At 71.8% G+C, this 57,000-nt stretch carries 50 protein-coding genes (2 of these 50 cut by a window edge); 25 read left to right on the top strand and 25 right to left on the bottom strand.

Translation table 11 applies throughout. The features are described 5' to 3' along the window. Both OG488_RS31650 and OG488_RS31645 read left to right on the top strand, forming a co-directional pair. Positions 1 to 871: the end of a 3-hydroxyacyl-CoA dehydrogenase family protein gene (locus tag OG488_RS31650; protein ID WP_329235207.1), read on the top strand. It extends 911 nt beyond the left edge of the window; 871 of the gene's 1,782 nt are visible here — the last part of the coding sequence; the start codon falls outside the window, past its left edge; it ends in the stop codon at positions 869 to 871. A gap of 139 nt (positions 872 to 1,010) precedes the next feature. Next, positions 1,011 to 1,826: a TetR family transcriptional regulator gene (locus OG488_RS31645; protein ID WP_329235204.1), complete on the top strand. Its 816-nt coding sequence runs from the start codon at positions 1,011 to 1,013 to the stop codon at positions 1,824 to 1,826. 15 nt (positions 1,827 to 1,841) lie between these two features. On the opposite strand, the gene OG488_RS31640 is transcribed toward OG488_RS31645, so the two are convergent. Beyond that, positions 1,842 to 2,654 carry a restriction endonuclease gene (locus OG488_RS31640; RefSeq protein WP_329235201.1) on the bottom strand — a complete coding sequence of 271 codons (813 nt, stop codon included), beginning with the start codon at positions 2,652 to 2,654 and terminating at the stop codon, positions 1,842 to 1,844. A gap of 127 nt (positions 2,655 to 2,781) precedes the next feature. On the opposite strand from OG488_RS31640, the gene OG488_RS31635 reads away from it, so the two are divergent. The 9 genes from OG488_RS31635 (at position 2,782) to OG488_RS31595 (ending at position 13,986) form a co-directional block, all read left to right on the top strand. Beyond that, positions 2,782 to 3,567: a GNAT family N-acetyltransferase gene (locus OG488_RS31635; protein ID WP_329235199.1), complete on the top strand. Its 786-nt coding sequence runs from the start codon at positions 2,782 to 2,784 to the stop codon at positions 3,565 to 3,567. Positions 3,568 to 3,933: 366 nt separating this feature from the next. Continuing rightward, entirely contained in the window at positions 3,934 to 5,271 is a 1,338-nt protein-coding gene (ccrA, locus tag OG488_RS31630; protein ID WP_329235195.1) for a crotonyl-CoA carboxylase/reductase, read from the top strand. A gap of 8 nt (positions 5,272 to 5,279) precedes the next feature. Beyond that, complete coding sequence (locus OG488_RS31625) at positions 5,280 to 7,292, top strand: protein meaA (protein ID WP_329235192.1); 2,013 nt, start codon at positions 5,280 to 5,282, stop codon at positions 7,290 to 7,292. After that, positions 7,289 to 8,263 carry an HpcH/HpaI aldolase/citrate lyase family protein gene (locus tag OG488_RS31620; RefSeq protein ID WP_329235190.1) on the top strand — a complete coding sequence of 325 codons (975 nt, stop codon included), beginning with the start codon at positions 7,289 to 7,291 and terminating at the stop codon, positions 8,261 to 8,263. Before OG488_RS31625 ends, OG488_RS31620 begins: the two co-directional genes overlap by 4 nt. 1 nt (position 8,264) lies before the next feature. After that, positions 8,265 to 8,792 (top strand): MaoC family dehydratase, encoded by a 528-nt coding sequence (locus OG488_RS31615; protein WP_329235187.1) that lies wholly within the window; start codon positions 8,265 to 8,267, stop codon positions 8,790 to 8,792. 2 nt (positions 8,793 to 8,794) lie between these two features. Then, on the top strand, positions 8,795 to 10,000 hold the full coding sequence (locus tag OG488_RS31610) for an acyl-CoA dehydrogenase family protein (RefSeq protein ID WP_329235184.1): 1,206 nt from the start codon (positions 8,795 to 8,797) through the stop codon (positions 9,998 to 10,000). 182 nt (positions 10,001 to 10,182) lie between these two features. After that, the gene (locus tag OG488_RS31605) at positions 10,183 to 10,830 is read left to right on the top strand and encodes a phosphatidylserine decarboxylase (protein ID WP_329235181.1); all 648 of its coding nucleotides are present in this window, start codon (positions 10,183 to 10,185) and stop codon (positions 10,828 to 10,830) included. A 22-nt stretch (positions 10,831 to 10,852) separates the two neighbouring features. Then, positions 10,853 to 11,671 (top strand): CDP-diacylglycerol--serine O-phosphatidyltransferase, encoded by an 819-nt coding sequence (pssA, locus tag OG488_RS31600; protein ID WP_014049394.1) that lies wholly within the window; start codon positions 10,853 to 10,855, stop codon positions 11,669 to 11,671. A gap of 179 nt (positions 11,672 to 11,850) precedes the next feature. Continuing rightward, complete coding sequence (locus OG488_RS31595) at positions 11,851 to 13,986, top strand: PP2C family protein-serine/threonine phosphatase (protein WP_329235178.1); 2,136 nt, start codon at positions 11,851 to 11,853, stop codon at positions 13,984 to 13,986. A 121-nt stretch (positions 13,987 to 14,107) separates the two neighbouring features. Here OG488_RS31595 and OG488_RS31590 read toward each other — a convergent pair whose 3' ends face one another. Further along, on the bottom strand, positions 14,108 to 15,478 hold the full coding sequence (locus OG488_RS31590; RefSeq protein WP_329235175.1) for a glycoside hydrolase family 5 protein: 1,371 nt from the start codon (positions 15,476 to 15,478) through the stop codon (positions 14,108 to 14,110). 283 nt (positions 15,479 to 15,761) lie between these two features. On the opposite strand from OG488_RS31590, the gene OG488_RS31585 reads away from it, so the two are divergent. Then, positions 15,762 to 18,128 carry a galactose-binding domain-containing protein gene (locus tag OG488_RS31585; protein WP_329235173.1) on the top strand — a complete coding sequence of 789 codons (2,367 nt, stop codon included), beginning with the start codon at positions 15,762 to 15,764 and terminating at the stop codon, positions 18,126 to 18,128. Between the two features lie 59 nt (positions 18,129 to 18,187). Here the strand turns inward: OG488_RS31585 and OG488_RS31580 are convergent, their stop codons facing one another. From OG488_RS31580 to OG488_RS31560, 5 genes are read right to left on the bottom strand one after another with little or no spacing between them, the layout of a single operon-like run. Further along, positions 18,188 to 19,441: an ABC transporter substrate-binding protein gene (locus OG488_RS31580; protein ID WP_329235170.1), complete on the bottom strand. Its 1,254-nt coding sequence runs from the start codon at positions 19,439 to 19,441 to the stop codon at positions 18,188 to 18,190. Continuing rightward, the gene (locus tag OG488_RS31575) at positions 19,438 to 20,565 is read right to left on the bottom strand and encodes a branched-chain amino acid ABC transporter permease (protein WP_329235167.1); all 1,128 of its coding nucleotides are present in this window, start codon (positions 20,563 to 20,565) and stop codon (positions 19,438 to 19,440) included. The genes OG488_RS31580 and OG488_RS31575 overlap by 4 nt, the downstream gene beginning before the upstream one ends. Then, a complete protein-coding gene (locus tag OG488_RS31570; RefSeq protein WP_329235164.1) occupies positions 20,558 to 21,448 on the bottom strand; it encodes a branched-chain amino acid ABC transporter permease in 891 nt (296 codons plus the stop codon). The genes OG488_RS31575 and OG488_RS31570 overlap by 8 nt, the downstream gene beginning before the upstream one ends. Further along, on the bottom strand, positions 21,445 to 22,230 hold the full coding sequence (locus OG488_RS31565; protein WP_329235161.1) for an ABC transporter ATP-binding protein: 786 nt from the start codon (positions 22,228 to 22,230) through the stop codon (positions 21,445 to 21,447). The genes OG488_RS31570 and OG488_RS31565 overlap by 4 nt, the downstream gene beginning before the upstream one ends. Beyond that, entirely contained in the window at positions 22,218 to 23,015 is a 798-nt protein-coding gene (locus OG488_RS31560) for an ABC transporter ATP-binding protein (RefSeq protein ID WP_329235158.1), read from the bottom strand. Before OG488_RS31560 ends, OG488_RS31565 begins: the two co-directional genes overlap by 13 nt. Before the next feature lie 216 nt (positions 23,016 to 23,231). Here OG488_RS31560 and OG488_RS31555 point away from each other — a divergent pair, with 216 nt between their 5' ends. Further along, the gene (locus OG488_RS31555) at positions 23,232 to 23,954 is read left to right on the top strand and encodes a PucR family transcriptional regulator (protein WP_329235155.1); all 723 of its coding nucleotides are present in this window, start codon (positions 23,232 to 23,234) and stop codon (positions 23,952 to 23,954) included. A 36-nt stretch (positions 23,955 to 23,990) separates the two neighbouring features. Here the strand turns inward: OG488_RS31555 and OG488_RS31550 are convergent, their stop codons facing one another. Continuing rightward, positions 23,991 to 25,106, bottom strand: coding sequence for a glycerate kinase (locus OG488_RS31550; RefSeq protein ID WP_329235153.1), 1,116 nt, complete (start codon positions 25,104 to 25,106; stop codon positions 23,991 to 23,993). Positions 25,107 to 25,237: 131 nt separating this feature from the next. On the opposite strand from OG488_RS31550, the gene OG488_RS31545 reads away from it, so the two are divergent. After that, positions 25,238 to 25,732, top strand: coding sequence for an NUDIX hydrolase (locus OG488_RS31545; protein ID WP_329235152.1), 495 nt, complete (start codon positions 25,238 to 25,240; stop codon positions 25,730 to 25,732). 4 nt (positions 25,733 to 25,736) lie between these two features. Here OG488_RS31545 and OG488_RS31540 read toward each other — a convergent pair whose 3' ends face one another. Continuing rightward, positions 25,737 to 25,937 (bottom strand): type II toxin-antitoxin system VapB family antitoxin, encoded by a 201-nt coding sequence (locus OG488_RS31540; protein WP_329235149.1) that lies wholly within the window; start codon positions 25,935 to 25,937, stop codon positions 25,737 to 25,739. Between the two features lie 69 nt (positions 25,938 to 26,006). Between OG488_RS31540 and OG488_RS31535 the strand changes: the two genes are divergently transcribed. After that, positions 26,007 to 26,735: an SIR2 family NAD-dependent protein deacylase gene (locus OG488_RS31535; RefSeq protein ID WP_329235147.1), complete on the top strand. Its 729-nt coding sequence runs from the start codon at positions 26,007 to 26,009 to the stop codon at positions 26,733 to 26,735. A 16-nt stretch (positions 26,736 to 26,751) separates the two neighbouring features. Here OG488_RS31535 and OG488_RS31530 read toward each other — a convergent pair whose 3' ends face one another. Both OG488_RS31530 and OG488_RS31525 read right to left on the bottom strand, forming a co-directional pair. Beyond that, entirely contained in the window at positions 26,752 to 27,591 is an 840-nt protein-coding gene (locus OG488_RS31530; protein WP_329235144.1) for a glycoside hydrolase family 16 protein, read from the bottom strand. 47 nt (positions 27,592 to 27,638) lie between these two features. Then, a complete protein-coding gene (locus OG488_RS31525; RefSeq protein ID WP_329235141.1) occupies positions 27,639 to 28,049 on the bottom strand; it encodes a (2Fe-2S) ferredoxin domain-containing protein in 411 nt (136 codons plus the stop codon). Between the two features lie 316 nt (positions 28,050 to 28,365). Between OG488_RS31525 and OG488_RS31520 the strand changes: the two genes are divergently transcribed. Then, positions 28,366 to 28,950 carry a TMEM165/GDT1 family protein gene (locus OG488_RS31520; RefSeq protein WP_329235138.1) on the top strand — a complete coding sequence of 195 codons (585 nt, stop codon included), beginning with the start codon at positions 28,366 to 28,368 and terminating at the stop codon, positions 28,948 to 28,950. A 52-nt stretch (positions 28,951 to 29,002) separates the two neighbouring features. Here OG488_RS31520 and OG488_RS31515 read toward each other — a convergent pair whose 3' ends face one another. Then, positions 29,003 to 29,521 carry a methylated-DNA--[protein]-cysteine S-methyltransferase gene (locus OG488_RS31515; RefSeq protein WP_329235135.1) on the bottom strand — a complete coding sequence of 173 codons (519 nt, stop codon included), beginning with the start codon at positions 29,519 to 29,521 and terminating at the stop codon, positions 29,003 to 29,005. 19 nt (positions 29,522 to 29,540) lie between these two features. Next, positions 29,541 to 31,019 carry an AlkA N-terminal domain-containing protein gene (locus OG488_RS31510; protein WP_329235133.1) on the bottom strand — a complete coding sequence of 493 codons (1,479 nt, stop codon included), beginning with the start codon at positions 31,017 to 31,019 and terminating at the stop codon, positions 29,541 to 29,543. 409 nt (positions 31,020 to 31,428) lie between these two features. On the opposite strand from OG488_RS31510, the gene OG488_RS31505 reads away from it, so the two are divergent. From OG488_RS31505 to OG488_RS31490, 4 genes are all read left to right on the top strand, one after another. Then, positions 31,429 to 32,664 carry a right-handed parallel beta-helix repeat-containing protein gene (locus tag OG488_RS31505; RefSeq protein WP_329235130.1) on the top strand — a complete coding sequence of 412 codons (1,236 nt, stop codon included), beginning with the start codon at positions 31,429 to 31,431 and terminating at the stop codon, positions 32,662 to 32,664. A gap of 195 nt (positions 32,665 to 32,859) precedes the next feature. Beyond that, a complete protein-coding gene (locus OG488_RS31500) occupies positions 32,860 to 34,182 on the top strand; it encodes an ammonium transporter (protein ID WP_329235128.1) in 1,323 nt (440 codons plus the stop codon). After that, positions 34,179 to 34,517 carry a P-II family nitrogen regulator gene (locus OG488_RS31495; RefSeq protein WP_329235125.1) on the top strand — a complete coding sequence of 113 codons (339 nt, stop codon included), beginning with the start codon at positions 34,179 to 34,181 and terminating at the stop codon, positions 34,515 to 34,517. Before OG488_RS31500 ends, OG488_RS31495 begins: the two co-directional genes overlap by 4 nt. Positions 34,518 to 34,689: 172 nt before the next feature. Continuing rightward, positions 34,690 to 35,667 (top strand): helix-turn-helix domain-containing protein, encoded by a 978-nt coding sequence (locus tag OG488_RS31490; RefSeq protein ID WP_329235122.1) that lies wholly within the window; start codon positions 34,690 to 34,692, stop codon positions 35,665 to 35,667. Positions 35,668 to 35,727: 60 nt separating this feature from the next. On the opposite strand, the gene OG488_RS31485 is transcribed toward OG488_RS31490, so the two are convergent. Further along, a complete protein-coding gene (locus tag OG488_RS31485) occupies positions 35,728 to 36,708 on the bottom strand; it encodes a helix-turn-helix domain-containing protein (protein ID WP_329235120.1) in 981 nt (326 codons plus the stop codon). A gap of 264 nt (positions 36,709 to 36,972) precedes the next feature. Here OG488_RS31485 and OG488_RS31480 point away from each other — a divergent pair, with 264 nt between their 5' ends. Further along, positions 36,973 to 37,815: an alpha/beta hydrolase gene (locus OG488_RS31480; protein WP_329235117.1), complete on the top strand. Its 843-nt coding sequence runs from the start codon at positions 36,973 to 36,975 to the stop codon at positions 37,813 to 37,815. Between the two features lie 57 nt (positions 37,816 to 37,872). On the opposite strand, the gene OG488_RS31475 is transcribed toward OG488_RS31480, so the two are convergent. Continuing rightward, positions 37,873 to 38,382 carry a cupin domain-containing protein gene (locus OG488_RS31475; protein ID WP_329235114.1) on the bottom strand — a complete coding sequence of 170 codons (510 nt, stop codon included), beginning with the start codon at positions 38,380 to 38,382 and terminating at the stop codon, positions 37,873 to 37,875. A 226-nt stretch (positions 38,383 to 38,608) separates the two neighbouring features. After that, complete coding sequence (locus OG488_RS31470) at positions 38,609 to 40,024, bottom strand: phytoene desaturase family protein (RefSeq protein ID WP_329235110.1); 1,416 nt, start codon at positions 40,022 to 40,024, stop codon at positions 38,609 to 38,611. Between the two features lie 86 nt (positions 40,025 to 40,110). Here OG488_RS31470 and OG488_RS31465 point away from each other — a divergent pair, with 86 nt between their 5' ends. Continuing rightward, the gene (locus OG488_RS31465; RefSeq protein WP_329235108.1) at positions 40,111 to 40,929 is read left to right on the top strand and encodes a nucleotidyltransferase domain-containing protein; all 819 of its coding nucleotides are present in this window, start codon (positions 40,111 to 40,113) and stop codon (positions 40,927 to 40,929) included. Here OG488_RS31465 and OG488_RS31460 read toward each other — a convergent pair whose 3' ends face one another. The 8 genes from OG488_RS31460 to OG488_RS31425 all read right to left on the bottom strand — a co-directional run bounded on the left by OG488_RS31460 (position 40,930) and on the right by OG488_RS31425 (position 53,496). After that, on the bottom strand, positions 40,930 to 41,781 hold the full coding sequence (locus OG488_RS31460) for an inositol monophosphatase family protein (RefSeq protein WP_329235105.1): 852 nt from the start codon (positions 41,779 to 41,781) through the stop codon (positions 40,930 to 40,932). Positions 41,782 to 41,826: 45 nt separating this feature from the next. Further along, positions 41,827 to 43,692, bottom strand: a complete 1,866-nt coding sequence (locus tag OG488_RS31455; RefSeq protein WP_329235102.1) for a gamma-glutamyltransferase family protein — start codon at positions 43,690 to 43,692, stop codon at positions 41,827 to 41,829. 91 nt (positions 43,693 to 43,783) lie between these two features. After that, positions 43,784 to 44,740 carry an ABC transporter ATP-binding protein gene (locus tag OG488_RS31450; RefSeq protein WP_329239143.1) on the bottom strand — a complete coding sequence of 319 codons (957 nt, stop codon included), beginning with the start codon at positions 44,738 to 44,740 and terminating at the stop codon, positions 43,784 to 43,786. 71 nt (positions 44,741 to 44,811) lie between these two features. Continuing rightward, entirely contained in the window at positions 44,812 to 45,906 is a 1,095-nt protein-coding gene (locus tag OG488_RS31445) for an ABC transporter ATP-binding protein (protein WP_329235099.1), read from the bottom strand. Next, on the bottom strand, positions 45,903 to 46,793 hold the full coding sequence (locus tag OG488_RS31440) for an ABC transporter permease (protein ID WP_403910437.1): 891 nt from the start codon (positions 46,791 to 46,793) through the stop codon (positions 45,903 to 45,905). Before OG488_RS31440 ends, OG488_RS31445 begins: the two co-directional genes overlap by 4 nt. After that, positions 46,790 to 47,743, bottom strand: coding sequence for an ABC transporter permease (locus OG488_RS31435; protein WP_329235096.1), 954 nt, complete (start codon positions 47,741 to 47,743; stop codon positions 46,790 to 46,792). The genes OG488_RS31440 and OG488_RS31435 overlap by 4 nt, the downstream gene beginning before the upstream one ends. Beyond that, positions 47,740 to 49,245 (bottom strand): ABC transporter substrate-binding protein, encoded by a 1,506-nt coding sequence (locus OG488_RS31430; RefSeq protein WP_329235094.1) that lies wholly within the window; start codon positions 49,243 to 49,245, stop codon positions 47,740 to 47,742. Before OG488_RS31430 ends, OG488_RS31435 begins: the two co-directional genes overlap by 4 nt. Positions 49,246 to 49,620: 375 nt before the next feature. Beyond that, a complete protein-coding gene (locus OG488_RS31425) occupies positions 49,621 to 53,496 on the bottom strand; it encodes a CHAT domain-containing protein (protein WP_329235091.1) in 3,876 nt (1,291 codons plus the stop codon). Between the two features lie 81 nt (positions 53,497 to 53,577). Between OG488_RS31425 and OG488_RS31420 the strand changes: the two genes are divergently transcribed. The 3 genes from OG488_RS31420 to OG488_RS31410 all read left to right on the top strand — a co-directional run bounded on the left by OG488_RS31420 (position 53,578) and on the right by OG488_RS31410 (position 56,227). Further along, a complete protein-coding gene (locus OG488_RS31420) occupies positions 53,578 to 53,973 on the top strand; it encodes a hypothetical protein (RefSeq protein ID WP_329235088.1) in 396 nt (131 codons plus the stop codon). Positions 53,974 to 54,019: 46 nt separating this feature from the next. Continuing rightward, positions 54,020 to 54,946, top strand: coding sequence for a hypothetical protein (locus OG488_RS31415; protein ID WP_329235086.1), 927 nt, complete (start codon positions 54,020 to 54,022; stop codon positions 54,944 to 54,946). A gap of 216 nt (positions 54,947 to 55,162) precedes the next feature. Next, complete coding sequence (locus OG488_RS31410) at positions 55,163 to 56,227, top strand: lipoate--protein ligase family protein (protein ID WP_329235083.1); 1,065 nt, start codon at positions 55,163 to 55,165, stop codon at positions 56,225 to 56,227. A gap of 29 nt (positions 56,228 to 56,256) precedes the next feature. On the opposite strand, the gene OG488_RS31405 is transcribed toward OG488_RS31410, so the two are convergent. Continuing rightward, positions 56,257 to 57,000, bottom strand: the 3' portion of a protein-coding gene (locus tag OG488_RS31405) for a diaminopimelate decarboxylase (protein ID WP_329235080.1). It continues 648 nt past the right edge of the window; 744 of the gene's 1,392 nt are visible here — the last part of the coding sequence; the start codon falls outside the window, past its right edge — the gene reads right to left on this strand; its stop codon occupies positions 56,257 to 56,259.

The raw sequence follows: 57,000 nt of genomic DNA, 5'->3' as shown, positions 1-57,000 counted from the left end.
CGCGGTGGCCGGACGCGAGGTCTCCTCGGTCGGTGTGGCCGGCTCGGGGACGATGGCGTCGGGCATCGCCGAGGTCTTCGCGAAGGCCGGCTACTCCGTGGTCCTCGCCGCGCGGAGCCAGGAGAAGGCGGAGACGGCCAAGGCCCGGATCGCCAAGTCCCTGGGGCGCTCCGTCTCCAAGGGAAGGCTGACGGAGGAGGCGCGGGACGAGACCCTCGCCCGGATCACCCCGGCGGGCTCCCTGGACTCCTTCGCCGAGGTCGATCTCGCGGTCGAGGCGGTCGCCGAGGACCTGGAGATCAAGCGGGAGCTCTTCGCGACCCTGGACAAGGTCTGCAAGCCGGGCGCGGTGCTCGCCACGACCACCTCGTCACTGCCGGTCGTGGCGGTGGCACGGGTGACCTCGCGTCCCGAGGACGTCGTCGGGATGCACTTCTTCAACCCGGCGCCCGCGATGAAGCTGGTCGAGGTGGTCCGCACGGTGCTGACCGCCGACGACGTGCACGCCACGGTCCGCGAGGTCTGCCTCAAGGTGCGCAAGCACCCGGTGGACTGCGGCGACCGGGCGGGATTCATCGTGAACGCGCTGCTGTTCCCCTACCTCAACAACGCGATCAAGATGGTCGAGGAGCACTACGCGACGCTCGACGACATCGACGCGGCGATGAAGCTGGGCGGCGGCTACCCCATGGGACCGTTCGAGCTCCTGGACGTCGTCGGCCTGGACGTCTCGCTCGCGATCGAGAAGGTCCTGCACAGCGAGTTCCGCGACCCGGGCCTCGCCCCGGCGCCGCTGCTCGAGCATCTGGTGGCCGCGGGCTGCCTCGGCCGTAAGACGGGGCGCGGCTTCCGCGAATATGCCCGCCGCTGAGGTGCCGGCGGCGGGCGACGCCACGTCGCCCGCCGCCGGGCCCCCCGGGCGGGGGGCCCGGTGGGGCGGGCTGCTCGGACCCTCGGACGACCCGCCCCCACAGGCGCACTCCCCTGCACCGATGGGTTACGTTCACCTCATGTCCCAACCCGCCAAGTCCCCCCGTTCCTCCGCCGCGACGGACGCCCCGGAGAGTGCCGCGAGCACCCGGGCCGCCGCCCAACGGCTCAAAATGCGCCGCGAGCTGGCCGCGGCGGCGATGGAACTCTTCGCCACGAAGGGGTACGAGGCGACGACGGTCGACGAGATCGCGGGGGCCGCCGGGGTGGCCCGGCGCACCTTCTTCCGCCACTTCCGCTCCAAGGAGGAGGCCATCTTCCCGGACCACGACGACACCCTCGTCAGGGCCGAGGCCGTCCTCAACGCCGCTCCCGCGCACGAGCACCCGCTCGACACCGTGTGCCGCGGCATCAAGGAGGTCATGAAGATGTACGCGGCGAAGCCCGCGGTCTCCGTGGCGCGCTACAAGCTGACCCGTGAGGTTCCCACGCTCCGCGAGGCGGAGATCGCCTCGGTGGCCCGCTACGAGCGGCTGTTCACGCGCTATCTGCTGGGCCACTTCGACGAGCGCGACCACCACGTCGGCAACGACGACCCGCTGCTGGCCGAGGTGGCCGCGTCCGCCGTGGTGACCGCGCACAACCATGTGCTGCGGCGCTGGCTCCGCGCGGACGGCCAGGGCGACGTGGAGACACAGCTCGACCATGCCTTCGCGATCGTGCGGGAGACCTTCGGCACGGGGATCGGCGCGGGGAGGACCGTGGGTGGCGACACCGGGAGGGCGCCCGCGGCGTCGGTGTCCAAGGAGGGCGAGGTGCTGGTCGCCGTGGCGCGTACGGACGCACCGCTCGACGAGGTCATGCGCACGATCCAGCGGGCCCTGAAGGAGACCTGAGCCCGGAGAGGGCTTTCAGCCCGTGGCGGGCTGCACGTCCGCTCCGGCGTACCAGGGCGGCGCCGCGGCGCCCTCGCTCCACGCGGTGAGTTCGTCGAGCCCGACGCAGACGATGTCGCACTGCCCGGCGTACTCGAGGGCCGGTTCGGTGAATTCGCCGGTGGTGACGACGACGGCCACCTCGGCCTCGTGGACCGCGTAGCAGGTGCCGCCGAAGCGCTGGAGGTCCTGGGAGCCGACCTTGTTGTCGCTCGTGTACCTCTTGCACTGCACGACCAGGCGGCGCCCGTCCGGGGTGGTGGCCAGCACGTCCGCGCCGAGGTCGCCGGCGCCCCCGACGACCTCGGCGTCCGCACAGCCGTCGCGCCGGCAGAGCCAGGCCACGGCCTCCTCGAAGTCGTACGGGTCCATGGCCGCCCAGTCGACGGGCCCTGGCGGCTCGGGGTCCGAGGCGGAGTCCGGCAGCTGCGGCCCGGGGTCGAGAACGGAGTCCGGCAGCTGCGGCTCGGGGTGCAAGGCGGAGTCCGGCAGCTCCTCCAGGGCGGCGTCCACGACCTCGTACGCCGCCTCGACGGCCGCCTCGGCCGCCCGGACCGCCGTCCTGCGGCTGCGGCGCGCCCGCAGGAGCACCACGACGGCCGCCACCAGCCCCGCAGCCGAGACACCGGCGACCACCGGATGCCGCCCGGCGGTCTCCAGCGCCGTGCGCACCGCGAGCCCCACACCGCAGACCAGGACGGCGACGAGCGCGAAACCGAACGCCGTCCGCCGCACGTCGAACGCGGGCCGGCGGCCCTCCCCGGCACCTCTGCGCGCCTGTATGCCCATCGCGTACCCACCCCTGTCCCTGTGACCACATCAAGATCACTTCCGTGTGCCCCGTACGGCCCGGTCGACGCACCGGCGGGTGGAAACCCTGTGGTCGGGGCGGTGGCCGGCGTGCTCGGATGCGCGCATGGAATCCGACGAGATGCTGGCCCTCTTCGACCACGAGATGCGCGAACACGCACGCCCCGAAGGTCCCGGCGTACGGGTCGAGCGCGGCCCCGACGTCGTCCGCCAGGTGGGCGCCGCCGACGACTGGAACGGGGTCGTCTGGACGGCCCCGGACCTCGATGCCGTACGGGCGGAAGCGGTGATCGCGGAGCAGGTGGAGCACTACACCGCCCTCGGGCACGACGAGTTCGAGTGGAAGCTGTACGCCCACGACCGGCCCGCCGACCTGGGCGGGAGGCTGCTGGCCGCGGGTTTCGCGGCGGAGCCGCCGGAGACCCTGTTCGTCGCCCCGGCCGCCGGCCTGGCGACCCCTGTGGACCTCCCGGCCGGCACGGAGCTCCGGGCGGTGTCCGACGCGGCGGGGGTGGAGCTGATGGTCCGGGCGCACGAGCTGGCCTTCGGCACCGACGGCTCACGGCTGCGCCATCAGGCCCTGGCCCGCCTGAGCGACGACACCTTCCTCGCGGCCGTGGTCCTCGCGGAGGGCGAGCCCGTGAGCGCGGCCCGGATGGAGCTCCACCCCGGTACCGGCTTCGCAAGCCTGTGGGGCGGCGGTACGGCGCCCGAGTGGCAGCGCAGGGGCATCTACCGGGCCCTGATCGCCCACCGCGCCCGGATCGCCGCCGAGCGCGGCTACCGCTTCCTCCAGGTCGACGCGACGGATCGGTCCGCCCCGATCCTGCGGCGGCTCGGCTTCACGGCCCTGTGCACGACGACGCCGTACGTGTACCGCACCGCGCCGTAGCCACCAGAAAAGAGGGAGCAACACGACATACGACCCATGATGTTGCTCATGCGTGCCTACGAGATGACAACTGAGAGAAATTGTTGGCACTGGGTGCCTTGCCACCTGTCACGGAGTGCCATACGTTGAAGGCGTCCGGGCGGCCGGCGTGCAGAGATCTCTCGTACGCCGGCTGTCCCCGCAGACCACGTGTCAGCGCGCCCGGGCGCCTGCGTCACAGGCAAACCCTTCTGCTCCACCGAGCAGGCACACAGCACCGCCCGCCGAACCGACGGCACACCTCCACACCGCACCGCTCCCCTGACCACAGGGGTCCTCCGAGCGTTTCCCTCGACGCCGGAGACCCGATCTGCCGGAGGCATCACCGTGAAGGAAATCCTGGACGCGATCCAGTCGCAGGACAGCACCGCCGCCGACTTCGCGGCCCTGTCCATCCCCGAGTCGTATCGCGCGGTGACCGTGCACAAGGACGAGGCGGAGATGTTCGCCGGGGTCGCCAGCCGCGACAAGGACCCGCGCAAGTCCCTCCACGTGGAGGACGTGCCGGTCCCCGAGCTCGGACCGGGCGAGGCCCTGGTCGCGGTCATGGCCAGCTCGGTGAACTACAACTCCGTCTGGACGTCGATCTTCGAGCCGGTCTCGACCTTCGGCTTCCTGGAGCGCTACGGGAAGCTCAGCGACCTCAGCAAGCGCCACGACCTGCCGTACCACGTCATCGGATCGGACCTGGCGGGCGTCGTCCTGCGCACCGGTCCGGGCGTCAACGCCTGGAACCCGGGCGACGAGGTCGTCGCGCACTGCCTCTCGGTGGAGCTGGAGTCCTCCGACGGCCACAACGACACGATGCTCGACCCGGAGCAGCGCATCTGGGGTTTCGAGACCAACTTCGGCGGCCTGGCCGAGATCGCGCTCGTCAAGTCCAACCAGCTGATGCCGAAGCCGAAGCACCTCAGCTGGGAGGAGGCCGCGTCCCCCGGCCTGGTCAACTCCACCGCGTACCGCCAGCTCGTCTCGCGCAACGGCGCGGGCATGAAGCAGGGCGACAACGTCCTGATCTGGGGCGCGAGCGGCGGACTCGGCTCCTACGCGACGCAGTTCGCGCTGGCCGGCGGTGCCAACCCGATCTGCGTCGTCTCCAGCGACCAGAAGGCGGAGATCTGCCGGAAGATGGGCGCGACCGCGATCATCGACCGCAACGCCGAGGGCTTCAAGTTCTGGAAGGACGAGCACAACCAGGACCCCCGCGAGTGGAAGCGCTTCGGCAAGCGCATCCGTGAGCTGACCGGCGGCGAGGACGTGGACATCGTCTTCGAGCACCCCGGCCGCGAGACGTTCGGCGCGAGCGTGTACGTGACGCGCAAGGGCGGCACCATCGTCACCTGCGCCTCGACCTCGGGCTACAACCACGAGTACGACAACCGCTACCTGTGGATGTCCCTCAAGCGGATCATCGGCTCCCACTTCGCCAACTACCGCGAGGCGTGGGAGGCCAACCGCCTGATCGCCAAGGGCAAGATCCACCCGACGCTCTCCAAGGTCTACTCCCTGGAGGACACCGGCCAGGCCGCGTACGACGTGCACCGCAACCTCCACCAGGGCAAGGTCGGCGTGCTCGCGCTGGCGCCCCGCGAGGGCCTGGGCGTGCGCGACACGGAGCTCCGCGAGCAGCACATCGACGCCATCAACCGCTTCCGCAACGTCTGAGGTCCACCATGACCGAACGTCAGAAGGACCGTCCGTGGCTCATGCGGACGTACGCCGGTCACTCGACGGCCGAGGCGTCCAACGAGCTGTACCGGCGCAACCTCGCCAAGGGCCAGACGGGTCTGTCGGTCGCCTTCGATCTGCCCACGCAGACCGGGTACGACCCCGACCACGTCCTCGCCCGCGGCGAGGTGGGCCGGGTCGGCGTGCCCGTCTCGCACCTCGGTGACATGCGGCGGCTGTTCCAGGACATCCCCCTGGAGCAGATGAACACCTCGATGACGATCAACGCCACCGCGATGTGGCTGCTGGCGCTCTACCAGGTGGTCGCGGAGGAGCAGGGGGCCGATCCCGACAAGCTCCAGGGCACGACGCAGAACGACATCGTGAAGGAGTACCTGTCGCGGGGGACGCACGTCTTCCCGCCGGGACCCTCGCTGCGGCTGACGACCGACATGATCACGTACACGGTCAACCGCATCCCGAAGTGGAACCCCATCAACATCTGCAGCTACCACCTGCAGGAGGCGGGGGCCACTCCGGTCCAGGAGATCGCGTACGCCATGTCGACGGCCGTCGCCGTGCTCGACGCCGTGCGCGACTCGGGTCAGGTGCCCCAGGAGCGTTTCGGTGACGTCGTCGCCCGCATCTCCTTCTTCGTGAACGCGGGGGTCCGCTTCGTCGAGGAGATGTGCAAGATGCGCGCCTTCGGCCGCATCTGGGACCAGGTCACGCGTGAGCGCTACGGCATCGCGAACCCGAAGCAGCGCCGCTTCCGCTACGGCGTACAGGTCAACTCGCTGGGGCTGACGGAGGCGCAGCCGGAGAACAACGTCCAGCGCATCGTGCTGGAGATGCTGGCCGTCACCCTCTCCAAGGACGCGCGCGCCCGTGCCGTGCAGCTGCCCGCCTGGAACGAGGCGCTGGGGCTGCCCCGCCCGTGGGACCAGCAGTGGTCGCTCCGCATCCAGCAGGTGCTCGCGCACGAGAGCGACCTGCTGGAGTACGAGGACATCTTCGCCGGTTCGCACGTCATCGAGGCCAAGGTCGAGGAGCTCGTCACCGAGTCCCTGGCGGAGATCGACCGCATCCAGCAGATGGGCGGCGCGATGGCCGCCGTCGAGTCGGGCTACCTCAAGTCGGAGCTCGTCTCCTCGCACGCCGCACGGCGGGCCCGGATCGAGGCCGGCGAGGAGAAGATCGTCGGCGTCAACATCTACGAGACGACGGAGCCCAACCCGCTGACCGCCGATCTGGACGCGGCGATCATGACGGTGGACCCCGAGAACGAGGCCCGGGTCGTCGCCGCGCTGCATGAATGGCGCGACAACCGCGACGAGGCCCGCGCCACCGAGGCGCTGACGGCCCTGAAGAAGGCCGCGGCGGGCACCGCGAACATGATGGAGGCGACCGTCGAGTGCGCCAGGGCGGGCGTCACCACCGGTGAGTGGGCCTGGGCCCTGCGCGACGTCTTCGGTGAGTTCCGGGCACCGACGGGCGTCTCGTCCGCACCGGTGGCGGTCACCGCCGAGCCCGGCACCCCGCTCGCCGTGGTCCGCGAGAAGGTGGCCCGCACCGCAGCGGACCTGGGCGTGGGACGGCTGCGGCTGCTGGTCGGCAAGCCCGGCCTCGACGGGCACTCCAACGGCGCCGAACAGATCGCCGTACGCGCCAGGGACTCCGGCTTCGAGGTGGTCTACCAGGGCATCAGGCTGACGCCCGAGCAGATCACGGACGCCGCGCTCGCCGAGGACGTCCACTGCGTCGGCCTGTCCATCCTGTCCGGCTCGCACGCCGAGCTGGTGCCGGACGTGCTGAACCGGCTGCGTGAGGCCGGTGCGCCGGACATCCCGGTGATCGCCGGCGGCATCATCCCGCAGGCCGACGCCCGCGCCCTCATCGAAGCCGGCGTCGCCGCCGTCTTCACCCCGAAGGACTTCGGCATCACGGAGATCATCGGCCGTATCGTCGACGAGATCCGGAAAGCGAACAAGCTCGACCCTCTGGAGGTCCCCGCATGACCACGCCCTCGTCCCCTGTGAACCGGCTGCGTCCGCGCCGTTCGTGTCTGGCCGTACCGGGCTCGAACCCGCGGTTCCTGGAGAAGGCCCAGGGCCTCCCGGCCGACCAGGTCTTCCTGGACCTGGAGGACGCCTGCGCGCCGCTCGCCAAGGAGGGAGCCCGTCACCACATCGTCGACGCGCTCAACAACGGCGACTGGACGGGCAAGACCAGGGTCGTCCGGGTGAACGACTGGACGACGCACTGGACGTACCGCGACGTCATCACGGTCGTCGAGGGCGCGGGCCCGAACCTCGACTGCATCATGCTCCCCAAGGTCCAGGACGCGCAGCAGGTCGTCGCGCTGGATCTGCTGCTGACCCAGATCGAGAAGACGATGGGCTTCGAGGTCGGGAAGATCGGCATCGAGGCGCAGATCGAGAACGCCAAGGGCCTGGTGAACATCGACGACATCGCCGGTGCCTCGCCCCGCCTGGAGACCCTGATCTTCGGCCCGGCCGACTTCATGGCCTCGATCAACATGAAGACCCTGGTCGTCGGCCAGCAGCCGCCCGGCTACCCGGCGGACGCGTACCACTACATCCTGATGCGCATCCTGATGGCGGCCCGTACGCACGACCTCCAGGCGATCGACGGCCCGTTCCTCCAGATCCGCGACGTGGACGCCTACCGCGAGGTCGCGGGGCGCGCGGCGGCGCTGGGCTTCGACGGCAAGTGGGTGCTGCACCCCGGCCAGGTCGACGCGGCGAACGAGGTCTTCTCGCCCTCGCAGGAGGACTACGACCACGCCGAGCTCATCCTCGACGCGTACGACTGGTGCACCTCCGAGGAGGGCGGCAAGAAGGGTTCGGCGATGCTCGGCGACGAGATGATCGACGAGGCCAGCCGCAAGATGGCCCTGGTCGTCGCGGGCAAGGGACGCGCCGCCGGTATGCAGCGCACCTCCAAGTTCGAAGCCCCGGAGGCCTGACATGCAGTTCGGACGCACCTATGAGGAGTTCGAGGTCGGTGCTGTCTACAAGCACTGGCCCGGAAAGACGGTCACGGAGTACGACGACCACCTCTTCTGTCTGCTGACCATGAATCACCACCCGCTGCACATGGACAGCAACTACGCCGAGAAGACGACGGATTTCAAGAAGAACGTCGTCGTGGGCAATTACGTCTACTCGCTCCTGCTCGGGATGTCGGTGCCGGACGTCTCCGGGAAGGCGATCGCCAATCTGGAGGTGGAGTCGCTGAAGCACGTCGCGCCGACCTTCCACGGCGACACGATCTACGGCGAGACGACCGTGCTCGACAAGACGCCGTCGAGGTCCAAGAGCGACCGCGGCATCGTCCACGTGGAGACGAAGGGCTACAAGCAGGACGGCACGCTGGTCTGCGTGTTCCGCCGCAAGGTGATGGTGCCCACCGAGACGTACATCAAGGAGCGCGGCGGGGAGCAGCCCGGCCGCCCGGAGATCGTGTCCCCGCCGAGCAAGAACGTGGAGAAGTAGCCATGAGCCGACTCGCGCAGACCGCCGGTCTGACGGACGTCCAGCAGGAAATCCTCTCCACGGTCCGTGATTTCGTCGACAAGGAGATCATCCCTGTCGCGACCCAGCTGGAGCACCGCGACGAATATCCGACGGAGATCGTCGAAGGGCTCAAGGAGCTCGGCCTGTTCGGGCTGATGATTCCGGAGGAGTACGGCGGTCTGGGCGAGTCGCTCCTCACGTACGCGCTCTGCGTCGAGGAGATCGCCCGGGGCTGGATGAGCGTGTCGGGCATCATCAACACGCACTTCATCGTGGCCTACATGCTCAAGCAGCACGGCACGCAGGAGCAGAAGGACACGTTCCTGCCGCGGATGGCCCTGGGCGAGGTGCGGGGCGCGTTCTCGATGTCCGAGCCGGCCCTGGGTTCGGATGTCTCGGCGATCACGTCCAAGGGCGTGAAGGACGGTGACGAGTACGTTCTCGACGGCCAGAAGATGTGGCTGACGAACGGTGGCACGTCGACGCTCGTCGCCGTCCTCTGCAAGAGTGACGAAGGCCACCCCGAGGGGACGGCCCCGCACAAGTCGATGACGACGTTCCTGGTCGAGAAGGAGGCGGGCTTCGGGGAGGTCCGTCCCGGTCTCACGATCCCGGGGAAGATCGACAAGATGGGCTACAAGGGCGTCGACACGACCGAGCTCATCATGGACGGACTGCGCATTCCGGCCAATCGTGTGCTGGGCGGCACCACGGGCCGAGGTTTTTACCAAATGATGGACGGTGTCGAGGTAGGGCGGGTGAATGTCGCCGCGCGTGGCTGCGGTGTCGCCCAGCGTGCGTTCGAGCTCGGCGTTTCCTACGCCCAGCAGCGCCAGACCTTCGGAAAGCCGATCGCGCAGCACCAGGCGATCCAGTTCAAACTGGCCGAAATGGCCACCAAGGTCGAAGCCGCGCATGCGATGATGGTCAACGCAGCTCGCAAAAAGGACTCCGGGGAGCGGAACGACCTGGAGGCAGGGATGGCGAAGTACCTCGCCTCCGAGTACTGCAAGGAAGTCGTCGAGGACGCCTTCCGCATCCACGGCGGCTACGGCTTCTCCAAGGAGTACGAGATCGAGCGCCTCTACCGTGAGGCCCCGATGCTGCTGATCGGTGAAGGTACCGCCGAGATCCAGAAAATGATCATCGGTCGCCGGTTGCTCGAGGAGTACCGGCTCCAGGGCTGAAATGTTCCTTACGGGGTGATTTGGTGGCGAAGAACATCACACCGGGTCACCCCTGTCCGGAGCCTTTCAGCTGTCCGACTCGGCTGCTGGCTTGCCCAGTTGCCGCTCGCACCCGATAGCATCGACGGAAAGCCGCCGTCCCCCCGTTGCCAGCGCGGCATCATCCGCTACGAAGGTCATCCATGCCCGACAGCCAAATCCCTGCATCGCGCGGAGGGGTCCGCCTCGCTCGCGGAGCATCGCCGTGGCTCCTCCCGACCGTCGCCACCGCGGCACTCAGCCTCGCCCGGGCCCGCAAGTCCGGACGCTGGGCCGCCGTGGCCGTGCCCACCACCGCGCTCGCGGCGGGCATGCTGTGGTTCTTCCGCGACCCCGAGCGCGAGATCACCCAGGGTCGCGTCATCTCGCCGGCCGACGGTGTGGTGCAGAGCATCATGCCGTGGAAGGACGGGCGCACCCGCGTCGCGATCTTCATGAGCCCGCTGAATGTGCACGTCAACCGGGCTCCCCTGTCCGGCACGGTGACCTCGGTCGAGCACATCCCGGGTGGGTTCGTCCCGGCGTTCAACAAGGAGAGCGAGGACAACGAACGCGTTGTCTGGCACTTCGACACCGAGCTCGGCGACATCGAGATGGTGCAGATCGCGGGAGCGGTCGCCCGTCGTATCGTCCCCTACATCCCGCAGGGCACGAAGGTGGAGCAGGGCGAACGCATCGGTCTGATCCGCTTCGGCTCGCGCGTGGACATCTACCTTCCGGAAGGTGTCGATGTCGCGGTCGAGGTCGGCCAGGCCACGACCGCGGGGGTGACTCGAATTGACCGTGATTGATCCTGATACCCAGGCGAGCTGGGTGCCCGAGGCGGAGGAGCAGGACGACGCCGAGGACATGCCGCTCTCGATGCGGCTGTCGATAGCGGACACCCTCACCCTCGGTAACGCCACGTGCGGTTTCATGGCGGTGTACTTCACCACCACGGGGATCCTCATCCCCCACCTCACGGGCAGCGACGAGTCGGGCATGGCCAGGCACTCCGCGGCGACCGCGGTGATCCTCATGCTCATGGCCGCCGTGTTCGACCTCTTCGACGGCCTCGTGGCGCGCAAGCTGCGGTCGTCGCCGATGGGTGCGGAGCTGGACAACCTCTCCGACCTCATCAGCTTCGGCCTCGCCCCGGCGTACTTCGTCCTGGTGTACGGGATGGTCGCGGACGACGCGCACCAGAGGGTGTCGGCGCTCGCGGCGATCGTGGTGCTGCTGGCGGTGGTGCTCAGGCTTGCGCGGTTCTCGTGCGTGACCTTGAAGGACGGCATGTTCCAGGGCATGCCGAGCCCCTTCGGAGCGCTGACGGTCGTCTCGATCGTGCTCCTTGAGCTCCCCTTCGTGCCGACGCTGCTCGCGATCATCGGAGTGGCGTGGCTGATGGTCAGCCGGGTCGAGTACCCGAAGCCGCGGGGTGTCCTCGCGGTGGCGATGCTCAGCTGGATCGTGGCCGCGATGGGGCTCCTCGCCGCGTGGGCGTTCGACGCCCCCGGCGGCCAGCTGCTCCTGCAGACCGGCTGCGCCCTGCAGGTCGTCCTGGGGGCGGTGATCCCGCTCTTCGCCACGGCACGGCGGGTGAACACCTTCCGCGACAACCGGCGCGAGGCACGGGCGGCCCAGCTCCCGTAACCACGCGTGAACAGACTGCGACGAGGGCCCGGACGCTCCCCAGCGTCCGGGCCCTCGTGCGTGCGACGGCGGGCCGCCTGGGCGCGCCTGGTGGCCCCACCGGTCCGCCGCGGCCCCCTGCCCCGCTCCACGGCCCGCAGCGGGTGCGCGCCCGCTCGTCACGGGGGACGCTGGAGAGCGTGCAGGACCACACGGAGTCCGTCGCCGCCACGGGATCGGGCACGGAGCTGCTGGACAGCGCCGTGGCCCACGTCGTGCGGGAGACCGGCGCGTCCGTGGCGATGCTGTACCTCCAGTCGGAACGCGACGGCACGCTGCACCTGACCGTGCTCGTCGGGGTGCCGGGCCAGCTGGCCGCCCCCTGGACCCGGGTGCCGCTGTCGGCTCCGATCCCGGTGGCCGACGCCGTACGCCTGCGGTGCCTGATCTGGCTCGGGAGCCAGGAGGAACTGGCCCGCCGGTACCCGCGCCCCGCGCTCGTCCTGCCGTACCAGTTCGCGATGGGTGCCGCGCCCATCCGGACGGGCACCACCGACCGGGGCGGCCTCGTGCTGATGTGGCCGGGCTCCCACTCCTCGGAGCTGTCCACCGCGGAGCGTGCCGCCATGGTCGGCGGGTGCCACGGCATCGGCATGCTCCTGCAGCAGGCCGAGAGCAGCGGCTACCCGGTCCGGCCGGGGAGCCAGCCGCGCGTGCTGCTCCCGCCCGAGCCGCCCCGCCCGGAACCGTCCGAGGCCGCCGCCGCCGCGGAATTCGTCCACCGGCTGCCGGGCGGGAGCTGCGCCCTGGCCCTCGACGGGAGGGTCACCTACCTCAACGACGACGCCGCGGCCCTCCTGGGGGCCGGTGCCGAGGAGGTACTGGGCACCCTGCCCTGGGAGTCGCTCCCCTGGCTGAACAACCCCGTCGTCGAGGACTACTACCGGGCCGCCGTCATCGGCCGCCAGCAGACGTCGTTCACCGTGTTGCGGCCACCGGACGGGTGGCTGGCCTTCCACCTGTTCCCGAGCGCCACCGGGATCAGCGTCCGGATCCTGCCCATCCCGCGGCCCGGCCCCTCGGGAGCACCGCCGCCGAAGCTCCCACCGGCCTCGGACGTGCCCAGCCGGGCCACCGCCCTCTACCACCTGATGCATCTGGCGGCGACGCTCACCGAGGCCGTCGGCACCCAGGACGTGATCGGCCTGGCGGGCGACCAGCTGATGCCGGCCTTCCGCATCCAGTCGCTCGTCGTCATGACCTCCGCGGAGGGGCGGCTGAGGGTCGAGGGCCGCCGCGGCACCCATCCCGCGCTCATGGACCGCTTCGACGGCGCCCCGCTGACGTCGGGGACCCCCGCCGCGCACGTGCTGACGACGGGCATTCCCGAGTTCTACCCCACCTTCACCGAGCTGGAGCGCGCCTATCCCTCGGCGGGTCTGCGCGATGCCGTCGCCGCCTGCGCCTTCCTCCCGCTGATCGTCTCCGGGCATCCGGTGGGCTCGCTGGTCCTCGCCTACGACCGTCCGCACCCCTTCGAGCCCGAGGAACGCGCGCTGCTGACCTCGATCGCGGGGCTGCTCGCCCAGGCGCTGGACCGCGCCCGGCTCTACGACACCAAGGACCGGCTCGCCCACAGCCTTCAGGCCCATCTGCTGCCCCAGACCCTGCCCCGCATCGACGGTCTGGACGTGGCGGCCCGCTACCTTCCCTCGACCCGGGGCATGGGCATCGGCGGGGACTTCTACGACCTCATCCGGCTGGACGGGACCACGGCCGCCGCGGCCATCGGCGACGTGCAGGGCCACAACGAGAACGCCGCCGCGCTCATGGGCCAGGTCCGCACCGCCGTGCACGCCTCCGCGGGCGCGCCGCCTGACGAGGTCCTGGCACGCACCAACCGCCTGCTCACCGATCTCGACCCGGGGCTGTTCACCAGCTGCCTCTACATCCACCTCGACCTCGCCGGGCACAGCGCGCGCATGGCCACCGCCGGCCACCCCCCGCCGCTGCTGCGGCAGCCCGACGGGCAGACCGAGGTCCTCGATCTGCCGCCCGGCCTCCTGCTCGGCATCGATCCCGCGTCGCGGTACCCGACGACCGATGTGCCGCTCCCTCCCGGTGGGGCGCTCGCCCTGTTCACCGACGGGCTGGTGGAGGCACCGGGGGTGGCCTTCGACGACGCGGCCGCCGAGCTGGCCGCGCACTTCGCCCTCGCCCTCGACCAGGACATGGAGTCCGTCGCCGACACGCTCGTGCGGTACGCGAAGCGGGCCACGCCCGGTACCGACGACATCGCCCTGCTCCTCATCAACGCCCTGCGGCCGGACGGCTGACGGCGTACGGCTCCCCTCCGCGTGCGGGGAGCCGGTGAGCTGGAGACCCTGAGGTGCCGAGGCGGTGGGGTTTCATCGGCACCCCAGGGCGTTCGGGGGTGATGCGGCGGGCGCGCGGGCGTCAGCCGCCGTAGAGGTCGGCCAGGCTGATCCCTGTCGTACCGGCGGCGCCGCCCAGCCTCACCTCGTGGTCGAGGCTCACGAACTTCCCGCCCGACTGCCACAGCGCGGGCTTGAGCATCGCGTACTTGGCCTCGTCCCAGGTCGCCCAGTCGTAGCCCAAAAGGCCGCCGGTGTCACCGGAGTTGGGGTTGAGGCACCAGAAGGTCTGGTGGATGCCGTTCTCCACGATCAGACCCCGCAGGGCGGTCATCCACTTCTGGTTCGGGCCGTTGTCGAGGTGGCCTCCCCACTCGCCGATGAACAGCGGTGCGGTACCGTCCTTGTGCAGGTAGAGCCAGTTGGGGCCCCAGACGTCGCGCTCCAGCGTCGTACGGTTCCACTCGCCCTGGAACCAGGGCTGCTGGTAGACCAGCGGGCCGTAGTCGTGCGGGGAGTAGACCAGCTGGTCCTGCTGCGCGCCGAGGTCGACCGGGTGGTCCTTCGCCCCGCGCAGGTTCCCGCCCCACCACATGCCGTGGTAGTCGGTCGCGTTGGTGGAGGACCAGTTCGCGCCGTCCCTGGGGTAGATCTCGATGCCTTCGCACAGGACGAGGACCTGCGGGTTGACGGCGAGGATCCGCCTGCCCGCGGTCTGGCAGGTGTACTTGAAGTTGTCCTGGTCCGTGGAGCCGTCCCACTTGGCGCGAGGGCTTTCGGACTGCTTGCCGTGCGGCTCGTTCTTGACGTCCATCGCCACGAGCGTGTCGTTGGCCTTGTAGCGCGCGGTCACCCACTCCCAGGCGGTGTAGAACTGCTCGGGGGTGATCGAGCCCTTCCACCAGACCGGGTACACATGGCCGGAGTTGTCGGCCTCCGCGCTGTGCACGTCCAGCATGACCTTGATGCCGTACTTCTCCGCCACTCCGAGGAAGGCGTCGAAGACCCCCAGGGTCGTCCTGCCCGCGAGCTCGGGGTTGGCCCAGGTGTTGACCGCGCTGGACGGCGCGGCCTGCCCGTTCTTCCACTCCAGCAGGAGCTGGGTGGAGATCGGCACACGGACGATGTTGATGCCGCGCTCCGCCATCTGCCGGGTGACCGTGTCCAGGTTGGCGGACCAGAGCCCGTGGAAGACCCGCTCGGAGGCGTTGAAGCCGAACCAGTTGACGCCGGTGAGCCAGACGCGGTTGCCCTGCGCGTCGACGATCCGGTTGCCCTCGGTGTGCAGCCAGTCGGTCCCGGCGGCGGCGGGCGTCGCGGCCGGCTGCCGGCCCGCCGGAGCGGCCGGTGCCGCCTGCGCGGCGACGGGGCCGGACAGCGTCATCAGCAGAGCGGTCGCGGTGACGGCGGCGGCGAGCGCCCTGCCCAGTCGTTTTCTCGTCCGTGGCTTCATCCGTTGTCGCCTTTCAGGGGAGTGAGGCGGGCACGAAGGATGGGAGCGCTCCCATTCCGTTGCTCACATGAAGCCAGGACCCCGGAACAGCTGTCAATGGACATGACAATGTTCACCTCTTGAACACGTATGCCCTCCTCGACCGCTCGCTATTCCCGCACTTGAGTCATTTATTTGAGCGATGAAGACGAAATCTTGCGCAGCACCGTGGACTTCTTTACTGGCGTGCTCCTAGCCTGTGGGGCGTCCGAAGTGCCCCTCGAGCCGCAAGGACGACTCACACGTGACCCCACCACTGTCTCGACCACGTCTCCTCAGACGCTCCCTCTCCGCGTCCCTCTCCCTCGCACTCGCCGCGGCGGGCACCGCCGCCGCGGTCGTGCTGGCCGGCGCTCCCCCCGCCCAGGCCGCCGCGGTCCCCGCGCCGTCACCCGTCGGGATATCCGGGCGGGGCGCCACCGTCCCGTTCAAGGAACAGGAGGCCGAGTACGCCGCCACCAACGGCTCGCTGATCGGTCCGAACCGCCTGTACGGCTCCCTGCCCTCCGAGGCGTCGGGCCGACAGGCTGTCACCCTCGACGCCACCGGTGAGTACGTCGAGTTCACGCTCACCGCCCCCGCGAACGCGATGACCTTCCGCTACTCGCTGCCGGACAACGCGGCCGGGACGGGCCGGGACGGCTCGCTCGACCTGCGGGTCAACGGCAGCTCGCTCAAGAGCGTGCCGGTGACGTCGAAGTACGGCTGGTACTACGGGGGTTACCCCTTCAACAACAGCCCGGGTGACACCAACCCGCACCACTTCTACGACGAGACCCGGACCATGTTCGGGTCCACCCTGGCCGCCGGTACGAAGATCCGGCTCCAGGTGACCTCCACCGCGGCCTCGCCGTCGTTCACGATCGACCTGGCCGACTTCGAGCAGGTCGGCGCGCCGGTCGGCAGGCCGTCGGGCGCCCTGGACGTCGTGAGCGACTTCGGCGCCGACCCGACGGGGGCCGCCGACTCCACGGCGAAGATCCAGGCCGCGGTGGACGCGGGCCGCACCCAGGGCAAGGAGGTGTACATCCCGCAGGGCACGTTCAAGGTGCAGGACCACATCGTCGTCGACAAGGTCACCCTGCGCGGCGCCGGCCCCTGGTACAGCGTGCTGACCGGACGTCACCCCACGGACCGAAGCAAGGCGGTCGGGGTCTACGGGAAGTACGCGACGCAGGGCGGCAGCAGCAACGTCACGCTCAAGGACTTCGCCATCATCGGCGACATCCGTGAGCGGGTGGACAACGACCAGGTCAACGCCATCGGCGGGGCCATGTCCAACTCGGTCGTCGACAACGTCTGGATGCAGCACACCAAGTGCGGCGCCTGGATGGACGGTCCGATGGACAACTTCACCATCAGGAACAGCCGCATCCTGGACCAGACCGCCGACGGCGTGAACTTCCACTACGGCGTCACGAACTCCACGGTGACCAACACCTTCGTCCGCAACACCGGTGACGACGGACTGGCCATGTGGGCGGAGAACGTCCCGAACGTGAAGAACAAGTTCACGTTCAACACGGTGATCCTGCCGATCCTCGCCAACAACATCGTCACGTACGGCGGCAAGGACATCACCATCTCCGACAACGTCATGTCGGACACCATCACCAACGGCGGCGGGCTGCACATCGCCAACCGCTACCCGGGCGTCAACTCGGGTCAGGGGACGGCCGTCTCGGGTACGCACACCGCTGCCCGCAACACCCTGATCCGGACCGGGAACAACGACTTCAACTGGCAGTTCGGCGTCGGGGCGATCTGGTTCAGCGGACTCAACGAGCCGATCAACAACGCCACGATCAACATCACCGACAGCGAGATCCTGGACAGCTCCTACGCTGCGATCCACCTGATCGAGGGCGCGAGCAACGGGCTGCACTTCGACAACATCAAGATCGACGGCGCGGGCACGTACGCCCTGCAGATCCAGGCTCCCGGCACGGCCTCGTTCAACAAGGTCGTCGCCACGCACATCGCCCAGTCCAACCCGATCCACAACTGTGTCGGAAGCGGCTTCCAGATCACCCAGGGAACCGGGAACTCGGGCTGGTACGCGAATCCGCCCGCCTGCACCGGTGTCTGGCCGGCCCCGGTGTGGACCAACGGCGGGGTCCCCGGGGGCGGCGGACCCACCGACCCGACGGACCCGACGGACCCGCCCGACCCGACCGATCCGCCCGAGGAGACGGGCAACCTCGCCCAGGGGCGCCCGGTCACCGAGACGAGCCACGCCGACGTGTACGGCGCCGGCAACGCGGTGGACGGCAACGCCAACAGCTACTGGGAGAGCCGCAACAACGCCTTCCCGCAGTCCGTCACCGTGGACCTCGGTGCCGCGAAGGCGGTCAAGCGGCTGGTGCTGAAGCTGCCTCCCGCCGCCGCCTGGGCGACCCGGACGCAGACGATCGGCGTCACGGGCAGCACCGACAACTCCGCGTACAGCTCGCTGAAGGCGGCGGCGGGGTACACGTTCAACCCGTCGAGCGGCAACACGGCGACGGTGACGCTGACGGGGACGCCGGTCCGCTACCTGCGGCTGACGTTCACCGCGAACACCGGCTGGCCCGCGGGCCAGTTGTCCGAGCTGGAGGCCTACACCAGCTGATCGCGCACATGACGACGGGCCCGGCCTGCGCGGCCGGGCCCGTCACCGTGCGGGGGAGATCAGGGCGTGAGCGTGAAGGACTCGGCGGCCGGGGCCACCTCGGCCGGGCGGACCACCTTAAGGCCGCCGGGGCTCTTGGCGTCCGGCTTCATGATGACGGTCTCCTTGGTGGAGGGTGCCGCCGGGTCGGTGAAGTCGTGCGAGATCCCGAAGTCGCTGCCGAAGCCCTTGATGGTGAGCAGGGCCTTGTCGACACCCTCCCGGGTGAGGTCCTTCGACTCGCAGGCCTTCTTCAGCGCCTCGCCGAAGACGGACGCCGCGTTGTATCCGGCGACGACGCCGTTGTCGAGGCCGTCCTTCGGGTACTGGGCCGCGTACGCCTTGGCGAGCTTCGACGGACCGGCGGCCGCGTCACCGATGGGCAGCGTGGAGGAACCGATGTAGTAGTCCTTCTGCAGTGCCGGGCCCGCGGGCGTGGCCAGGAGCTGCGGGGCGTATGCCGAGTTGTTGCCCACCACCGGGACGTCGAAGCCCGTGGCCGCGGCCACACCGACCAGCGAGGCGGCCTGGCGCGGTCCCGCGCTGAGGACGATCGCCTTCACACCGGCCTGCTTGAGCGCGGAGACCTGGGCGGTCATGTCGTTGTCGGTCGGCTTGATCTTCTGCTCGACGACGGTCAGGCCCGCTTCCTTCGCCGCGTGCTTCGAGCCGGCCAGGGCGTTCTCGCCGTAGTCGCCCTCGAAGTAGACGTGACCGATCTTGTCGCCCTTGGCGATGCGCTTCTCGTCCAGGAGGAAGTCGATCAGGTTGATCGTCTCGACGTCGTAGGTGGCGCCGATGACCCGGACGTACTTCGACCCGACGAGATTCGCCGACCAGGCCTGGGGCAGGACGATGCCCTTGTCCTGTCCGTCGATGCGCGACTCGACCGCGGCGACGAACGGGGAGCCGATGAACTGGGTGAAGCCCAGCACGTTCGGTTCCAGCTCGGTGTAGGCGCCGATCGCCTTCTGCGGGTCGTACGCGTGGTCGCGGACGGTCAGTTCGATCTGCCGGTCGCAGATGCCGCCGGCCTTGTTGGTCTCCTTCACCCAGAGCTGCTGGGCCTGGGTGACGCTCTTGCCGAGCGAGGCGTACACCCCGGTCATGTCGGTGAGGGCCCCGAGGGTGATCTTCGAGTCGGTGACCCCTTCACCGGCCTTCACACCGTTCTTGTCGGCGGCGCCGTCGTCCGACGACTTCGCCTTCTCGCTGCATCCCGCGAGGGTGAGGGTGAGAGCCGCGACGACGGCTCCGACAACACGTAGCTTCATTTCTTCTTCTCCCCTGGATTCTTCAGACGCGCGATGCCGCCGGGCAGGAACAGGACGACCGCGACGACCGCGGCGCCGTACAGGTAGCGGGACGCCTCCCCCGGTGCGATGCCGCCCGTACCAGGGGCGGACACCAGGGGGAGGGAGTCGCTGTAGTGGGTGAGCACCTGAGGGAGCAGCGACACGAACGCGGCGCCGATGACGGCTCCCGCGACGCTGCCCAGCCCGCCGATGACGATCATGGCGAGGTATTCGAGGGACAGGATCATGCCGAAGTACTCCGGCACGGTCCGCTGGAAGACCAGCGCGAGCAGGACGCCCGCGAGGCCCGCGTACATGGAGGACAGGACGAAGACACCGGCCCGGTACCGGGCCACCGGCACGCCCATCACGCCCGCCGCGATCCGGTGGTCCCGGATGGCGTTCATCGCGCGTCCGGGCCGGCCGCGCAGCACCCCGCGGGCGAAGAGCCCGCTGGCGAGAAGGGCCGCCAGCGCCAGGTACCAGAGCTTCTCGGACGACTGGAAGGGCACCGCGGCGACGACCACCTCGGCGTCGTCGAAGGTGAACCCGAAGAGCGAGAGCGGGGGAACGGGACGGCCGTTGAAGCCGCCGGTGAGCGAGCCCGCGTTGAAGAGCACGTGCTGGCCGATGAAGATCAGCGCGAGCGTGGCGATCCCGAGGTAGGCGCCGCTGAGCCGCCCCGCGATGGGGCTGAAGAGCCCGCCGGCGGCTCCCGCCAGGAGCACGGCGAGGATCGCCGCGAGCCAGGTGGGCAGGCCGAGGCCGGTGAGGGCGTGGCCGTTCTCCGTGCTGCTCCCGCCCGCCAGGATGCAGTAGCCGTACGCGCCCACCGCCAGGAAGAAGGCGTGCCCCATGGAGAGCTGGCCGGTGGAGCCGGTGAGCAGGTTGAGCCCGATGGCACCGATCGCCGCCGCCATCGCGAACAGTCCTGCCTGGAGCCAGAACCGGTCCAGGTAGAACGGGAACAGGAGGAGCAGGACCGACCCGGCCAGCCAGAGGTAGGGAGCGGGGCGGCGCAGCCGGCCGGCGAGCGGCGTCCCGGTGGCGGGCGGGGCCGCCGCGGGGGCGGGCGCGGTGGCGTCCTTGGTGGCTTCAGACACGGGACAGCTCCTTCGTACCGAAGAGTCCCGCCGGCCGGACGAGCAGGACGACCACCATCACCAGGTACGGAGCGAGATCACCGATGCCGCGTCCGAGGAAGGAGAGGTCGCTCTGGTAGCCCGTGGCGAGTGATTCGGTGACACCGACGAGGAGCCCGCCGACGAGCGCCCCGGTCGTCGAGTCGAGGCCGCCGAGGATCGCGGCGGGGAACGCCTTGAGCGCGGCGAGTGAGGTGGCGCGTTCGAGGCCGGGGGTCGGGAACACGGTGAGGAAGAGCGCGGCGACCGCGGCGAGGGCTCCTGCGACCGCCCAGGCGGAGAGCGAGACCCTGCCGAGCCGGATGCCCATCAGGGCGGCGGTCTGCGGGTTCTCGGCTGCGGCCCGCATCGACACGCCCCACGAGGTGAAGCGGAAGGCGAGCAGGAACACGGTGATCAGCAGCCCCGCGACGAGGAACGCCGCGATGCGCGTCTCGGCGAGGGTGACGCCGCCGATCGTGACGACGTCGTCGCCCCACGGGTCGCCCAGGGCCATGACGTCCGTCCCCATGCGCCGGGTGAGTTCGGTGGTGAGGAGGATGTCGACACCGATGGTGACGATGGCCAGGACGCTCTGGTCGCTCCCCCGGTAACGGCGCATCACGAAGAACTCGACCGCCGACCCGACGACCGCCGCTCCGGCGATCCCGACGGCGAGAGCAGGCCAGAAGCCGATGTCGTCGTGGAGCACCGCGGTGACGTAACCGCCGGCGAGCAGCAGGGAGGCGTGGGCGAAGTTGACGACCTCGGTCGCCTTGAAGATGACGACGAAGCCCAGGGCGATCAGCGCGTAGACCGAGCCGATGGACAGTCCGCCGAGGAGGAGTTCGATGAAGGTGGTCATTCCTGTGCCCCCAGGTAGGCCTGCACGACGGCCGGGTCGTTCTGCACCTCGGCGGGCGTGCCCCCCGCGATCCTGCGTCCGAAGTCGAGTACGGTCACGGCGTCCGCGAGCCGCATCACCACCCCCATGTCGTGTTCGACCATGACGATCGAGATGCCGAGACTGTCGCGTACGCCGGCGACGACGGCCGCGGTGCGGCGGCGCTCGTCGGCCGTCATCCCCGCGATGGGCTCGTCCAGGAGCAGGACCTCCGGCTCCATGCACAGGGCGCGGCCGAGCTCGACGAGCTTCTGCTTCCCGTACGGGAGCGCGCCCGCGGGGAAGTCGAGTTCCTTCTCCAGACCGATGAACCCGGCGATCTCCCGCACGCGTTCGTGGTGCAGCCGCGCCTCACGGGTGGCGGACGGCAGCCGCAGCCCGGAGGCCACGAACCCGGCGCGGGTGAGCCGGTGGCGGCCGAGCATGAGGCTCTCGGCGACGGTGGCGTGCGGCGGCAGGGCCAGGTTCTGGAAGGTGCGGGCCACGCCGAGGTCGGCGATCCGGTGCGGGGCGAGACCGGTGAGTTCGGTGTCACCGAGGTGCACGCTTCCCGAGGTGGCGCGGTAGACGCCGGAGAGCACGTTGAAGGTGGTGGACTTGCCTGCTCCGTTGGGTCCGATGACCGCGTGCACGCTGCCCGGTTCGACGGTGAAGGACACCGCGTCGAGGGCGGTGAGCCCGGCGAAGCGCACGGTCACGTCGCGGACGGCGAGGGGCGCCGGGGCGGCCGTCACGCGGACCACCTGCTCAGGGTGCGGGTGCTGCCTTCCGCCTGTGCGGCGTCCTCGGCGGCCGTCTCGTCGACGACGCCGAGGTAGCGGCGGCGTACCTCGTCGGAGGCGGCGAGCTCGTCGGCCGGGCCGTCGAGCGCGACCTCGCCGACGTCCAGGACGTACGCCGTGGAGGCGAGCCGCAGCGCGATGGCCGCGTTCTGCTCGACGAGCATGACGGAGGTGCCGCTTGCGTTGATCTCCTGGATCGTCTCGGCGATCTTCGCCGCCATCAGGGGCGCGAGGCCGAGGGACGGCTCGTCGAGCAGCAGCAGGCGGGGCCCGGCCATCAGGGCGCGGCCCATCGCCAGCATCTGCTGCTCTCCTCCGGACAGCAGCCCGGCCCGCTGGTGTGCGCGCTGGGAGAGCACCGGGAACAGTTCGTGTACGCGCCGGAGGGCGTCGGCCGCGGCCTTGCGCCCGCCGCGTGCCCCGAGGGCGCCCGCCCGCAGATTGTCCGCCACCGTCATCCGGGCGAACACCTGCCGCCCTTCCGGTACCTGGATCACTCCCGCCGCCACCACCTGGGCGGGGCGGAGCCCGTCCAGGGGACGGCCGTCGAAGCGGATGGTGCCCGTGCCCGTCCCGCGGTGGAAGCCGAGGGTCCGCGATACGGCCCGCAGCAGCGTGGTCTTGCCGGCGCCGTTGCCACCGAGTACTGCGGTGATCGCGCCGGCCGGCACGTCGACGGAGACGTCGCGCAGTGCCCGTACCGGGCCGTAGCCCACGGACAGTTCGCGGATCTCGAGCGTTGCCATGCGTCCTCCTCCTTCCGACTGGTCGTTGTGGTGCCACAGACCAGCAGCGGGCGCGGCGCGCGTCCACGGTCCGGGGCGCAATCGCTGCGGGTGACCAGTCTTCGAGGGGCCCCGTTGTGCGGGCGCACAGAGGGAGGTGATGCCCTGTCGTCCCCGGCACGGCCGGTGGCATCCTCACCAGCCATGAGCGGCTCGGCTGCGGAACGGAGCGAAGACATGCGGGGGCGCAGTGACGAGCGGGGCCGTGCACTGCTCGACGCCCTGCTGGAGGGCCGGTCGGAGCCGGACCTCGCGGCGCACGCGGCACACAGTCTGGGCCTGCCGGAGCAGGGCCGTTACGCGGTGGCGGTGCTGCGGCCGGGCGGGGGCGCGCCGGCGGGTGTGGCCATGGAGGCGGACGGTCTGAGGTTCCTCCGGCGGAGGAGGGCGGACCGCGAGGTCGTCGTCGTCGCCCTGGGTGACCGGGATCCGGCGGTGCTCGCCGGGCTGCTGGTGCGGTGGTGTCCCGGTCCCGGCGGGATCGGCCCGGTGGCCGACGGCCTGGCCGGGCTGGGGGACGCGCGCCGGCTGGCGGAGGTGGCCCTGCTGACCTGTCCGCCGGGCACGACGGAGATCGTGCGGCTGGAGGAGCGGCTGCCCACGGCGCTCGTGGTGAGCCAGCCCGAGCTGTCGGCGCGGCTGGTCGCGGATGTCTTCGGCCCGCTGCTGGACCTGGACCCGGCGGACCGGGCGCTGCTGATGCGCACGCTGGAGGCGTGGCTGGAGTGCGGGGGGTCGGCGGGGAGGGCCGCGGGGAGGCTGTACTGCCACCGCAACACCGTGCTCAACCGGCTGCGCCGGCTGGAGCGGCTGACCTCACGGTCGCTGTCACGGCCGCGCGAGCTGGTCGAGATGATGCTGGCGCTGGACGCCTTCAGGCTGACGGCACCGCAGCCGTGAGGGGGCGCCCGGCGGGCGCCCCCTCACGGTGGTGCGTCAGGACAGGAAGTCGCGGGCGATCGCCTCGGCCGCGCGTTCCAGCAGGGGGCCGGCCTGCGCCATGCAGACCGCGGGGTCCGGCTCCAGGTCCGTCAGGGCGTAGGCCCGGCGGATCCCCGCCCTGCCCAGCGCCTCCGGCGGCAGGGCGAGGCGTCCGCACACGGCGACGGCCTCCACGCCCGCGGTGCGCGCCGCGGCGGCGACCCCTGCGGGGGCCTTGCCGTGCAGGGTCTGCTCGTCGAGCGAGCCCTCGCCGGTGACGACGAGCGTGGCGCGGGCCAGCGCGGGGGCGAAGCCCAGGACGTCGAGCATGACCTCGATGCCGGGCCGGAAGCGTGCGCCCAGCGCGACCAGCGCGCCGTAGCCGATGCCTCCGGCGGCGCCCGCTCCGGGCAGCTCGGCGGTCTCGGGCCCCAGCACGGAGGCGTAGTGGGCGAGCGCCGCGTCGAGGACCGCGATGTCGTCCTCGGTGGCACCCTTCTGCCGCCCGTAGACCTCCGGGGCGCCCTTCGGGCCGGTCAGCGGGTTGTCCACGTCGCTGGCCAGGATGAGGTCGATCCCGGCGAGCCGGGGGTCGAGCCCCGACAGGTCGGCCTCGGCCAGCTCCGCGAGTGCGGCGCCGCCGGGGCCGACGGGCTTGCCGTCGCCGTCCAGGAAGCGTGCTCCGAGCGCGGCGAGCATGCCCGCGCCGCCGTCGGTCGTCGCGCTGCCGCCGACGCCGAACACGATCGTCCGGGCGCCGGCGTCGAGCGCGGCCGCCAGCAGCTCCCCGGAGCCGTACGTGGTCGCCGTGAGCGGGGCGAACTCCCCCGCGGGCAGGTGCTGGAGGCCGGAGGCCTCCGCCATCTCGACCACGGCGGTGCTGTCGCGCACCGCGTACGCCGCGCTCACCGGGGTACCGAGCGGCCCGGTCACCCGCGTCTCACGGCGCTCGAATCCGGCGGCCACCGCCGCCGCGACCGTGCCGTCGCCGCCGTCCGCGACGGGCAGGGTCTCGACCCTCAGCCCGGGGACGACGCGCCGCAGCCCGGCCGTCACACGCTCCGCGACCTCCACGGCCGTCAGTGAGCCCTTGAACTTGTCCGCCGCCACGAGCACGTGGGGGGTCTCCATCACTGCTCCGTCCGTCACCTTGTATCCCTTTGCTTTCGAACGTGCAGTCGCGCCGCCCCGACCCTATCCGGACCACCCCTGATCTGCCCATGGCTGTCCGGAACCACGTCTGCGCCGCCTACGCTGCGTCCGTGACCACCTCTGACTACGCCACCTACATCGCAGGGCTCCCCCGTGTACTGGCCGCGGCCGCCACCCTCTTCAGGGACGAGCGGGGACGGGTCCTGCTCGTCGAGCCGAACTACCGGGAGGACTGGGCGCTCCCCGGCGGCACCGTCGAGTCGGGCGACGGCGAGAGTCCCCGACAGGCCGCCCGCCGCGAGACGGCGGAGGAGATCGGTCTCGACCGCGCGCCCGGCCGGCTGCTCGCGGTGGACTGGGCGCGCGGCGAGGCCCGCCCGCCGATCGTCGCGTACGTCTACGACGGCGGTGTGCTGGCGCGGGAGGAGCTGGCCGCGATCCGGATCCAGGAGGACGAGCTGCTCTCCTGGCGGCTGGTGGACCGCGCCGACCTCGCCGGTCACCTCTCCGACCGGCTCGGGCGGCGTATCGCGGCGGCGCTGGACGTACTGGACTCCGGCACGGGTGCGGCCGAGCTGGAGGACGGCGTCAGGGTGCCGGCCTGAGGGGTCAGCCCTGGGGGTCCTGCGGCCTGGCGTCGGCCTCCCGCCGCGCGTCGTCCTGCGCGGCGGCCCGTGCCTCGGTGCGGTGGCCGCGCGCGATGTAGTCGCGCACGACGAGTTCGACGGCGTCCTGCGGGTTTCCGACCCCCGCGAGCACCATGACCTCCACGACGAGTTCCGCGTCCAGACTGACGTTCACTGTGGCCATGCGTGGACCCTAGGGGGCGCCCGCGGAAATGTCATCGCGGCGGGACCGGGCCGTCCGTAGGCTCGGGCCATGACTCTCGTCGCGATCCTCAGCGGCGCCGGCATCTCCACGGACTCCGGCATCCCCGACTACCGCGGGCCCCAGGGCCTCTGGCGGAAGGACCCGGAGGCGGAGAAGCTCGTCACCTACGACTTCTACATGTCCGATCCGGAGATCCGCCGCCGGTCCTGGCTGATGCGCCGCGACGCGGCGGCGTGGGGCGCCGAGCCGAACGCCGCCCATCGCGCGGTGGCCGCGCTCGAACGGTCCGGTACCCCGGTCCGGGTCCTCACGCAGAACATCGACGGGCTGCACCAGCGGGCGGGGCTCTCCGCCCGCAAGGTCGTGGAGCTCCACGGCACCGCGCACGAGGTGGTCTGCACCCGGTGCCACGCCCGGTCGGCGACGGCGGACGCGCTGGCCCGCCTCGACGCCGGAGAGACGGACCCGCCGTGCACGGTATGCGGCGGGATCCTGAAGCCGGCGACGGTGATGTTCGGTGAGCGCCTGGATCCGCGGGTGCTCGCCGAGGCCATGGCGGTCACCAAGGCCTGCCAGGTGTTCATCGCCGTGGGTACGACGCTCCAGGTGCAGCCCGCGGCCTCGCTGGCGGGGATCGCGGTGGAGCACGGCGCACGGCTCGTCGTCGTCAACGCCGAGCCGACGCCCTACGACGAACTGGCCGAGGAGACCGTCCGCGAACCCATCGGGACGGCCCTGCCCGCGCTGCTGGAGCGGCTCTCCGCGGACCGGGGGTGACGGGTCCGCCGGCCGGTCATGCGCGGCCCGTGCCGTAGAAGCGCACGTAGTCGACCGTCATCGACGCGGGGGACGGCGTCGAGGTGTCGGGGGGGCCGGGCCAGTCGCCTCCGACGGCGATGTTGAGCAACAGGTGCATGTCCTGTTCGAAGACCCAGTCACGGGGTGAGGGCAGCGTCGACGGGGTCAGCGTGAAGTACGGCTCCCCGTCGACGGACCAGGTGATGCGGCGCGGTCGCTTGTCGACGGCGTAGGTGTGGAACCCCTCCGAGGCGTCGGCCGCGAGGGGGGTGGAGCCGCCGATCCCGTTCTCGTTGAAGTAGGTCGGCCCGTGCGCGGTGCCGTACACCGTGCGCGGTTCCCCGCCGACCACCTCGCAGATGTCGATCTCGCCCTGTCCGGGCCACTCGACCCCGTTGTCGCCCAGCATCCAGATCGCCGGCAGGAGTCCGGTGCCGGTGGGCAGCTTCGCGCGGACCTCCACGCGTCCGTGCGTGAGTGCGGTCCTGCCCTCGGTGGTCAGGCGGGCCGACGTCCAGGTGCAGAACTCCCGCGTCCAGCAGGGCAGCTCGGACCCTGCGGGGGCGGGCCGGGCGGAGATCACGAGGTGGCCGGCGCCGTCGAGGGCGGAGTTGGCCGCGTCGTCCGTGTAGTACTGCAGCTCGTCGTTGCCCCAGCCCTCGGCGTCCCGGTTCCCCGTCTCGGTCGTCCAGGATCCCTCCGGGGGCCGGGTGCCCGCGGCCCCGTCGAACTCGGCCTGCCAGAAGGGCCCGTCCCCGGCTGCGGGAGGCCCCGTGTGCGGGGGAGCGGACCCGCATCCGCTCAGCAGCGCGCCGAGCGCAAGCACCGACGCCACGCGGGTCAGCCGGTTCCTCGCCCCGCTCCCGCCGTGTGCCCGGTCCGTCACGCGCCTTCGCCGTCCAGTCCGGCCCGGATCCGGCGCGAGGGGCTGAAGGCGTACAGGTCGAGGATCTCCGGCGGGTCCGCGAGGCCGGGTCCGCCCTCCCCCGCCCACGTGGCGATGTCGGAGACGGCGTGCGGGTCGTTGACCAGCCCGAGCCATACGGGGCGGCCGCCCGCGCGGCGCCCCTCGGCGGAGGGCTGTACGACGATGACGTTGCCGTGCTCGCACGCGTCGAGGCACTCCACCGCGCGGACGGTCGCGGCCCCGTCGAGGGACTGCCGCAGCTGCGCGAGCTGGCCCGCGTGGTCCACTCCGGGGATCTTCCCGGTGCCGCAGCAGCAGCCCCGGCAGACGCTGACGGTGGGGCGGGAGGGCCCGGCCGCGGCGGCCTTGCGAGGACGGCGGCTCATACGGGTGCACTCCGGGGGACGGCGCGGATGATCACCGTAGGACTGTACCGAGCGGCCGCCCCGCAGGTCGGGTGGGGTAGTGTTGACGGCTGCGAAGGGGAGTAGCCCCGCAAACCGGTCGTCGACACACTGGAGCCCTCGGGTTCCCGGTGGCCGGGCTCGTAGATCCTTACGGGTGGGCGAGACCTTCGGTCAGGTATGACACGCCCGCGTCCTGCGGGCGCCGCCGTCGTGCCGGGCCGAGTGGTCCTCCGAAAAGCCCCTGTGGCACTTCGCGGAAGGCCCGGGGCCCGGCTCTCACAGAAAGCCACCCGGAATGCATCTCGACCCCCTGGCGATCCTCACCGCCTTCGGGCTGATCTTCCTCGCGGAGCTCCCCGACAAGACGATGTTCGCCTCGCTGGCCATGGGCACGCGTATGCGCCCGCTCTACGTCTGGTTCGGTACGTCGTCCGCGTTCATCGTGCACGTCGCCATCGCGGTCGGGGCGGGCGGGCTGATCGGCCTGCTCCCCGACTGGATCGTCAAGCTGGTCTCCGCCGTCCTCTTCGCGTTCGGCGCGTTCATGCTGCTGCGCAGCGGTGGCGGGGACGACGACGAGGACGAGGAGGTCAAGACCGTCACCGGCTTCTGGCCGGTCTACTCGACCGCCTTCATGGCGGTCTTCATCAGCGAGTGGGGCGACCTGACCCAGATCACCACCGCGAACCTCGCCGCGAGCAACGGCGCCTGGTCGACGGCGATCGGTTCGGCCATCGCCCTGATGTCGGTGTCCGCGCTGGCCCTCCTGGCGGGACGGTTCATCGCCAAGCGGGTGCCGCTGAAGACGGTGCAGCGCATCGGCGGTGTCTGCATGCTCGGCCTCGCGATCTGGTCGGTCGTCGAGATCTTCACGGGCTGAGCCGACGGCGGTCCGCCGGACGGGGCGGGTGTCCGGCCCCGTCCGCCCCCGCTCAGAACAGGGCGGGCACCTCGTCCTCCGTACCCCGCTCGAAGGACAGGAGCCGCTGCTTGCGGTCCAGCCCGCCGCCGTACCCGGTCAGGCTCCCCGAGGCTCCGACGACGCGGTGGCAGGGGACGATGATCCCCACCGGGTTCCTGCCGTTCGCCAGGCCCACCGCACGGGAGGCGCCGGGCTTCCCGAGGCGGTCGGCCAGTTCGCCGTAGGAGCGGGTCTCGCCGTACGGGATCCGTACGAGCTCGGCCCAGACGCCGCGCTGGAAGGGGGTGCCCTCCAGGCGCAGCGGCAGGTCGAATTCCGTCAGCCCGCCCGCGAAGTAGGCGTCGAGCTGGCGGGCGGCCTCCAGGAAGGGCCCCGGGTCCGGTACGCCGAAGGTCTCCTCGGCCGGGCGGTGCCGTTGCCCGGTCATGTACAGGCCGGACAGCACTCCGTCCGTCGCGACCAGGGTGAGATCCCCGTACGGGCTGTCGATGACCGTGTGCTGCCTGGTCACCGTGGATGCGGTGGTCATGGTTCTCGCCTTCACGCCCTCACGCGGGCAGGTGGTTGATGGGGTGGTCGTCGACGGTCCACAGGTACTGCACGGCGTACGCGCGCCACGGCCGCCAGCGGGCGGCGCGTGCGGTGAGCGCCGCGGGGGTCGCCGGGAGGCCGAGCTGTTCGGCCGCCCTGCGGATCCCCAGGTCGGTGGGGAGGAAGGCGTCCGGGTCACCGAGGGCCCGCATGGCGACGACCTCGACCGTCCAGGGGCCGAAGCCGGGCAGCGCGGCCAGTTCCGCACGGCTCCTCTCCCAGTCGGCTCCCTCCCCCAGGTGCAGGGACCCGTCGGCGAGCGCGCTCACGAGGCCGGTGAGCGTGGCGCGGCGGCTGCGCGGCAGGGCGAGCGTCCCGGGGTCGAGTCCGGCCAGTGCCCCGGAGGTGGGGAAGAGGTGGGTCAGACCGCCCTCGGGGTCCTCGACCGGCACCCCGTGGGCACGGACCAGGCGGGCCGCGTGCGTGCGGGCGGCGGCCGTGGAGACCTGCTGGCCGAGCACCGCGCGTACGGCGAACTCCGCCGCGTCGACCGTCCGCGGGACCCGCCGCCCGGGGGCCGCGTCGACCAGGGGGGCGAGCAGCGGGTCCGCGCGCAGCTCCTCGTCCACGGCCACCGGGTCGGCGTCCAGGTCGAGGAGTCTGCGGCAGCGGCTGATCGCCTGGGTGAGGTCGCGGGGGTCGGTGAGCGAGAGCCGGCAGTCGATGTGGCCGGCCCTCGGGGCCAGTGCCACGATGCCGTGGCCGTGCGGGAGGGTGAGGGTGCGGCGGTAGGCGCCTTCACGCCATTCCTCGACACCGGGGACGGCGGTCGCGGCCAGATGACCGAAGAGGTTGCTTGGAGTGAGCGGGGCCCGGTAGGGCAGCCGCAGGGTGATGATCCCGGGGGCGGTGGTGCCCGGCAGCCGGGCGCCGCGTGCCGCGCGGGCGCGCAGCTCGCCGGGGGCATGGGCGAAGACCTCCCGCACGGTGTCGTTGAAGGTGCGGACGGACGAGAACCCGGCCGCGAACGCGACCTCGGCCATGGGGAGTCCGGTCGTCTCGATCAGCACCCGGGCGGTCTGGGCCCGCTGGGACCGGGCGAGCGCGAGCGGTCCCGCGCCGAGCTCGGCGAGAAGCTGGCGCTCGATCTGGCGCGCGGAGTAGCCGAGCCGGGAGGCGAGCCCCGGGACGCCCTCCCTGTCGACGACCCCGTCCTGGATGAGGCGCATGGCCCGGGCGACGGAGTCGGCGCGGGAGTTCCACTCCGGGGAGCCGGGGCTGGTGTCGGGGCGGCACCGCTTGCAGGCCCGGAAACCGGCCTGCTGACAGGCGGCGGCGCTGGGGTAGAAGGTCATGTTCCTGGCCTTCGGCGGCACGACAGGACAGCTGGGCCGGCAGTAGATCCGGGTGGTCAGGACCGCCGTGAAGAACCATCCGTCGAAGCGGGCGTCCTTCGACCGTACGGCCCGTACGCAGCGCTCGGTGTCGGTGTGCATGGTCCCAGGATCGGGCACCGGGGGCCCGAAGGCTGGCGGGAATCCGACATCGACCTCACGGGGAGATCCCGCACGGATCGGACCCTCGTCCGCACGCCCGGCCCCGCCGCGGGTACCGCCTCCGAGCCCGCCGCACGGTTCCCGACCTATGTGGCCTCACCCCTACAACGTTCAGATCAGTGAACCTCCATCACGTACACAACTCTTGACGCGCTCACGACACACGCCTACGGTCCGGAGAAAGCGCTTACCACCACCCCTACCCCGGGGACCCAGCCGTACCGCCCGTTCGCACCCTCGAACGGACGGCATCGCCGCGCCCGACGTCATGAAGGACGGGAGACCCCCGCATCCCGGATCCGCCGCTCCGGCCCCCCACCGGCCATTCCCCCCAACCTGGAGACGAACGATGCAGAAGAAGACCAAGCCCGTCATCGCATGCGTCGGCCTGCTGGCCGGCTCACTGGTCGCACTGTCCGGCACCATGGCGCAGGCCACGTCCGCCCCCGGGCCGGCGGCCGCCGGAAGAAGCGCGGCCGGCGCCCCGGCAGCGGTGGCCGCCGACGCCCTGTACGTGGCGCCGGACGGCGCCGCCGACGCGGCCGGGACGGAGGCGGACCCGACGACGCTGGCCGCGGCGATCGGCCGTGTCACCTCCGGCGGGACGATCTACCTCCGTGGCGGGACGTACGCGTACGCCGAGACGGTCACCATCCCGCCGGGCAACGACGGCTCCGCGAACGCCCGCACCACGCTGGCCGCCTACCCCGGCGAGCGCCCGGTCCTGAACTTCTCGGCCATGAGCGAGGACCCGGCCAACCGCGGGCTCGCCGTGAACGGCGCGTACTGGCACGTGGACGGCATCGTCGTCGAGCACGCCGGCGACAACGGCATCTTCGTCGGCGGCAGCCACAACGTCGTCGAGCACGTCGTGACGCGCTTCAACCACGACTCCGGCCTGCAGATCTCGCGGATCGCCTCCGACACCCCCGACGACGAGTGGCCGTCCGACAACCTCATCCTGAGCTCGGAGTCGCACGACAACGCCGACTCCGACGGCGAGGACGCCGACGGCTTCGCGTCGAAGCTCACCTCCGGCCCCGGCAACGTCTTCCGCTACACGGTCTCCCACCACAACATCGACGACGGCTGGGACCTCTACACCAAGACGGACACGGGCCCCATCGGCCCGGTGACCATCGAGGACTCCCTCTCGTACAGCAACGGCACCCTCTCCGACGGGACCGTGAACGAGGACGGCGACCGCAACGGCTTCAAGCTGGGCGGCGACGACATCGAGGTGGACCACGTCGTCCGGCGCAACATCGCCTACGACAACGGCCACCACGGATTCACCTACAACAGCAACCCCGGGTCGATGACGGTGTCGGACAACGTCGGCATCGACAACGCCGAGCGAAACTTCTCCTTCGACAAGGGCACTTCGGTGTTCCGGAACAACATCTCCTGCCGCAAGGACGACGGTTCCAACGACAAGACCGTGGGGGACGCCGACAGCTCCAACCAGTTCTGGACCGGATCGAACGGATCCGGCTGCTCCGCGTACACCGGCGCCATGGACTGGTCGTTCGCCTCGGACGGCCACCTGGTCGTGACCTTCGGCGGGAACGAGGTGACGCCGTAGTCCCGGCCGCCGGCGCCTCCGCCGGGCCGGCCCGCGACGGCGGACCCGGCGGAGGCGGCCCCTCCGTTCACGGTGAGGTTTCGGTCACCTTCACGCAATGAAACACGCCGGAAACGCGACGGCGCCCTCCGTGAAACGCACGCCCGCAACCCTCTTCGGGCCGGACCCCACGCCGCCCCGAGGAGGGACCCTCTCTTGACCCCCGTGACCCTGGCCTCGGCACGCCTCGACACAGGCGACACCGCATGGCTCCTCGCCGCCACCGCCCTCGTCCTGCTGATGACGCCGGGCCTGGCCCTGTTCTACGGCGGCATGGTCCGCACGAAGAGCGTCCTCAACATGCTGATGATGAGCTTCGTGTCGATCGCGCTGGTCACCGTCGTCTGGCTGGTCGCGGGCTACTCCCTCGCCTTCGGCGACGACACCTTCGCCGGGCTCATCGGCGGGCTCGACCACGTCGGCATGGTCGGCATCGGCCCCGACGACCTCACCGGCAGCGTCCCCACCCTGCTCTTCACCACCTTCCAGCTCACCTTCGCGATCCTCACCGCGGCACTGGTCAGCGGGGCGATCGCGGACCGCATGAAGTTCGCGGCGTGGCTGGTCTTCGTGCCGGTGTGGACCCTGCTCGTATACGTTCCCGTCGCCCACTGGGTGTGGGGCCCCGGCGGGTGGATAGCGGACTCGCTGGGTGCCCTCGACTTCGCCGGGGGCCTCGTCGTGGAGATCACCTGCGGGGCGTCGGGCCTCGCCCTCGCCCTGGTGACCGGCCCGCGCCTCGGCTTCAAGAAGGACGCCATGCGCCCGCACAACCTGCCGATGGTGGTGCTCGGCGCCGGCCTGCTCTGGTTCGGCTGGCTCGGCTTCAACGGCGGCTCGGCGCTCGGCGCCAACGGTCTGGCCGCCGCCTCGGTCCTCAACACCCTCGTCGCCGGATGCACCGGTCTGCTCGGCTGGCTCTTCGTCGAGCAGAGGCGGGACGGCCACCCGACCACCTTCGGCGCGGCGTCCGGCGCGGTCGCCGGTCTGGTGGCGATCACCCCCGCGTGCGGGACGGTGGGCGTCCTCGGCGGGGCCGTCGTCGGACTCGTCGCCGGTGTCATCTGCTCGTACGCGGTCGCGTGGAAGTTCCGGTTCGACTACGACGACTCCCTGGACGTCGTCGGCGTGCACTTCGTGGGCGGCGTCGTCGGCACGCTGCTCGTCGGGCTGTTCGCGACGGCCGCGATGACCGGCGGCGCGGAGGGCCTCCTGTACGGCGGCGGGGCGGGCCAACTCGCCCGGCAGGCCGTCGCGGTGCTCGCCGTGGCCGCGTACACCTTCCTGGTGACGTACGGGATCGGCAAGGCGATCGACCGGCTGATGGGTGTGCGCGCCTCCGAGGAGGAGGAACTCACGGGCCTGGATCAGACGGTGCACGCGGAGAGCGCCTACGATCACGGCGGTCTGGGTCACGCCGCCGCGCAGTCCCCGGGCCACTCCGCACTTCGTTTCCAGGACAGGAGCACCGCCCCATGAAGCTGATCACCGCAGTCGTGAAGCCGCACCGCCTCGACGAGGTGAAGACGGCCCTCCAGGACCTCGGCGTGAACGGGATGACGGTCACGGAAGCCAGCGGCTACGGACGCCAGCACGGGCACACCGAGGTCTACCGGGGCGCCGAGTACCGGGTGGACCTGGTGCCGAAGGTCCGTATAGAGGTCCTCGTCGAGGACGCGGACGCGGAGCCGGTCCTCGACGCCGTCGTCCGGGCCGCCAGGACCGGAAAGATCGGCGACGGCAAGGTGTGGGCGGTTCCCGTGGAGACGGCCGTGCGGGTCCGCACGGGCGAGCGGGGCCCCGAGGCGCTCTAGCCGTTCCACCCCGGTGGCAACTCTGTTCCGAGCGTGCGGAGGACGTCTCCCTGAGTGCGGGAGGCCTTCAGCCGGGGGATGCTCCGTGACTACTCTGCGCTTCCGTACGGGGGCTGCGGAGGGAGTCGTCCGGTCCCGTCGGTCCGCCGGCGGCACCGGCCAGGGGGGACCTATGAGCATCACGTTCGACACGACCCACATACCACCGGCCGACAGGGCCGAGGTCATACGCGACGTCATCTGGGAACGCGTCGTCCGCGTGGACATCCAGCACCATCCGGAGCAGGAGCGGATCCGGGCGGTCGGCACGATCAGCGACGTCGGAGCCATGAGCATCTGCTCGGTGAGGTCCAACGCGACCGTCATCCGGCGCACGCCGTCACTGGTGCGCGACGACCTCGAGCCCAGCGTCTTCCTCAGCCTCCAGGTCTCCGGATCGAGCATGGTGGTGCAGGACGGCAGGGAAGCGGTGCTGCACCCGGGTGACCTCGCGGTCTACGACACCACCGAGCCGTACACCCTGGTGAACGAGGGCGGGATCGATCAGTACTACTTCCGCGTCCCCCGCCGGGATCTGGCCCTGCCGGCGTCCGCCTTGAGCAAGGTCACGGCGGTGTGTCTGAGCCGGGACCACCCGGTCGCCGATCTCGCGTCGACGTACTTCGCGCGCCTCGCCGACACCCGGCTGCGCATGGACGCCCAGCAGACCGGAGCCGTGGAACAACCCGGTGTCGACCTGCTGCGGGCGGTGCTCGCCACCTGCATCGGCGACTCGCGCCTCGCCCGTGAACCGCTCGAGTCGACCCTGCAGTACCGGATCACGGAGTACATGCGCGCGCATCTCGCCGAGCACGACCTGAGCGCTGCCCGTATCGCCCGCGCCCACCACATATCGGTGCGTTACCTCTACACGATCCTGGCCCGGTCGGGGATCGGTCTCGGCGACTGGCTCCGGGTCAACCGCCTCGAACAGTGCCGGAAGGACCTCGCCCGCCCCAGGAACAGGTCGGTGACCGTCGCGGCCATCGCCCATCGCTGGGGCTTCACCAGCGCGAGCCACTTCAGCCGCGTCTTCAAGGAGGCGTACGGGGTGTCGCCCCGCGAGTGGCGCCGGTCGCGGAACCGGAGCGGCACCGGCGTCGGTGGCTGACCCGTCGCGCGGCAGGGCACCCGTACCGGACGCACGATCACGCGGTGCCCGGCACGCACGTCAGCTGTTCTCCGGTGGCGCAGCCGCGTGGTCCTCACATGCCCTGCGCCATTCACCAGGGGTCAGACCGTAGGCCGTCCGGAACCTGCGGGTGAAATGGCCGGCGTTCACGAACCCCCACCTCCGGGCGACAGCCGCGACGGTGGGGCGGCCGGGGCCCGGGGACGCGAGCATGTTCCGGGCCCCTTCCAGCCGCTCGGAGATGATCCACTGCTCCATGCTGAGCCCCGCACGCCGGAAGACCTCGTAGAGGTGGCGCACCGAGATGTGGTGCTCGGCGGCGATCCGTTCGGCGCCGAGGTCGTGGTCGGCGAGATGGCGGCGCGCGTATGCCAGCATGCGGGTGAGGAGCGTGTCGTCCATGACCTCCCGGGTGAGCGGACCGCCGTCCTGCGAGGCCGACACCAGCAGGGCCCGCACCAGTTCGACGGTCGCGTTCGCCAGGGCCGGGGCGCCGGGGTCGGCGGCCCATCCGTCCGGGTCCCGCCACAGGGCTCTCACATGGTGCAGCACCAGGTCGTGCAGCGGGCTCGCCCTCAGCCGGAAGGTGGTGTTCCGCAGGGCTTCCATCGGCAGGCCCAGCCGGTCGAACTCGATCAGCACGGCCCGGGACGCCCCCTGGCCCGTCCATCCGAACGCGCGGGGTGTCATCTCGTTGAACAGACAGATGCTGTCCGGGGCGACGATCCCCTGCTCACCGTCGATCTCGGCGTGGGCGCACCCCCGGGTCTGCAGGGAGACGGCAACGATCGGCCGGCTCTCCTGCCGTACGTGCCGGGCGGTACGCGTCAGCGTGAACCCGGTGTTGTGGGACGTGAACAGGTCGAGCGCACCGACCCGCCACAGGTGCATACGCGCCTGGATCCCCGTCTCCGGCTCCTCGTGGACGATGTGGTTGGGGACGGAGGCGTGGGTCAGCGCGTGACGGAACGCCTCCACGCGGTCGGCCCGAGGCACGGCGTTCGTGTCCAGCAGCAGCATGTGGCTCCCCCACCCTGAGAAATCGCATTATCGGCCATCGGGTGCCGCGCCCCCGGAATCCGCGTGCCACCCCGGGTGGACAGCCGTGTGTGTGCGCACCGCCAGGACAGTCCTGTGCGGTGTGCGCACCGCCAGGACAGTCCTGTGCACGATCAGTCACCACACCGGATCCGCTCGTCCCTAACGTGAGCCCCGGACGCCGCGCAGGGGGAAGCGCGAGCTCCCCTCCCCTTGACCCCCACCCGCAGAGAACGGACGTACGCCATGCCCGCATCGCACGACCTCGAACGCATCGAGCAGATCAACGCCACCGGCCGCACCCCGGTGGTCTTCGTCCACGGTCTGTGGCTGCTGCCCAGCAGCTGGGACCGGTGGGCAGCCGTCTTCGAAGAGGCCGGCTTCGCCCCCCTGGCAGCCGGCTGGCCGGACGACCCCGCAACGGTCGCCGAGGCCAACGCCCACCCCGAGGTCTTCGCGGGCAAGAGCGTCGCGCAAGTCGCCGATCACGTTGCCGAGTTGATCGGTGCGCTGGACCGCAGGCCCGTGGTGATCGGGCATTCCTTCGGTGGCCTCATAGCCCAGATGATCGCGGGCCGAGGCCTGTCGGCAGCGACCGTGGCCATTGATCCGGCGCCCTTCCGTGGGGTGCTTCCTCTGCCGGTCTCCTCCCTGCGTGCCGCGCGGCCCGTGCTCTCCAACCCTGCCAACTTCCACCGGGCCGTCCCCCTGACCTACGACCAGTTCCGGTTCGCCTTCGCCAACGCGGTCAGCGAGGAGGAGGCCAAGGAGCTGTACGAGACCTTCGCGGTCCCGGCCCCCGGGGAGCCCCTCTTCCAGGCGGCCGTCGCGAACATCAACCCCTGGACCGAGGTGAAGGTCGACACGGTCCACCCCGGGCGAGGGCCCCTGCTGATCGTCTCCGGGGAGAAGGACAACACCGTTCCCTGGGCCATCGCCCATGCCTCGTACAAGAAGCAGGTGCGCAACGGGTCCGCCGTCACGGAGATCACGGAACTGGCCGGCCGCGGCCACGCGCTGACGATCGACAGGGGCTGGCGCGAGGTCGCCGAGACCGCCTTGGCCTTCGTGCGGCGCTTCACCTCCTGAGGACCGCACACGGCGGCCGGCTCAGGGGCTGCGACAGGGGCCGGAGCAGTGCGCGGATCAGGCCGTCGCGTCGGGCTCCAGGGCGTACAGACGCGGCAGGTTCACCACGATCGCCTCCTGGGTGCTGCGGGCGATGACGACCACGGCCTCCTCGGTGGGGTCCGGATTCTCCTCGCGGTGCGGCACGAACGGCGGGACGAAGATGTAGTCGCCCGGGGCAGTGCGTAGCCGGACCTCCTCCGGCTCCGCCCCCGAGTCGTCGATGAACACGAACTCCGGGTGTCCGCTGACCACATGGATGGCCGTCTCGGACTCGCCGTGGTGGTGGTCGGAGGAGGCGGTCGCGGGGGCCACGTGGGTCTGGCCCATCCACAGCTTCTCGGAGCCCACGGTCCTGCCGCTGACGGCACCGAATCTGCGCATGCCGCCTGTCTGTGCCGTGTCGCCGTCCAGTGCGTCCGCGCGGATGTGGTGCAGACGGGTGCGCAGGGGTGCCGCCGGGCCGCCCGGGGCATCGTGGAGATGAGGGTGGAACCCTTCACCGGGGGTCGTCAACGGCTCGCTCATGGCTGGGACGTTAGGTCGGCGGCGAAAAGGCTGTCAAGAGGAGTCCTGTCACCCTCCACCTGCGGCGATGGTCGCGCCACGCACGGACCGGTGCGGGAGGGCGGCGACCGGGGACCCGTCTCCCGCGGCCCGCCACCGGGGCATGGCGTGGGCGTGCGTATCCCCGTGAGGGCAACGGCGGGCGTACGGCGGTGCCGGCGCCCCCGCGGTCCGTACTCTCCGCCGCTCACCGCGCCCTCAGTCGCCGCCACACCGCCTTCGCCGCGTGGTGTCCGGACATGCCGTGCACGCCCGGGCCGGGCGGGGTGGCCGACGAGCAGAGGAAGACCGCGGGGTGGGCGGTGGCGTACGGCACGCGTGCGAGTTTGGGCCGGAGCACCGTCTGCAGTCCGGCGAACGCCCCGGTGGCGATGTCGCCGCCGACGTAGTTGGCGTTGCGGGCGGCGAGCCGGGGCGGCCCGGCGACCGCGCGCGCCAGGACGAGATCGCGGAACCCGGGGGCGAACCGCTCCAGTTGGCGCTCGATGACCTCGGTGGCGTCCCCCTCCCAGCCCGCCGGTACGTGCCCGTACACCCAGAAGACGTGACGGCCCTCGGGGGCGCGGCCCGGGTCGACGATGCTGGGCTGCGAGGTGATCAGGAAGGGGACACCCGGATCACGGCCCGCCACCGCGGCGCGCAGGGACGCGTCGATCTCGGCCGCGGTGGGGCCGACATGGACCGTGCCGGCCCGCCGGGCCTCCTCCGCCGTCCAGGGCACCGGGCCCGACAGCGCGTAGTCGATCTTGAAGCAGGAGGGGCCGTAGCGGTAGCGGTCGTAGGCGCCGCCGAGCCCGGCGATCCGCGCGAGGGCGGTCGGCGAGGTGTCGAAGACGTACGCGCGGGCGGGCGGGAGCTCGTCGAGACGCTTGACCTCGACGCCCGTGCGGATCACGCCGCCCTGCTCACGCAGGAAGGAGGCCAGGGCGTCCGAGACCGCCTGCGAGCCGCCTCGCGGCACGGGCCAGCCGTTCTCGTGCGCCGCGAGCGCGAAGAGCAGGGCGATCCCTCCCGTGGCGAAGCCGCTCGCCGGCGCGATGGCGTGCCCGGCGAGCCCGGCGATCAGACCGCGCGCCTTCTCCCCGCTGAACCGCCGGGAGAGCAGGGTGGCCGGCTGGACGGCGTCGAGGCCGAAGCGCGCCCAGCGGTACGGATCGCGGGGCAGACCGTCCCACGGGGTGCGCAGGAAGTCGGCGGCGAGCGTGTCCCAGTGGCCGGTGAAGGGCGCGACAAGTCTGCGGTAGGCGCCCGCGTCCGCCGGGCCCAGCGACATGGCGCTCTCCCCGACGGACCGGGTGAGCACCGCCGCGGAGCCGTCCGGGAAGGGATGGGCGAGCGACAGCGGGGCCTGGAGCCATTCGAGGCCGTGCCGGGCGAGCGGCATCGCCTTGAAGGCCGGGGATCCGATGCCCAGCGGGTGCACGGCGGAACACGGGTCGTGGCGGAAGCCGGGAAGGGTCAGCTCCTCGGTGCGGGCCCCGCCCCCGACGGTCTCCCCCGCCTCGAACACCTCTACGGCGAAGCCACGGCGGGCCAGTTCGGCCGCGGCCGTCAGCCCGTTGGGGCCCGCCCCCACGACGACGGCATCCAGCATCGATGGCACCTTCGGACTCCTTCGTCAGCCGATGGCCAGGGCACCCAGGATATTCGCGCGCGCCGACAACGGGCGCCCGGGTAACCTCCCGCCCGATGAACAACGCGTGTGCACCCTCACCGACCGTCGCCGCGATGGCCTCCCGGCTCGCCCGGGTGCCCGGTGTCGAGGCCGTGGTCCTGGGCGGAAGCCGGGCCCGTGGCACCCACCGCCCCGATTCCGACTGGGACCTGGGCCTCTACTACCGAGGCGCCCCGGACCTGGCGGCCCTCACCGCGCTGGCCTCCGAGGCCCAGGGGACGCCGGTCGAGGTCGCGGGGCCCGGCGGGTGGGGGCCCTGGGTGAACGGCGGGGCGTGGCTGACGGTGGACGGCGTCGCCGTGGACTGGATCCTGCGCGATCTGGACCGGGTGGAGTCCGTGTGGTCGGACTGCCGGGAGGGCCGCTTCGAGGTGGGGATCCAGCCCGGTCACCCGCTGGGCTTCTGGTCCTCCTGCTACGTGGGTGAGGTCGCCCTGGCCCACGTGATCGAGGACCCGCGCGGTGTCCTGACGTCTCTTCAGGAGGCGACGCGCACCTACCCCGAGCCGCTGCGCCGCGCCCTGACCGACGCGGCGTGGGAGGCGGACTTCTCCGTGGCCTCCGCCCGCAAGTCGGCACCGTCCGGGGACACGCTCCATGTCGCCCTCTGTCTGTCGAAGGCCTTCGGGGTCCTCGCCCAGGCCCTGCACGCCCACCACCGCGCCTGGTGCCTCAACGAGAAGGGCGCGCTCGCTTCGGCCGCCGCCCTGCCGGACACGCCGGCGGACTTCACGGGCCGGGTCTCTTCGGCCCTGCGCGGCCTGGACGCGCACGCGGTGGAGGAGGCGGCCGGCATCGTCCGCGACGTCGTGGCCGTCCTGGACGCCGGCTGATCAGCCGGCGTCCGGGCCGCGCAGCGCGCGCAGGATCCGGTCCGCCGTCGCCCGGTCCCTGGCCGCGGTGAACGGCAGGTCGTTCCCGCCGGTGATGCGGTACGGCTCGCCGGAGAGCGTCGACTCGGTGCCCCCGGCCTCGGAGACGAGGAGCAGCCCCGCGGCGTGGTCCCAGGCGAGCTCCCAGTTGAAGGCGACCGCGTCCTGCGCCCCGCAGGCGACGGCGAGGTACTCCAGGCCCGCCGAACCGCACGCGCGGGCGTCGATGCCCTCGGTGCGCAGGCCCAGCAGGGCACGCTTCTGGGCGTCCGTGGTGTAGTCGGGGTGGGACATGGCCACCTTGAGCACCGCGCCGGGCGCGGGCGAACCGCTGCGCACCGTCGTGCCGTTGAGCGTGGCGCCCCGGCCCCGTACGGCGACGGCCATCTCGTTGAGGACGGGGGCGTACGTCCACGAGGCGTACACCTCTCCGTGCCGGGCGAGTGCCACCAGGGTGCAGAAGCCGGGCTGGCCGTGGACGAACTGGCGGGTCCCGTCGACCGGGTCGACGATCCACACGGGGGCGTCACCGCCGAGCGCGTCGTAGACCGCGGGGTCGGCGTGGACCGCCTCCTCGCCGACGACGACGGAGCCGGGCAGCAGCCGGGTGAGGGCCTCGGTCAGGTACTCCTCGGCGAGCCGGTCCGCGGCCGTGACCAGGTCGTGCGGCCCGCTCTTCTCGACGATCTCGTGGGCGGCCAGCTGCCGGTAGCGCGGCATGATCTCGGCGGCGGCCGCCGCCCGGACCACCGCCTCCACCTCGGCCGTCGCCCCGGCGTGCCCGGCGGTCCCGTACAGGAAGTCATCGATCATGACTCCAGCTAAGCACGGCCCGCCGGGTTCACCCCGGGCAGGTGGTCAGCGGCCGACGGCGTACCCCTGCATCCCGCGCGGGTTGGCCGCGGCGGAGAGGACGCCGGTCTCCGGGTCCCGGGCGACGGCGCACATGCGGCCCTCGGACCACGGGTCGCCGACCGTCACGTCATGGCCCCGGCGGCGCAGTTCCGCGACCACCTCCGGGTCGATGCCCTCCTCGACGGTGACGCTGCCCGGGCGCATCCCACGGGGGAAGAAGGATCCGGGGAAGCTGTCGTTGTGCCAGTTCGGGGCGTCGATGGCGCCCTGGAGGTCGAGGCCGCCGCGGACCTCGGGGCGCAGCGCGACCGCGAGGAAGAAGTGCAGCTGCCACTGGTCCTGCTGGTCGCCGCCGGGGGTGCCGAACGCCATGACGGGGACACCGTCGCGCAGGGCGAGGGACGGGGTCAGCGTGGTGCGCGGGCGACGGCCCGGGGTCAGCGTGTTCGGCAGTCCCTCGTCGAGCCAGGCCATCTGCAGGCGGGTGCCGAGCGGGAAGCCCAGCTCGGGCACGACCGGGTTGGACTGGAGCCACCCGCCGCTGGGCGTGGCGGCGATCATGTTGCCCCAGCGGTCGACGATGTCGAGGTGGCAGGTGTCCCCCCTGGTCGCCCCGTCCTCGGCCACGGTCGGCTCGCCCGCACGGTCCACGGTGGCCGTGGGCTCGCCCGCGCCCTCCTTGGCCACGGTCGGCTCGCCCGCGCCGGCGACCGGGATGCCCATGGCGTCGAAGCCGGATTCTCCGGAGGCGACGGCGTGGGCGTGGGCGCTGAGGACCGGGGTGCGGCCACCGGGGCTGCCGGGGCGCAGCTCCAGGGAGGCGGTGTCCTCGATCAGGGCGCGGCGTTCGTCGTTGTACGTCCCCGAGAGCAGCGTCTCCAGTGGCACATCGGTGGCATCGCCGTACCACGCCTCCCGGTCGGCCATGGCGAGCTTGCAGCCCTCGACGAGCAGGTGGACGTAGTCGGCGGAGCCGTACGCCGGGAGCTCGGCCGGGAGGAGGGCGAGCTGCTGGAGGAAGGCCGGGCCCTGGCTCCAGCCGGCCGCCTTGGCGAGCGTCCAGCCGTTCCAGTCGTAGGTGGCGGGTGCCTCGTACGACGCGGACCAGTCCGCGAGGTCGGCGGCGGTGAGGGTGCCGGTGTGGCGGGTCCCGCTGGTGTCCATGGTGGGAACGGCGGCCTGGCGGACCAGTGCCTCGGCGATGAATCCGGTGCGCCATATCGCGCGGGCGGCGTCGATCTGCGCGGCGCGGTCCTCGCCGCCCGCCTCCTCGGCCTCGGTCGTCAGACGGCGCCAGGTCGCGGCGAGGGCGGGGTTGCGGAAGAGCTTGCCCGGTTCGGGCGACGTGCCGCCGGGGAGGTAGACCTCGGCGGAGGTCGGCCACTCGGTCTCGAAGAGCTCGCGGACGGTCTCCACGGTCTGGCCGACGCGCTCGACGGGGGCGTGGCCGTCCTCGGCGTATCCGATGGCGTACCTCAGGACCTCGGCGAGGGTCTTGGTCCCGTGGTCGCGCAGCAACAGCATCCAGGCGTCGAAGGCGCCGGGCACGGCGGCGGCGAGCGGTCCGGTGCCGGGCACCAGGTCGAGGCCGAGCGAGCGGTAGTACGCGGCGGAGGCGCCTGCGGGGGCGGGGCCCTGGCCGCACAGCACCTGTATGTCGCCGTCCTTCGGCGCGAGGATCATCGGGACCTCACCGGCCGGGCCGTTGAGGTGCGGCTCGACGACGTGCAGGACGAATCCGGCGGCGACGGCCGCGTCGTAGGCGTTGCCGCCGTCCTCCAGGACGGCCATCGCGGACTGCGAGGCGAGCCAGTGGGTGGAGGACACCATGCCGAAGGTGCCCTGGAGGGTGGGGCGGGTGGTGAACACGGATACGGCTCCTTGCTGCGGCGTGCTGTCTCGGTGGTGCGGGGCGTTCGCGGATCGTACGTACCGGGGGGGCGGGACCCCGGCGGGCGGGTCAGGCAGCCGCGTCGGGGGCGGTGCCGTCGTCGGCGACGAGATGGCAGGAGACCTGCCGGCCGCCGGGGACCTCCCGCAGGGCGGGGACCTCGGTGCGGCAGCGGTCGACGGCGAGCGGGCAGCGGGTGTGGAAGCGGCAGCCGGCCGGCGGGTCGAGGGGGCTGGGCAGCTCGCCGTGCAGCACGATGCGCTCGCGGGAGCGCTGGGCGACCGGGTCGGGGACCGGCGCCGCGGAGAGCAGCGCCTGGGTGTAGGGGTGCTTGGGGGCGGCGAACAGCTCGGCGGTCGGCGCCTGTTCCACGATCTGCCCGAGGTACATCACGGCGATCCGGTCGGCGAGGAACTCGACGGCGGCCAGGTCGTGGGTGATGAACAGGCAGCCGAAGCCCCGGTCGCGCTGGAGGTCGGCCAGGAGGTTGAGGACGGACGCCTGGACCGAGACGTCGAGCGCCGAGGTGGGTTCGTCGGCGACGACGAGGTCGGGGTCGCAGGACAGGGCGCGGGCGATCGAGATCCGCTGGCGTTGCCCGCCGGACAGCTCGTGCGGGTGCCGGTCCGCGTGCTCGGGACGCAGGCCGACCTGGCCGAGCAGCTGCTCGACCCGCTCCCGGGCGGCCGCTCCGCGGGCGCGGCCGTGGAGCCGGAGGGGCTCGGCGATGATCTGGCCGACCGTCATCCGCGGGTCGAGCGAGGACGACGGGTCCTGGAAGACCAGGTGGAAGTCCTTGCGCAGCGGGCGCAGCGCCCGGCGGGAGAGGTGGCTGATGTCGGTGCCGTTGATGTGGACGGTGCCCGCGGTGGGTTCGTCGAGGCGCACGGCGCAGCGGCCGACGGTCGACTTGCCGCTGCCCGACTCGCCGACGAGGCCGACGACCTCACCGCGGCCGATGGTGATCGAGACGCCGTCGACGGCCCGGACGGTGCCGCCGCCGGAGGCACCGAAGTGCCGTTCCATGCCGCTGATCTCCAGCACCGGGGGGTGCGGGGCGTCGTCCTCGCGCGGGGCGGGGACGGCCTGTGCGGTGGTCACTTTCCGGCCTCCTGGTCGGGGCGCGCCTCGGGGCGCGCGGGGGTTTCGGGGGCGGCCTCGGCATCGGTACCCGCGTACGGGTGCCAGCAGGCGGCCCGGTGCGCCGCGTCCGCCCCGGCCTCGGGGTCGACGGCGCGGAAGCCGGGGCGGCTGCCCGTGCAGGTGTCGTCGGCGCGGGAGCAGCGGGGGGCGAAGGTACAGGCGTCGGGCTGGCTGTCCAGGCTGGGGACGAGGCCGGGGATCTCCGGGAGCCGCCGCTTGCCCTCACCGCCGGGCCGCAACACGGCGCCGAGCAGACCACGGGTGTAGGGGTGGCGCCCGGAGGCGAACAGGTCGTGGACCGGGGCCTGTTCGACGGCGCGCCCGGCGTACATCACGAGCACCCGGTCGGCCGCGTCGGCGACGACCCCGAGGTCGTGGGTGACCAGGACGATGGCGGTGCCGAGGCGCTCGCGCAGGGACTGGAGGACTTCGAGGATGCCGGCCTGGACGGTGACGTCCAGCGCGGTCGTGGGTTCGTCGGCGATGAGGACGGCGGGGTCGCAGGCCACCGCGATGGCGATCATGACGCGCTGCCGCATGCCGCCGGAGAGCTGGTGCGGGTACTCGTCGATGCGACGGGCAGGTGCGGGGATGCCGACGAGTTCGAGGAGCTCCACGGCGCGCGCCCTGGCCTCCTTGCGGCTCAGCCCCTGGTGCCGGCGCAGCACCTCGCCGATCTGCCGGCCGACGGTGAGGACCGGGTTCAGCGAGGTCATCGGCTCCTGGAAGATCATCGCGATGTCCTTGCCGCGGACCTTCTGCAGCTCCTTCTCCGAGGCGCCGACCAGCTCACGCCCGCCGAGCCTGATCGAACCGCCGATCCGGGCGGTCGGAGGCAGCAGCCCCATGGTGGCCATCGAGGTGACGGACTTGCCGCAGCCCGACTCCCCCACCACGGCGAGGACTTCGCCCGGCGCGAGGTCGTAGGAGACCCCGTCGACCGCGTGCACGGTGCGGGTGTCGGAGTGGAAGGAGACCGACAGGTCGCGCACGCTCAGCGCCGGCTCGGCCGCCGCCTTCCGCACGGGTTCGAGAACGGTCTCGGTCATCGGGTCCCTCCTCGGGGGTCCAGGACGTCACGCAGCCCGTCACCGAGCAGGTTGAAGGCCAGCGTCGCCGCGACGATCGCGAGGCCGGGGAAGACGGCCAGCCAGGGCGCGGGCGCCAGGAAGGACTGGGCCCCGGAGAGCATCACGCCGAGCGAGGGGTCCGGCGGCTGGACGCCGAGGCCGAGGAAGCTGAGCAGCGCCTCGCCGATGATCGCGGCGGGGATGCCGACGGTCGCCTGGACGATCAGGGCGGAGGTCGCGTTGGGCAGGATGTGCCGGAAGAGGACGGTGCCGTCCCCGCCCCCGTTGGCGACGGCCGCGGCGACGTAGTCCACGTGCTTGAGCCGCAGGGTCTCGGCGCGGGTGATCCGGATGACGGCGGGGATCTGCGAGATGCCGATGGCGATGGTCGCGTTGGTGAGCGACGGGCCGAGGATCGCGGCGAGTCCGACGGCGAGCACCAGGAAGGGGAAGGCCAGCATGGTGTCGGTGAGGCGGGAGACGGCGGTGTCCGCGAAGCGGCCGTAGTACCCGGCGAGCAGCCCCAGCGGGACGCCGACGAGGAAGGCCAGCACGACGGCGACGAGACCGACCTGCATGGACGCGCGGGCGCCGTGGACGATGCGGGAGAGCTGGTCGCGGCCGAGGTCGTCCGTACCGAGCCAGTGCGCGGCGCTCGGCTCGGCGAGCACGTTCCCGAAGTCCGGTTGCGAGGGGTCGTACGGGGCGATGAGCGGGGCGAACAGGGCGGCGAGGACGAAGACGGCGGCGATGACCGCGCCGGTGAGGGCGAGCCGGTTCCTGCGCAGGGCGCGGAGCTTGCCGCCGCCGGGCTTCCGGCGGCTCGCCTCGGGCGGGGTGGGCAGCACTGTGGTCGCGGTGGTCACCGGGCACCTCCGAGCCGGATGCGCGGGTCGATGACCGAATAGACCACGTCGACCAGCAGGTTGATGAGGATGTACGCGGCGGAGGTGCAGAGCACCACGGCCTGGAGCGTCGCGTAGTCGCGGGTGAAGACGGCGTCGATGGTGAGCTTGCCGAAACCGGGGAGGACGAAGATCTGCTCGGTGACGACGGCCCCGGAGATCAGGTGCCCCAGCTGGAGGCCGAGCACGGTCACGACGGTGACCAGCGAGTTGCGCAGCGCGTGTCCGCCGATGGCGGAGCCCTTGGACAGGCCCTTGGCCCGGGCGGTCCGTACGTAGTCGGCCGAGAGCGAGTCGAGCATCGCGGCCCGGGTCTGCCGCATCACGACGGCGGCGAGGCCGGAGCCGAGCACGATCGCGGGCAGCACCATGCGGCGCAGGTTGTCGACGGGGTCGGTGCCGAAGGGCACGTAACCGGAGGCGGCGAACACCGGCACGGCGATGGCGAATCCGAGGACGAGCACGATGCCGAGCCAGAAGGTCGGGATGGAGAGGCCGATCAGCGCGATGGCGTTGGCGAGCCACTCCTCCGGCTTCCCGCGCCGCACGGCGGCGACCACGCCGGCGCCGATGCCGACCACGATCGCCAGGAGCAGCGAGAGCGCGGCCAGCTCCAGGGTGACGGGCAGGGCCTGCCCGATCGCGTCGGCGACGGGGAGTCCGGTGCGGGAGGAGGTGCCCAGGTCGCCGGTCAGGGCGTGCCCGATGAACCGCGCGTACTGGATGACCACGTTGTCGTTCAGTCCGTAGCTCTCCCGGATCGCGGCGAGGGCCTCGGGGCTCCGCTCCTCACCGGCCAGGGCGAGCGCCGGGTCGCCGGGCAGCGCCCGGATGCCGGCGAAGACGACGACACTGACGAGGAAGAGCGTGATGAGGGACTGACGCAGGCGCGTCAGCAGGTACTTCGTCATCGGGTGTACCCCGCATTCCTGACCCGGACCAGTCCGTCGCCGTAGACGTGGATGCCCGCGATGTCCTTGCCGGCGACGACGTAGTTCTTCTGCCGGTAGAGGTAGATCAGCGCGTGGGCGTCCTGGACGCGCCGGGTGAGTTCTTCGTAGATCCGGGTGCGCCGGGCGGGGTCCGCGACACTGCGCCCCTCGGCGATCAGCTTGTCGATCTCCGGGTCGCCGAGACCGTAGGCGTTCATGGCGCCGGCCGTCTTGAGGAAGTTGGAGACGTTGCCGTCCGGGTCGAGCCGGCCGGACCAGCCGCTGGTGAAGACGTCGTAGTCGCCGCCGTCGGTCTCCGCGAGCATGGTGGCGTACTCGGTGGGCCGCAGCGACAGCTCGAAGCCCGCCTCCTTGACCATCGCCTGGAGCACCTGGCCGACCCGCCCCTGCTCCGGGGTGGTGGACGTCTTCAGCTCGATCTTCACCGGGGTCTTCACCCCGGCCTCCTTCAGCAGTTCCTTCGCCCGGTCGACATCGCGCCGGGGGCAGTCCTCCGGCGCGACGCCGGGGGCGATGGCGGACTGCGGGGAGACGGGGCCGCAGGCCGGCTCGTACATGCCCTGGAAGACGACCTTGTTGAGCAGATCGCGGTCGATGGCGAGCTCGAAGGCCTCCCGGACGCGGACGTCGCGGGCGAGCGGGGTGTCGAGCTTCCCGGGCTTCTGCCCGAGGCCCTTCACATTGCCGACGTTGATCCCGATGCCCTGGTAGCCGAGCGAGGGCGAATTGAACAGCTGGAGCTTCGGCTCGGTCAGAGCGCTCTGTACGTCGACAGGGGCCATCTGGTCGCCGACCTGGAGGTCACCGGAGCGCAGGTTCGCGAGCCTGACGTTGCCGTCGGGTATCGGCTTGTAGACCACGCCGTCCAGGTGGACCTTGTCGGCGTCGTAGTAGTTCGGGTCCTTCTCGAGCACGATCCGGTCGCCGCCGACGCGTTCGACGAAGCGGAAGGGGCCGACGCAGGACGGGTGGTTGGTGAAGTTCTTCCCGTACTTCTTGAGGGCGGCCGGTGACATCACCATCCCGGCCCGGTCGGCGAGCACACCGGTGAGCGGGACGTAGGAGTGGTCGAGCGTCAGACGGACCGTGAGCGGTCCGGTGGCCTCGGCCCCGGCGACCGGGGCCAGTTCGGTGCCGCGCGCGGATCCGGGCAGATCGCGGTGGCGCAGCAGCGAGGTGACGACCGCGTCGGCGTCCATGCGGGTCCCGTCGCTGAACTTCAGCCCGGGGCGCACCTGGATGGTGACCGTACGGCCGTCGGCCGAGGTGGTGGGGAGCGACGCGGCGAGCTGCGGCACGAGGGTGCCGTCCTCGTCGATGTCGTAGAGCTTCTCGCACATGCCCGCGAAGACCGTGCGGCCCACCAGGGTCTGCGCGAGGCTCGGATCCAGTTTGTCCGGATCCGAGTTGAGGGCGACGGTGAGGGTCCCGCCGTCGCGTACGGACCGGTCGTCGGTCATGCGCACACCACCGACTTCGGTCGCCGAGGACTGCAACGACGCGCAGCCCGAGGTGAGGGACACCAACGCAACCGCCACCAGGGCAACCGCTTTTCGGCGCACGGGGGCCTACCTCCCGCCAAGGGGTGATCAAGGAATATCGCAGACCGTATTTCGCATACAGTCCGCAAGGCAAGGCCTCCGCTCACATAGCGGACAGCTTTTACCTGACGATCGGATAACGAGCACCGGACGCCCCTGGCGAGGACTACCGGTACGGCCGCTCACGGCAGGGCGTCAGGGCTTGGCGGGCCGGGACGCGGCAGCCCCGTCGCGCCTCGCGGCCGTATACAAAGCGGAGCTGCATGCTCCGCATCTGTGTTCCACCCCTGGCCCTCAGGGGCCCACATGCACCTGGCACGCCCACAGGCTGGGGGTCGCGGGGTACGCCGCGCGCACGGTGCGCACCGCCGTGTGCAGGGCGTGGGCGGTCCGGGAGACGTCCAGCGAACCGTTGCCGGTGTGCAGGGCCCCGTACACGTCTGCGGCCATGTCGGCTCCGACGGTGTCGTCCACGTGCCACAGCGAGCCGATGACGTGGGGGAAGCCCGCCATCTGGAGGGCGCTCACCAGGTGGACCGCCTCGTCGGCGAGCTCGGGGCTGGTGCGCAGGGTGTCGCAGGCGGAGAGGTAGGCGAGCCGCACCGCGGGCAGCCGGAGCCGGGAGAGGTCGCCCACGGTCAGCGGGTGTTCGCCGTGGTCGTGCAGGACGAGCAGGCTGTCGGAGGGCCGCCGGGGATCGCCCAGCCCGTGGCAGGCGAAGTGCACGCAGGCGTGCCGGGGCAGGGCGGAGACCACCGCGGACCGGGTCGCGGACGCCCCCACCAGCAGCGTGGCGCCGGGCAGTGACCGGGACAGGTGCTCCGCCTCGCGGCGCGCGCCCGGCAAGGGGCCTGCCCCGGCGGCGTCCGGGACGGCGACGACGAGGACACCGTCGTCCGCCGGACGGTCCGCCGGGCGCGCGACCCGTTGCCTGCCGTGGTGCAGCGCCCGCAGCGTGGGCGTGTACGAGGAGACCACGCGGTCCAGCGCCCCGGGTGTGCCGTCGGCCGGGGCGGCGGCGTGCAGCGGCAGGGTGCGCAGGCTGCCGCCCGGGGACCACCACAGGCGGGGCCACGGGCCCGAGGGCACGGACCTGATGCCCAGGCGGTCGAGGACGGGGCCGGTGGCCCCGTGCCACAGCCAGTCCAGCGTCTCCCGGACGGCCTGCTGGGCACCCAGCGACTGCTTGCGGGAGGTGCCGGGCGTCTCGATGCGGGCCAGGGCGTCATCGAGCGCCTGCCGGCGCGACGCCACCTTCTGCGGGACGAGTTCGGGGAGCGGTACGGAGTCGATGGCACGCTCGGTCACGATCAGCGCGTCGCTGCCGTGCGAGGAGACGTTGACCAGGACCACGGGCCCGCGCGCGGCCGTCGCGCACACGTCGCGCTCGTCCCACTCCCGCACCGGACGCAGCAGGCCGAGCTCGGGGTGCTCGGTGCGGATCCTCCCGGTGAGCTCCTGCCACTCGGCGGCCAGCCGCCGGCGCAGTTCGGCTCGGGCCGCCTCGGGCACACGCGGCGCACCCACGGCCTCGTCGAGGAGGTCCCCGCCGCGCGGATGCGTGTCACCGGTCGTGACGTCGAGCGCGTCACGCAGCTCCTCGAAGCGGGTGGCGAGGTCCGGGGCCGCCTCCCGGAGGCGGGTCAGATCACTGTCGGTGTCGAAGGCGTGGGAGAGCATCACGCCTCTGGCCTGTTCGAGCAGACCCACCGCGAGTCCGGGCCGGCCGCACCGCACGGCGCAGGCCGCGGCGTCGGCCCCGAGCCCGGCCGTCCGGCCCAGGAGGAACTCCTGGTCGTCGCGGACGAGATGACGGGGAGCGACGGAGGGCAGCAGATCGACCGCCACCTCGTACCCCTCCAGGGCGCGGGCGTGATCGCCGCGTTCCGCGCAGGACAGGCCCCAGGCCCGGGCGGCGGACAAGCGGTCCGAGGGCGGGCACTGCTGCTCCAGGGCCGCGGCCCTGAACACGTCGGACGCCTCGGCCCGCTCGGCGTCCGTACCCCGGTCCCACAGGGCCTCCCCCAGTCGCGTGAGCCGCCACGCGGTCCAGGGGTGGCCGCGCGGGGTGGACTCGACCGCGCGGCGGAGCAGCGTGAGCAGCTCCTGCCGGACCACCGGCGACCACGCGGCGGCGGACCCGGCGCGCCGGGCGCGGGCGGCCAGCGTCAGGGCGCCGGGCAGTTCGGGTGAGTCCGGCGGCAACGCGGCGACGACCGCGTCGGCCAGCCTGCGCGACTCCTTCGCGTCGCGGCGCCGTCGCGTGAGGTCGTGGCGGACGAGGAGGGCACCCGCCAGATTGAAACGCCGCCGGGGCACCAGCGGGCTGCCGGCCGGGGTGAGATCCAGCGCCCCTCTGAAGTGGGTGATCGCGTCGTCGAGCCGGTCGACAGGTGCCGCGTCGCGTTCGGCACCCGCCAGCAGACCGAGGCCCGTCGCGCCCAGCAGCAGCGCGCGATGGGCGTCGCCGAGTCCGGGCAGCAGGGTGGCCCGGTGACGGCAGTCGCGGGCTTCCCGCAGGTCCTCGCTCGCCTGGGTCAGTTCATGGCGCAGGTCCAAGGCCATGGCCAGGTTGACCAGCCGGAGCCCGAGGATCTCGTGTCCCTCGGGAGTGAGGGCCACCGACTCCCGGAAGGCGTGCACGGCCTCGTTCAACTCGTCGGGCCCTCCCGACCGTTCGTAGCTGCTCTGCAGCACCCGGCCGAGGTCGCTCAAGGTGACCGGCCGGGCCGTGTGACCCGGTGCGGCGAGTGACTCGGCCCGCCGCAGGAGTCCCAGGGCCTCGTCCAGATCCACCCCGTTCCGGACCGGGTCGAGCTCGTACCGGGTGAACAAGGTCATCGCCGGGACGAGCAGACGTGTCACGTGACGTGCCGTCACCTCCCGGGATGTGGCCAGCACGTCGGACAGATGTGTGATCGCCCCGTCCAGGTCGGCGGGATCGCCCTTCAGCAGGAAGCGAGCGCGCAGCGCGTTGCCGAGGGTGTTGAGCACGCCGGTGCGCTGTCCGGGCTCCCGGCACGCCTGGAGTGCCCGGGTCAGGACACCGACCGCTTCGTCCAGGTCACCGGGTCGGCCGAGACGCTGGTGCCGGTGCAGCAGCGCGAGGCCCAGGTTGAGACACGTCCCTGGCCCCTCCGGGTCCACGAGCGCGGCCCGGCGTCCCAGATCCACCGCCTCGTCGTACTCCTCGGGCTCACCGCCCCACCGGTCCAGCCGCAGGCTCAGGGCCGCCGCCAGGTTGCTGAGACAGCCCGCGAGGTGCGGGCTCCCGGCCGGAAGCTGGTCGATCACGTCCCGGGCCATGCCGATCGCCTCGTCCAGGTCGTCCGGGTCGTGCGCCTGCTGGTAGCGCTCATGGAAGTGGAGGCCGAGGTCGTTGAGGGCGTGGATCCGGCCGGCGGACCCGGCCGGCATGCGCTTGAGTGCGCGGTACGCGAGGACGATCGCCGCCTCGGTGCCACGGACGGCAGGTGCCGCGGCCGGAGGGCCCGTGTCCGTGCCGCCCGCCTTCCGGCTCGGGGCGTCGCCGTCCGCCCGGTGCCGGCCGGCGAGGGTGAAGGCGTGTCGCAGATCGGCGCACCGGTCCTCGTAGGCCGGGTCGTGCTCGGGTGTCGCCGCGACGGCGAGGATGCCCATCGCGAGCCCGGTGTCGAGCAGCGCCTCACGCGAGGGCGCCTTGGCGGCCGCCCGTACGGCCAACTCGTACAGCCGGCGGATGCCTTCGGGGGCGTCCGGTGGCGGATCGTACTGCTCCCCCTCCGCCGCGATCATGGACGCGACGCACTCGGCCGACCACTCGGCGGGGCCGTCGGCGCTCTCCGGGTCGGGGCGCTCGTGGGGGTCGGTGCGGTCGAAAGCGGCTGCCAGCACCGGTGGCACGAGCTGGGGATCGTGCGTCCAGACCGGGAAGAGGAGGATGCCGGCCATGGCCCGGTGGACTCCGGCCCGTTCACCGGGGAGAGCCGACACCCGGGCCACGGCGAGCCAGCCGGCGGCGTGCCGGGCCTCCAGGTCGGTCGCCGTGTCGACGGCGCTGAGCAGCGAGCGGAGTTCGGCGTCGGCCTCCGGGGCGAACACCACGTCCCCGTCCACCCGGCCGTCCGCCGTCGTGGCGCGCGCGAGACGGTCACGCATCGCCTGGAGGAGATGACCCCGTTCGTCCCTCACGCTCTCGGTCTCCCCGTCGTCGGCTCCGGGTCCTGCGGCGACTCACCCTTGGCTCTGCCCGCTCTCCGGCACAATTGGACCATGACTGAACTCTCCGACGGCGGCGAACTGGCCCTCAGGACAGCCGAATTGTGCGCCCTGCTCGGTTCGCCGGGCGAGCTGCGGCGGATGCCGGAGGTGCAGGCGGCAGCGGACGGCGCGGCGGCCCTGCTGCGGTCGGAGGCGGGCGCCGCCGACCTGACGGCCGCCTACGACGTCCTCGACCAGGCCTTGCGCCGGGCCGGGTACGCGAACGGGCTGCTCGCCCGCGCTCGAAGCACCCGACCCCCAGGCCTCCGGGTGCACGTCAAGGTGGCCGTGTGCCCCGGGCCGATACGCTGCAGCAGGCTCGAACGGGCCGGTGACCTCCGCCCTGCCCCGCCCTGCGCCATCAACGGCGACCGCATGCGCAAGACCCGTCTGGAGCCGGCGTCGTGACCCGCGTCGCGATCGGCGTCGTGACCGCCCCGGCCCTCCCGACCGCATGAACCCGCTCCTCGCCACCATGGGCACCAAGCTCACCGAGCGCTGGCTGAACCTGCTGGTGCTGCCCGGCGCCCTCTTCCTCGCCGTCGCCGCCGCCGGCACCGAGCTGGGACACCGTCGTTGGCACGACCTCGATCGGCTGCGCACCACCCTGGACGAACTCGCCGCGCGCCCCGCGATGGACCGGACCGGCACCGCCGTACTCCTGGTCGCGGGGGCCCTGCTCGCCGGCGCGGCGGCCTCACTCGCCGCGCAGTTCCTCGGCAGCGCGATCCAGCTGTACTGGCTGCGCTCCGCCCGGGACCCGCTGTCGTACGCCCTCGTGGACCGGCGCAGGCGTAAGTGGCGGCGCCGGGACGGGGAGCTGGAGGCTGCGTTCCGCCGAGCCACCCCCCTCGCCGCCGAGGACGGCGAAGGCGTGACGGTCGCACCCCGGAGCGAGCGACGGATCCAGGCCCTCACCGCCGCCCGCGACCGTGTCGCTGTCCGCGAACCCGTGCGGCCCACCTGGTACGGCGACCGCATGCAGGCGGCGGCGGACCGCGTCCAAGCGGCCTACGGCATGGACCTCGCCGCACTGTGGCCGCGCCTGTGGCTGATCCTCGCGGACCCGACCGGGCAGCAGATCCGCTCGGTACGCACCTCCTTCGACGCGGCGGCCCGTCTCACCGCCTGGGCCGTGGGCTACGCGCTGCTCGCCTTCTGGTGGTGGCCGGCCGCGCTGATCGCCCTCGGCTGCGGGGCGGTGGGCCGCTCCCGCGCCCGCAGCGCCCTGGACTCACTCGCCGAGCTCATCGAGGCCGCCGTCGACGTCCACGGCCGGGAACTCGCCGAGCGGGTCGGTCTGGTCGGGACGGACTCGACCGGGCTGCTGCGCCACGAGACCGGGGACCAGATGTCGGAGCTGTTCAGGAAGGCCGACTGACGGCGTCGGCGGCAGTTGTCCGCGCGGCCCCTGGCGGGTCGGCGGGCTCTGTCCGCGCGGCCCCGGGCGCACTCCGGGCGCCACGGCCACGCGTACCGGTCACGCCCCCGTGCACCGAGGGCGCATTAAGGTGCAATACGACGCATGTGCGCGTTCATCCGGATGCCGGAGCAGCAGGCTCGGGACCCACGCCGCGCACGGGAAGGGAACGAAGCCGTGCATGGCGAGTACAAGGTGCCCGGCGGCAAGCTTGTCGTCGTGGATCTGGACGTCGAAGGAGGCGTCCTCCGCGACGTGCGTGTCGCCGGGGACTTCTTCCTGGAGCCCGACGAGGCGATCCTCTCGATCAACAGGGCCCTGGAGGGCGCCCCTTCCTCCACGGACTCCCCCGGCCTGGCGGCCCGGATCACGGCGGCACTGCCGGAGTCGACCGTCATGCTCGGACTGACCGCGGAGGGCGTCGGCACCGCGGTCCGGCGCGCCCTGGGTCATGCGACCGAGTGGAGCGACTACGACTGGCAGTTGGTGCACATGGAGCCGCAGGCCCCGGCCCTGCACATGGCACTGGACGAGGTCCTCACCGCGGAGGTGGCCGCCGGGCGGCGGGCGCCCACGCTGCGCGTCTGGGAATGGGCCTCGCCCGCCGTGGTCATCGGCAGCTTCCAGTCGCTGCGGAACGAGGTGGACCCCGAAGGGGTGGCGAAGCACGGCATGTCGGTGGTCCGGCGCGTGTCCGGTGGCGGAGCCATGTTCGTGGAACCCATGAGTACGATCACGTACTCGCTGTCCGTGCCGGAGTCGCTGGTCTCGGGCCTCTCCTTCGCCGACAGCTACGCCTACCTCGACGACTGGGTCCTGGGCGCGCTGGGTGACATGGGCATCAAGGCCTGGTACCAGCCCCTCAACGACATCGCCACCGATGCCGGAAAGATCGCGGGCGCCGCCCAGAAGCGGATGGTCGGCCCCGACGGCGGCCCCGGAGCCGTCCTGCACCACGTGACCATGTCCTACGACATCGACGCCGACAAGATGCTGGAGGTCCTCCGCATCGGCAAGGAGAAGATGTCGGACAAGGGCACCAGGAGCGCCAAGAAGCGCGTCGACCCGCTCCGCCGCCAGACGGGCCTCGCCCGGGAGCAGGTGATCGAGAACATGATCGCCTCCTTCCGTGACCGCTACGGGCTGACCACCGGCGCGGTCACGACGGAGGAGCTGGCCCGGGCCGAGGAGCTGGTGCAGACGAAGTTCGCCACGGAGGAGTGGACCGCGCGGGTGCCGTAGGCACGACCGGTACGGGAACTGACGGCGCCTCAGGACTCGTCGGCCGCTCCCAAGGACACCAGCGCGTCGGCGTGGGCGAGGCCGCTCTCCGCCGCGATCTCGTCGAGCGTCTGCGCGGTGCGGACCGTCGTCAGCCGTACGCCGCCGTCCCGCCCGGCCACGAAGCCGTGGACCGCGGGCCGCGGCAGGCTGTTGTACGCCCAGTGCGTCGAGAAGTAGTAGGCGCCGGTGTCGTACAGGACGACGAGGTCACCCTCCGCGAGTTCCGGCAGTTCCTGGCCGTGGGCGACGACGTCACCCGCGAAGCAGCACGGACCCGCGATGTCCTGGCGCAGCGGCGCGCCGGTCCGGGGGCCGCCCTCGGCGTCGAAGGCCCCGACCCGCAGCGGCCACGCCTCGGGCATCAGGACGGTGCGCGTGGCGGTCTGCGCTCCCGCGTGGGTGACGGCGATGCGCCGGCCGCCGGCCTCCTTGGTGTACTCGACACGGGCGCCGATGAACCCGTTCTTGGCGAGCAGGGAGCGGCCGAACTCGGTGACGAGCGCGTAGCGGCCGTCGAAGAGGTCCGGGACGGCCGCGAGGAGCGCCCGGGTGTACTCGGCGAAGGACGGGCGCGTCTCGTCGTCGTCGAAGTTGACGGGCAGCCCGCCGCCGATGTCGAGGCTCGTGATCTGCCGACCGCCCAGCGTCCGGTTGATCTCCTCGGCCAGCCGGTACGCCTCCGCGACGCCCTCGGCGATGAGTTCCAGCGGGCATCCCTGGGAGCCGACGTG

Origin of the sequence: Streptomyces sp. NBC_01460 (assembly GCF_036227405.1) — a bacterium.
GTDB lineage: Bacteria > Actinomycetota > Actinomycetes > Streptomycetales > Streptomycetaceae > Streptomyces.
The sequence above is the reverse complement of the archived record's forward strand: the minus strand, read 5'-3'. Positions and strand labels throughout refer to the sequence as shown.

Bases quoted from the DNA above. Each gene is read 5' to 3' on its own strand.
- OG488_RS31645 (WP_329235204.1), top strand. From the start codon at position 1,011: ATGTCCCAACCCGCCAAGTCCCCCCGTTCCTCCGCCGCGACGGACGCC.
- OG488_RS31640 (WP_329235201.1), bottom strand. From the start codon at position 2,654: ATGGGCATACAGGCGCGCAGAGGTGCCGGGGAGGGCCGCCGGCCCGCG.
- OG488_RS31635 (WP_329235199.1), top strand. From the start codon at position 2,782: ATGGAATCCGACGAGATGCTGGCCCTCTTCGACCACGAGATGCGCGAA.
- OG488_RS31625 (WP_329235192.1), top strand. From the start codon at position 5,280: ATGACCGAACGTCAGAAGGACCGTCCGTGGCTCATGCGGACGTACGCC.
- OG488_RS31620 (WP_329235190.1), top strand. From the start codon at position 7,289: ATGACCACGCCCTCGTCCCCTGTGAACCGGCTGCGTCCGCGCCGTTCG.
- OG488_RS31615 (WP_329235187.1), top strand. From the start codon at position 8,265: ATGCAGTTCGGACGCACCTATGAGGAGTTCGAGGTCGGTGCTGTCTAC.
- OG488_RS31610 (WP_329235184.1), top strand. From the start codon at position 8,795: ATGAGCCGACTCGCGCAGACCGCCGGTCTGACGGACGTCCAGCAGGAA.
- OG488_RS31605 (WP_329235181.1), top strand. From the start codon at position 10,183: ATGCCCGACAGCCAAATCCCTGCATCGCGCGGAGGGGTCCGCCTCGCT.
- OG488_RS31590 (WP_329235175.1), bottom strand. From the start codon at position 15,478: ATGAAGCCACGGACGAGAAAACGACTGGGCAGGGCGCTCGCCGCCGCC.
- OG488_RS31580 (WP_329235170.1), bottom strand. From the start codon at position 19,441: ATGAAGCTACGTGTTGTCGGAGCCGTCGTCGCGGCTCTCACCCTCACC.
- OG488_RS31570 (WP_329235164.1), bottom strand. From the start codon at position 21,448: ATGACCACCTTCATCGAACTCCTCCTCGGCGGACTGTCCATCGGCTCG.
- OG488_RS31560 (WP_329235158.1), bottom strand. From the start codon at position 23,015: ATGGCAACGCTCGAGATCCGCGAACTGTCCGTGGGCTACGGCCCGGTA.
- OG488_RS31555 (WP_329235155.1), top strand. From the start codon at position 23,232: ATGCGGGGGCGCAGTGACGAGCGGGGCCGTGCACTGCTCGACGCCCTG.
- OG488_RS31550 (WP_329235153.1), bottom strand. From the start codon at position 25,106: ATGGAGACCCCCCACGTGCTCGTGGCGGCGGACAAGTTCAAGGGCTCA.
- OG488_RS31540 (WP_329235149.1), bottom strand. From the start codon at position 25,937: ATGGCCACAGTGAACGTCAGTCTGGACGCGGAACTCGTCGTGGAGGTC.
- OG488_RS31535 (WP_329235147.1), top strand. From the start codon at position 26,007: ATGACTCTCGTCGCGATCCTCAGCGGCGCCGGCATCTCCACGGACTCC.
- OG488_RS31525 (WP_329235141.1), bottom strand. From the start codon at position 28,049: ATGAGCCGCCGTCCTCGCAAGGCCGCCGCGGCCGGGCCCTCCCGCCCC.
- OG488_RS31520 (WP_329235138.1), top strand. From the start codon at position 28,366: ATGCATCTCGACCCCCTGGCGATCCTCACCGCCTTCGGGCTGATCTTC.
- OG488_RS31515 (WP_329235135.1), bottom strand. From the start codon at position 29,521: ATGACCACCGCATCCACGGTGACCAGGCAGCACACGGTCATCGACAGC.
- OG488_RS31510 (WP_329235133.1), bottom strand. From the start codon at position 31,019: ATGCACACCGACACCGAGCGCTGCGTACGGGCCGTACGGTCGAAGGAC.
- OG488_RS31505 (WP_329235130.1), top strand. From the start codon at position 31,429: ATGCAGAAGAAGACCAAGCCCGTCATCGCATGCGTCGGCCTGCTGGCC.
- OG488_RS31495 (WP_329235125.1), top strand. From the start codon at position 34,179: ATGAAGCTGATCACCGCAGTCGTGAAGCCGCACCGCCTCGACGAGGTG.
- OG488_RS31490 (WP_329235122.1), top strand. From the start codon at position 34,690: ATGAGCATCACGTTCGACACGACCCACATACCACCGGCCGACAGGGCC.
- OG488_RS31485 (WP_329235120.1), bottom strand. From the start codon at position 36,708: ATGCTGCTGCTGGACACGAACGCCGTGCCTCGGGCCGACCGCGTGGAG.
- OG488_RS31480 (WP_329235117.1), top strand. From the start codon at position 36,973: ATGCCCGCATCGCACGACCTCGAACGCATCGAGCAGATCAACGCCACC.
- OG488_RS31475 (WP_329235114.1), bottom strand. From the start codon at position 38,382: ATGAGCGAGCCGTTGACGACCCCCGGTGAAGGGTTCCACCCTCATCTC.
- OG488_RS31465 (WP_329235108.1), top strand. From the start codon at position 40,111: ATGAACAACGCGTGTGCACCCTCACCGACCGTCGCCGCGATGGCCTCC.
- OG488_RS31460 (WP_329235105.1), bottom strand. From the start codon at position 41,781: ATGATCGATGACTTCCTGTACGGGACCGCCGGGCACGCCGGGGCGACG.
- OG488_RS31450 (WP_329239143.1), bottom strand. From the start codon at position 44,740: ATGGAACGGCACTTCGGTGCCTCCGGCGGCGGCACCGTCCGGGCCGTC.
- OG488_RS31445 (WP_329235099.1), bottom strand. From the start codon at position 45,906: ATGACCGAGACCGTTCTCGAACCCGTGCGGAAGGCGGCGGCCGAGCCG.
- OG488_RS31435 (WP_329235096.1), bottom strand. From the start codon at position 47,743: ATGACGAAGTACCTGCTGACGCGCCTGCGTCAGTCCCTCATCACGCTC.
- OG488_RS31430 (WP_329235094.1), bottom strand. From the start codon at position 49,245: ATGACCGACGACCGGTCCGTACGCGACGGCGGGACCCTCACCGTCGCC.
- OG488_RS31420 (WP_329235088.1), top strand. From the start codon at position 53,578: ATGACTGAACTCTCCGACGGCGGCGAACTGGCCCTCAGGACAGCCGAA.
- OG488_RS31415 (WP_329235086.1), top strand. From the start codon at position 54,020: ATGAACCCGCTCCTCGCCACCATGGGCACCAAGCTCACCGAGCGCTGG.